Here is a 57,671-nt window from a genome sequence, read left to right on the forward strand (position 1 = left end):
CGGGTAGGTGTCCGAACGGCTGATGGTGTCCACCAGCAGCGCGTCGCAGCGGACGGTGTTTGCGGAGTGCTTGGCGCCTTCGCGGACCTGGACCAGGCCGCGGTAGGCTGCGCGTCCGCCGCCGCGGGCCACGGACTTGGAGATGATGGAGCTCTTGGTGTTCGGCGCGATGTGGACCATCTTGGAGCCGGTGTCCTGGTGCTGGCCTTCGCCGGCGAACGCGATGGACAGGGTTTCGCCCTTGGCATGCTCGCCTACGAGGTAGACGGCCGGGTACTTCATGGTGACCTTGGAGCCGATGTTGCCGTCGACCCATTCCATGGTGGCGCCTTCTTCGCAGATGGCACGCTTGGTCACCAGGTTGTACACATTGTTGGACCAGTTCTGGATGGTGGTGTACCGGACGCGGGCGCCCTTCTTCACGATGATCTCCACGACGGCCGAGTGCAGCGAGTCCGAGGTGTAGATCGGCGCGGTGCAGCCTTCGATGTAGTGGACGTAGGAGTCCTCGTCGGCAATGATCAGGGTCCGCTCGAACTGGCCCATGTTTTCGGTGTTGATGCGGAAGTATGCCTGCAGCGGGATGTCCACGTGGACGCCCTTGGGCACATAGACGAAGGAACCGCCTGACCACACCGAGGTGTTCAGCGACGCGAACTTGTTGTCGCCCACGGGGATGACCGTGCCGAAGTACTCCTGGAAGATCTCCGGGTGCTCCTTGAGGGCGGTGTCGGTGTCCAGGAAGATGACGCCCTGGGCTTCGAGGTCCTCGCGGATCTGGTGGTAGACAACCTCGGACTCGTACTGTGCAGCAACACCGGAGACGAGGCGGCTGCGCTCGGCTTCCGGGATACCCAGCTTCTCGTACGTGTTGCGGATGTCCTCGGGCAGGTCTTCCCAGGTGGCAGCCTGCTTCTCCGTGGAGCGGACGAAGTACTTGATGTTGTCAAAGTCGATGCCGGAGAGGTCCGCACCCCAGGTGGGCATGGGCTTCCGGTCGAAGTACTTCAGGCCCTTGAGGCGCAGGTCGAGCATCCATTCCGGCTCGCTCTTCTTGGCCGAAATGTCCCGGACTACCTCTTCATCGAGCCCACGGCGGGCGTTGGCGCCGACGTCGTTCTTGTCAGCCCAGCCGTACTCGTAGTTGCCGATGCCGTGAAGCTCGGGATTCTTCTCAAGAATCTCCGAGATCACAGTGTTTTCGGCGACTGCTTTCTCTGATAGTTGGTCCGTCATCACGGCCTTTCTTGCTGATGGTTGGTTACTTCATTCAGGCGGGCGGGGGCTGCCGGGAGCGGTTTAGGCCCTCCGGCAGACAGCCTTCCTGTGGGAATGTGGGTGGTGCAGACGTGGCCGCCGCGGGCAAGTGTGGAGAGCCGGCGTACGTCTACGCCCACCAGCCTCGAGAACACTTCGGTCTCCACATCGCAAAACACGGGGAAACGGGCGGCGAGTTGCTGGATGGGGCAATGGCCCTGGCACAGCTGGACACTGGAAAGGGCTGCCGGCAACGGAGCCTTGGCCTCGATGGAGGCTGCCGACGCCACGAAGTTGTCCCGGCTCAGGGCGTCCGCAAGCGCTTTGGCGCGGTCGGTGATGTCCGGACCCGCCTTTTCGATCTCGGGCGCGTACCGGCGCTCCATGTCCGCAAAGCGTTCGACGGCGAAGGCCCGCACGGCGTCCGGGCCTGCCATTTCCTGGAGCTGCTGGAGGGCGAGGGCGGCAATATCAAGGTAGTCGTTGCCAAGGCTCGACTGGCCTTGGGAACTAAGGACGTAACGCCGGGCGGGGCGGCCTGCCCCTGCACCCGACTTGGCCACCCGCTTGACTTCGATAACGCCGGCACGGGACAAATGGTCCAGGTGGCGGCGGACTGCCGCGGGCGTGAATCCCAGCAGGTCGCCCAGTTCGGCGGCACTTACTGGTCCGTGTTCCAGGACCGCAGCAAGGACGCGGTCGCGGGTACGCTCATCTGCGTCAGCCACCGGCCCTGCGGGCATGACGCCGCCTTCCGCGGAAACAGCGGAAGCCCCGTGCCGGACAACAGGCACAGCAGTAGCGTTGGTCATGGAATACACAACACAATAGTGTCGTAATTTAGTCCCGGGTTCCAGTAAGGCGAGGCTGACCTGACCCGCAACAGCGGACTGCCGGCAATACTACTTCCCGTAGAATACTGGGGTGCGATCGCCCCAATCCCCCGTCCTGTCCATTAACGGGCTCATCAAGGATGTAGGTCCGCTTTCCAGCCTGGACGGAAAAATGCTCCGGGTGGTGGGCGGCATCTCACTCGTCGCCGAGCGCGGGCAGGTCACTGCACTGCTGGGTGCCAACGGTGCAGGCAAAACCACCACGCTCGAATGCGCCCAGGGCCTGCAGAAGCGCAGCGGCGGCAGCATCACCCTGCTGGGCCAGGACCCGGCGTCGGCCGGGGCGGACCTGCGGTCCCGCGTAGGCGTGATGCTCCAGGACGGCGGCCTCCCGCCGTCGGCCAGGCCGCTGCCGCTGCTGCGGCACATTGCCGGACTCTACGCCCACCCCTGGCCCGTGGAGGACCTGGTTGAGCGGCTGGGGATCGACGCGTTCGGCCGGACCACCGTCCGGCGGCTCTCAGGCGGCCAGAAACAGCGCCTTGCCCTCGCGGCAGCATTGATCGGCCGGCCGGAAGTCCTGTTCCTCGACGAGCCGAGCGCCGGGCTGGATCCGCAGTCCCGCCAGCTGGTGTTCGAACTGATCGGCGAACTGCGGGATGCCGGCCTGGGAATCATCCTCACCACGCACCTGATGGACGACGCCCAGCGGCTGGCCGACTACGTCTACATCATCGACGGCGGCCGGAACGTCGCCGAAGGGACAGTCCAGGAACTCCTTCAGCGCGGACCCGCGTTGGAAGCAGGCGCCCACCACGTGCGGACCCTCTCCTTCGAGGCGAAGCCGGGACTGGACCTGTCCGCCGTGCTGCCCGCCGACGTCGTCATCTCCGAGGAACGGGCCGGCAGCTACACCGCCACCGGTACTCTGACCCCCCGCCACCTTGCAGCCCTGGCAGAATGGTGGGCCGTCCACGACATCATGCCCGCTTCCATGACCCTGCAGGCGCGTAGCCTTGAAGACGTCTTCCTGGACATCTCGGGAAAGGACCTCCGATGAACGGGACTCCCGCGGGTGCCGCAGGCACCGCTCCAGGCCCCGGCCGCCAGTCGCCCGCACCCCTGCTGCGGCGCATACTGCTGCAGGGCAAGTACGAAGCGCTGGCAATGCTGCGCAATGGCGAGCAGCTGATCCTCGCAGTGGTGCTGCCGCTGCTGGCGCTTGCCGGCCTGACCGTGACACCCTTCCTGGACGGGCTCGGACCCACCCGCATCGATGTGGCGGTGCCCGGCATCCTCGCCCTTTGCGCCATGTCCACGGCCTTTACCGGGCAGGGCATCGCCACCGGATTCGACCGGCGCTATGGCGTGCTCCGCTTCCTCTCCACCACGCCGCTGGGCCGCGGCGGGCTGATCGCGGGCAAGGTGCTTTCGGTCCTGGCGGTGTTGTGCCTGCAGGTTGCCGTGGTGGCCGCCGTTGGGCTGGCTTTGGGGTGGCGGCCGACGGCGGCCGGCTGGATTCCGGGGCTCCTGCTCCTTGCGCTGGGGGCGGCGGCTTTTACTGCCTTGGGCCTCCTGGTGGCCGGAACTGTCCGTCCGGAAGCCACCCTGGCCATCACCAACCTGCTGTGGATCCTCTTGGGGGCCCTCGGCGGCATCGTGATTCCCGCGGAAAGGCTCCCCGCCGGGGCCCAGCAGATCGTTGCATACCTGCCCTCGGGCGCACTCGGCGAAGCCCTGCGGGACGCCTTCCTGCACGGTGCGGTGAATGGCGCCGCCGCCCTCATACTGGTGCTCTGGACAGTCATAGCCGGCGCAGCAGCAATCCGTTGGTTCAAGTGGAATTGAGATATTCGTGAGCACCGCCTTCCGCCTTCCTGAGTTCGCCGGCCGCCTGGCGGCGCGGCTGCCCCGCACTGTGGACACCAGCGTCCGCCGCCTGGCCGTAGCTTCCCTGATCGGGCAGACCCTGCTGGTGGTCACCGGTGGCGCCGTACGGCTGACCTCGTCCGGCCTGGGCTGCCCCACCTGGCCCCGCTGCACTGACAGCTCCCTGGTGAACACCCCCGAGATGGGCATCCACGGCTTCATCGAATTCGGCAACCGCCTCCTCACCTTCGCCCTGGCCGCCGTCGCCGCTTTGATGCTGGTGTACCTGTGGAACCTCCGCAAGGAGCGGCGCGACCTTTTCCTGCTGGCACTGGGCCTCCTGGCCAGCATCCCCGCCCAGGCCGTGATCGGCGGCATCACCGTCCTCACCAACCTGAACCCCTGGGTAGTCGGACTTCACTTCTTGGTATCCATGGCGCTGGTGGTGTTCGCCACGCTTCTGGTCAACCGGGCATTCGGCCGGACCGGCCGGTTCCGGACCGTTCCCCTCGCCGTCCTGCCCGGGGCCATGCGCCCGGTGACCGCCGCCGTCGCGCTTTTTTCCGCCCTCGCGGTCATGCTGGGCGTGGTGGTAACGGGAGCCGGCCCCCACGCCGGCGACGCGGACGCTCCGCGCAATGGGCTCGACTGGGACCTGTTCTCCCACATCCACGCCGTGCCGGCTTACCTGGTGACCGCAGGAACCCTGGTTGCGCTTGCGCTGGTGCTGCTGCGACGGATCACAGGCCCCATCCGAACGGCAGTCCTGGGACTCCTTGGCGTGACAGTCCTCCAGGCCGTCATCGGCTTCACCCAGTACTACAACGGCATCCCGGCCCTGCTGGTGGCCGCCCACATGCTGGGGGCCGCGCTGCTGATGGTTGCCTCCACGAACGCCTGGGATCTCGCAAAAGCAAGTCCGGTGGAATAACCCCCTGCAGCGGATCGGTCCGGCCGCTGCCAATCTGTGACCAACGCCCCTACTCCCCCGACCCCTGCGCCATCAGGCTGGGTATTGAAACACTTTGGCTTGCCCCCTGGTGCCGAAAGGCGGTCCCAGGGGGGCTACGGGCAGGAGGATCCGCGATGGCAGGCCAGCCACAGCCCGGAGTCCCGCTGCCAGGGGTACCTGCCGGCAGCGGGAACGGACCAACAGCGTTCATGCGGCGGCATCCCGTCCCTGCCTACTACCTCCTGACCTTCGCCATCTCCTGGGGCGCCGTAGCTGCCATCCAGGGTGTGGGGCCGGTACCGATGGGGGTCGCGCTAACGGCAGGCCCGCTGGGCCCGGCGGCCGCAGGCGTCCTCCTCACCTGGCTCCTGCACGGAAAAGCCGGCCTGCGGCAGCTCGGAATCCGGCTCCGTACATGGCCGGCCGGTGCACGCTGGTACGCGGTTGCGCTCCTGACCGGACCCCTGGTCATGGCTGCCACTGCGGCTGCTGTCACATGGGCGTTCCCGGGGTTCTACCGGAGCTTTGCCACCCCCGGTGAACTGGCCATCATCGTGCTGGCCGGCGTCGTGGTGGGAACCGTGGTCGGCAGCCTGGAAGAGCTCGGCTGGACAGGCTTTGCGCTTCCCCGGCTCCGGCAGCGGTTCGGCATCCTCTCCACCGGGCTCATCATGGGCCTGCTGTGGGGCGCCTGGCACTACCCCATGTTCGCCGGGAGCGCTGATCCGTCAGGAGCCGTACCCGCCGCCCTGGTGGTGGCCGTGTACCTTTTCGCGTGGCTTCCCCCGTACAGGGTGCTGATGGTGTGGGTGTACGAGCGGACGGGGAGCCTTCCCCTGGCGATGGCGATGCATGCGCCACTTTCGGCGGCCGCTTTCATCCTCTCCTTCATGGCGGCCTCCGGCACTGGATCCGGCCTTGCCATCCTGGTTCCCTCGCTGGCCTGGGGCATGGCGTTCTGGGCGATCGCCGCCGTCGTCCTGATGATCAAAGCCGTCCGCCCGAAAAATTGAACCTTTCGCCGGGACTCCCCTCGCGACACCTGAGGGAAATATTCACTCTTCATTCCGCGCCGGAGCGCGGGCGCCTTGGTCCTGCCGTGCGCGTCACCCGGCACACACCGGGGCGGCGGCCCGGGCCGGATCCAGGAACCGGATGCCGGTGGGTTCCACCAGTAGCACCCGCGCCGTGGCGATGTCATAGAACAGCCCTGTTGCCTGCACTTTGCCGGTAACGAGTTCCGGGCCAACCGCCGGATGGCGTTCCAGCTTCCGCAGCTGAATGGCAACGTTCACCATGGCCAGCTGGTCCACCTCGTTGTAGCCTGCGGCTGCAGCTTCCAATGCAACCGGGTGCTCCGCGAGAAGCTCGGCGTAGCTGGGCCTCGCGTGGTCCAGCCAGGAATCGAAGGCTGCCCCCAAAACACCATTCCCCTTGCCGTTGGCCTCCTCGACCAGCGCCTTCATGGCGCCGCAGTTGGAGTGCCCGCAGATCACGATCGAATCCACGTTCAAGCCCTTCACGGCGAAGGCCAGGGCCGAGTCAATCGAGGCATCCTGGCCCTCGTGGCACACCACGTTCCCGATGTTCCGCAGGGTCAGCAGGTCGCCCGGGCCGCTGCTGGTGATCAGGTTGGGGTTGACGCGGGAATCAACGCAGGCGATAAACAGGGTGTCCGGGTTCTGGCCCTCTGCCAGATCCCGGACCAGGGGCCGGACCTGGTGGGCGAACCGCCGGTGGTACTTGCTGATCCCCTGAAGAAGCGAATCCAGCGGCCCGGCCTGCCGTCCGGCTGCTTCCCCGGCCCCTTCCCGGGCGGGCATGGCGGACTGCCAGGACGTCCTGGGCGGCAGCGGAAGCTCCCTGGCGTCCTGGCGCTTGGGCGTGCGGTCAGCAGCATCCTGGAACAGGCTGTTGCCGTGTTCCTCAAGGCGGACCTTTCCGCCGGCCGCCTCGTATTGCTTTTGCCAGGCGATCAGCGCCTCGCGGAATGCGTGGTCAACGTAGTCCGCGTTCAGCTCCACCACAACCCCCTTGCCGTTCGGCACGGAATGCAGCACGCGGCTGAGCCGCGGCAGGGCGAAGAAGCTGCAGGACCCCGCGACGGTGATGCGCCAGGGATCCGACGACGAAACGGGCTTGTGTGCGTGGACCGCCGCCCGCAACACACGCCAAAGTACGCTCGCCGCCGCCAGCACGAGGCCGATCATGACACCTTCGAGCAGGTTCAGGAAGACGACACAGAGGAGGGTCACGGAGTAGATCAGGAGGTCGCCCGTGCGGAGGCTGATCCTGATGTCCGCAATTTTGATGAGGCGCGCGCCGATCACCACAAGGAGGCCCGCAAGGACGGCCAGCGGGATGAGCTGGATCAGTCCGGCGAAGATGGCGGAGAAGGCAAGGACCCAGATGCCGTGCAGGACTGCGGACGAACGGGTGGCGGCGCCGGCTTCCACGTTCGTGGCGCTGCGGACGATGACGCCGGTCACGGGCAGTCCGCCCAAGGACCCGGAAACAATGTTGGCTGCGCCCTGGCCCACGAGCTCCCTGTCGAGGTTGGTGCGGGGGCCGTGGTGCATTTTGTCCACGGCGACGGCGGACAGCAGCGATTCAATGCTGGCGATCAGCGCCATTGAGATGACGGCGAAGGCAACGGCGCGCCAGTTGTCGTCGGGCAATTGCGGCAGCGCGACGGCGTCGAAGATCGACCCCTCGAGGGAAATGCGTCCCACCCCGGGAGCGAAGGCGATGGAAAGCGCGGTGCCGGCGGCGACGGCGGCAAGCGGCCCCGGAATACGGCGCACCGCCGCGGGGAGGTGCTTCCAGCCGAGGAGGATTACGACGACGGCCAGTCCCAGGAGGGCTGCGTGCAGTTCGACATTGGTGATAGCTGCAGGCAAGCCCACGATGTTCTCAACGGCCGAGCCGGCCGGCTGGCCGCCAAGCAGTACGTGGATCTGCTGAAGGATGATCGTGACGCCGATGCCGGCCAGCATCGCCTTCACTACCACCGGCGAGACTGCCAGCGCGGCGCGCCCCACGCGGCTGAAGCCCAGCAGCATCTGCACGACGCCGGCCGCTGCGGTGATGGCGCACGTCACCTGCCAGCCGAACTCCTGGACCAGCCCGGCCACGACGACGGTGAGTCCGGCCGCCGGTCCGCTGACCTGCAGCGGAGACCCGCCCAGGCTGCCGGCAACGATGCCGCCGATGGCGGCCGCGATGAGGCCCGCCATGATGGGCGCACCGGATGCCGCGGCAATACCAAGGGAAAGTGGCAGTGCCACGAGGAACACCACGAGTGACGCCGGGATGTCTGCGCCCAGATGGCCAGGGAACTTCAGGCGGCGCCGTCCCATCCCCCCGCTCCCTGGTCCGGGCGGACTGGCCGCGGTGCGGACGGAGGATGGATCGGGTGCCTGTGCCATGGAACTTCCTTTGCTAGCGGGCAGGATCCCCTCCACCGTAACCACGCCGTCATTTCAAATGACAGGAAACGTGATCGACATGACAAAAATGTCATACGCCCGGGCGCTACAGAATGCGCCCCCCGGGGGGCTGAGTCCAAGGTGCCAGGGCGTTGCGGAGAGTCCCGCGGAAAGTAATGGAGCGCTGCGGGTGCGAAAGGAACCCGCCGGACCGCTTTCCCCTGCTAGCCGGCCATGACGGCGGGCCCGACGAACGGGTCTACCGCCAGGGCGATGAAGAGCAGGGTGAGGTAGCTGATGGAGCCGTGGAAGACCTTCATGGCCCGCTTGTCGGAGATGTCCTCACGCTGTGCCCTGTTGTAGAGGGCGTGTGACTCGTAAAGGAACCAGGCCCCGGCCAGGACGGCGGTTACGGTGTAGACCCAGCCGGCACCGCCTGCGGGAACCATCAGGAGCGAGCAGGCCACCATGGCCCAGGCGTAGAGGACCACCTGCACGGAAACCACCTGGGCGCCGGCGATGGCGCCGAGCATGGGGACCTTGGCGTTGCGGTAGTCCTCGCCGTAGCGCATGGACAGCGGCCAGTAGTGCGGTGGCGTCCAGAGGAAGATCACCATAAAGAGGATGACGGCGGGCCATTCCACCGAGTTGGTGACGGCGGCCCAGGCAATCAGCACGGGGAAGCAGCCGGCCGCGCCGCCCCACACGATGTTCTGCGCGGTGCGGCGCTTGAGGATCATCGTATAGATCACCACGTAGAAGAAGATCGCCCCAAGCCCAAGCCACGCGGACAGCGGGTTGGCGCCGAACCAGAGGATGGCGATGGCGGCGGCACCGAGGAGCCAGGAGAAGACCAGCGCCTCGCGCGGGCTGACCTCACCGGTGACCAGCGGCCGGTTCTCCGTCCGGTGCATCAGCTTGTCGATGTCGCGGTCGATGTAGCAGTTGAAGGCTCCGGCGCTGCCGGCAGCGAAGGCCCCGCCCACCAGCGTGGCCAGGATGAGCCCGATGGACGGAAAGCCGCGTTCCGCATAAATCATGGTGGGCAGCGTGCTGACCAGCAGCAGTTCAATGACGCGGGGCTTGGTGAGGGCGAGATACGCCTTTGCCTTACGGGCGATCCCGGGTCGTGAGGCCCGGGATGCGTTCAGCGGCGTATCTGTTGTGCTCACGGTGGCAGTCACCCGTTCTGTTGGCAGTTCTGTCTGGCTGTCCAGCTAGTCATGCGGCCCGGTCCAACCGGGCGCCCGCGGAACAGTGATCCACGCAACAGCCGGGAGTGCGGGCGGCTGGAATTATTCCCCGACCCGGCGCTGGCCTCCGAATATCATACCGCGCCGGCCTGCTCCCCACGGCCCGCCATTAGGTGCTGGTGATTGCTCGCGCACCGATTCGAGCAGATTAACTCAACCTCACTTCAGACGCATTCATATAAGCGGAAATTGCGTCCAAAACGTGAGATTTGCAGCGACCAAAGGATGGAATAGAGCTAAGCTGTCACAAGATCAGCACGCAGCGAGGAAGCAGTGGAAAACGCATTCCCTGACTGGCCAGTGGCTGAGTGAAAAGATCAACGTTTCGATGGTGAACGGCTGGTACACACCGAGCGGGCGCCACACAGCGTGCCCTTGTACGGATCCCGTGTGCCGCCTGCCATCAGCACAGAGAGGGGCCCGGTTTTCGTGCCACATTTGGAAGAGCAAGAACTGTCTTGGACCAGCCTGGACCAGCGCGCGGTGGACACCATCCGCGTGCTGGCCGCAGACGCGGTGGAGAAGGTGGGCAACGGCCACCCCGGAACGGCCATGAGCCTGGCGCCGGCCGCATACCTTCTTTTCCAGAAGCTGATGCGCCACGATCCCCGCAACCCTGACTGGCTGGGCCGTGACCGCTTCATCCTCTCCCCCGGCCATACCTCGCTCACCCTTTACATCCAGCTGTTCCTTTCCGGCTACGGCCTGGAACTGAAGGACCTGCAGGCACTGCGCACCTGGGGCTCGCTGACCCCCGGCCACCCCGAGTACAAGCACACCGCGGGTGTCGAGATCACCACCGGCCCGCTGGGCCAGGGCCTGGCGTCCTCCGTCGGGTTCGCCTACTCCCAGCGCCGCCAGCGCGGACTGTTCGACGCCGATGCTCCCGCCGGCGAGAGCCCGTTCGACCACACCATCTGGGTTATCGCCTCCGACGGCGACCTGCAGGAAGGCGTCACGGCAGAGGCTTCCTCGCTGGCCGGCCACCAGGAGCTCGGCAACCTCGTCGTTGTCTACGATGAGAACCACATCTCCATCGAGGACGACACCGACATCGCCTTCACCGAGGATGTCCTGAAGCGCTACGAGGCCTACGGCTGGCACGTCCAGCGCGTGGACTGGACCAAGACCGGCGAGTACAAGGAAGACGTGCAGGAGCTGTACTCCGCACTCCTCGCCGCCAAGGCCGAGACTTCGAAGCCCTCGATCGTCTCCCTGCGCACCATCATCGGCTACCCGGCACCCAAGAAGCAGAACACCGGCAAGATCCACGGTTCCGCGCTCGGTGCGGAGGAAGTCGCAGCGCTGAAGGAAGTCCTGGGCTTCGATCCCGCCAAGTCCTTCGACGTCGACCAGGATGTCCTGGCCCACGCCCGCGCCGTCGTCGACCGCGGCGCCGCTGCCCGCAAGGAGTGGGAGGAGTCCTTCAACGCATGGCAGGCAGCCAACCCCGAGGGCGCGGCCCTGCTGCAGCGCATCGAGGCCAAGGAACTTCCCGAAGGCCTGGACTCAGCGCTTCCGGTGTTCCCCGCCGGCAAGGACGTCTCCACCCGCGCCGCCTCGGGCAAGGTCCTGAACGCCCTGGGCCCGGTCCTGCCGGAACTGTGGGGCGGCTCGGCCGACCTCGCCGAGTCGAACAACACCACCATCGAGGGTTCGCCGTCGTTCGTTCCCGCCTCCAAGCAGACTGATGCCTGGTCCGGCAACCCCTATGGACGGGTCCTGCACTTCGGCATCCGCGAGCACGCCGCAGCTTCGATCGTGAACGGCATCAGCCTGCACGGCCGCACGCGTGCGTTCTCCGGCACGTTCCTGATCTTCAGCGACTACCAGCGCCCGGCCATCCGCCTTGGCGCGCTGATGGGTGTCCCGTCCCTGTACGTCTGGACGCACGACTCCATCGGACTGGGCGAGGACGGACCCACCCACCAGCCGGTGGAGCAGTTGGCCTCGCTGCGCGCCATCGTGGGGCTGGATGTTGTCCGTCCCGGTGACGCCAATGAAGTCGCCGTTGCGTGGAAGACCATGCTGGAGAACCACAGCAACCCTGCCGGCATCGTGCTGACCCGCCAGAACATCCCCACGTGGGAACGCGGCGAAGGCGAGGCCGACGGCGACACGTTCGGTTCCGTTGCGGGCGTCGCCAAGGGCGGTTACGTCCTGGCCGAGGCCGCCAAGGACGGCGCCACCGTCCCGGCCGACGTCATCCTCATCGCCACCGGTTCCGAGGTCCAGCTGGCCGTGCAGGCCCGCAAGGCACTGCAGGGCGAAGGCATCGCCGCCCGCGTCGTCTCCATGCCCTGCGTTGAGTGGTTCAACAAGCAGGACGCCGCCTACCGCGAATCCGTCCTGCCGGCCGCCGTCAAGGCACGCGTGTCCGTTGAAGCAGGACTGGCCCTTGGCTGGAAGGAATTCGTCGGCGACGCCGGCCGTTCCATCAGCCTCGAGCACTACGGCGCTTCCGCAGACTACAAGCGCCTCTTCCAGGAGTTCGGCCTCACCGCAGCAGCAGTTACCGCGGCCGCCAAGGACTCCCTCGCCAGCCTCCAGGCATAACCCCAATTTTCGAGGAGATAAACACCATGACTACTCCCACCCAGCAGCTCTCCGACGCCGGAGTTTCCATCTGGCTTGATGACCTTTCCCGCGGACGCCTGGAAACCGGCACCCTGGCCAAGCTCATCGAAGAGAAGAACGTGGTTGGCGTAACCACCAACCCGTCGATCTTCCACGCAGCGATCACCGCCGGCACGGACTACGACGCCACCATCGCGAAGCAGGCAGCAGCCGGCGCCAGCGTCGAGGACACCATTTTCGAGATCACCACCACCGACGTCGCCGACGCCTGCGACCTGTTCGCACCGGTCGCCGCAGCCACCAAGGGCGTGGACGGACGGGTGTCCATCGAGGTCGACCCCCGCCTGGCCTGGGACACGGCAGGCACCATCGCGGAAGCCAAGCACCTGTACAAGCGCGTCAACAAGGACAACGTCCTCATCAAGATCCCGGCCACCCTTGAGGGCCTGGAAGCGATCACCGCCACCCTGGCCGAGGGCATCAGCGTCAACGTGACCCTGATCTTCTCGCTCGAGCGCTACCGCGCAGTCATCAACGCCTTCCAGTCCGGGCTGGAGCAGGCCAAGGAAAACGGCCACGACCTCTCCAAGATCCACTCCGTGGCTTCGTTCTTCGTTTCCCGCGTGGACTCTGAGATCGACAAGCGCCTCGACGCCCTGGGCACCGACGAAGCCAAGGCACTCAAGGGCAAGGCAGGCCTGGCCAACGCCCGCCTGGCGTACCAGGTCTACGAGGAACTCTTCGCCACTGAACGCTGGGCCCTGCTGGCCGAAGCCGGCGCCCTCCCCCAGCGCCCGCTGTGGGCCTCTACCGGCGTCAAGGATCCGGCCTACCCGGACACCCTCTACGTCACCGAGCTCGTGGCCCCGGGCGTCGTGAACACCATGCCCGAGAAGACGCTGGACGCCACCTTCGACCACGGTGTGGTCACCGGGGACACGGTCACCGGCACCTATGCCGAGGCCAATGCCACCCTGGATGCCCTTGAGAAGCTCGGCATTTCCTACAACGACGTCGTCGCAATCCTTGAATCCGAAGGCCTGGACAAGTTCGTGGCCAGCTGGAAGGAACTGCTCGGCGATGTCGAGGGCGCCCTCGCCTCCGCACGGAAGGCTTCCTAACCCACCATGAGCACACTCAGCTACGAAGCCACCGGTGCCGCACAGCAGGCACTCGAACAGCACCTTCCCGCCCTGGTGGAGGACCGGATCGCCACCCGGATCTTCGCGAAGGACCACACGCTGTGGGGTCCGGACGCCGAAGCAGAGTCGGCCATCCGCCTCGGCTGGGTTGAGGCTGCCACTGTCTCCCAGCCGCTCGTTAAAGAGATTCTCGAACTGCGTGACGCCCTCCGGGCCGAGGGTGTGACCCGCATCGTGCTTTGCGGCATGGGCGGATCGTCGCTGGCTCCGGAGGTCATCGCCGGCACCGCCGGCGTCGAGCTGACTGTGCTGGACAGCACGGACCCGGACCAGGTCCGTGCTGCCCTGGCGGACCGGCTGGCGGAAACCGCCGTTGTGGTTTCCTCCAAGTCCGGCTCCACCGTTGAAACCGACTCCCAGCGGCGGGTCTTCGAAAAGGCGTTCAACGACGCCGGCATCGATGCCGCCAGCCGGATCATCATCGTCACGGACCCGGGCTCGCCCCTGGACAAGGCATCCCGCGAGGCCGGGTACCGGGCCGTCTTCAACGCCGACCCCAATGTCGGCGGCCGCTTCTCCGCCCTGACTGCCTTCGGACTGGTGCCTTCGGGCCTGGCCGGGGTGGATATCCAGGCGTTTCTGGACGAGGCCGAGGAAGCGGCGGTAGTCCTGAACGAGGATGCTCCTGAGAACATCGGGCTGGCACTCGGAACCGCGCTGGGCGGAACCAGCCCGCTGCGCAACAAGATTGTCATCGCCGAGGACGGCTCCGGGATTGTTGGCTTCGCGGACTGGGCCGAGCAGCTCATCGCCGAGTCCACCGGCAAGCTCGGCACCGGCGTCCTGCCGGTGGTGGCCGGCCCCAACTCGCCCGAAGTGACTTCCGGCGCCGACGACGTTCTGGTGGTCCGGCTGGTAGCCGCCGATGCCGACGTCGAACTCAGGGACAACGAAGTGGCCATCGCCGGCGGACTTCCCACCCAGATGATGGTGTGGGAGTTTGCCACTGCCGTGGCGGGCCGCCTGCTGGGCATCAACCCCTTCGACCAGCCCGATGTCGAAGCCGCCAAGGTCGCAGCGCGCGGCCTGCTGGACGCACAGCCCGAGCCCACGCCCGCAGCTTTCATTGACGGCTCCATCGAGGTGCGCGGCGGAGACTGGCTTGGCAGCGCGGCAACGGCGGAAGAGGCAGTGCGCGCACTGTTGGATACCCTCCAGCCGGACAGCTACCTCAGCGTCCAGGCCTACTTCGACCGCCTTGCGTTCGCGCAGCTCGAAGGCGTCCGCGACGAGCTCGCAGCCGTCACCGGCCGGCCCGTGACATTCGGCTGGGGACCGCGCTTCCTGCACTCCACCGGGCAGTTCCACAAGGGCGGGCCGGCCATCGGTGTGTTCCTCCAGGTCACCGCGGCCTCAGCGGAAGACGTCGCCATCCCGGAGCGTCCCTTCACCTTCGGGGAACTCATTGCCGCCCAGGCAGCCGGCGACGCGCAGGTCCTGGAAGGGCATGGCCGGCCCGTGCTGCGCCTGCACCTGACCGACCGTGCCGCCGGTGTGGCACAGTTGCAGGACATTATTGCTGCGCTGTCCGCCAGGTCAGCCTCCGTTACCGAAAGCTAAGGCACAGAAGCAACATGCCAGAAACTGAATACGGCAGGACGCCCGGGACGCGTTCCGGGAGAACGCTGCGGAACCCGCTGCGCGACCCGCGTGACCGCCGCCTGAACCGGATCGCCGGCCCGTCATCGCTGGTGCTCTTCGGAGTGACCGGCGACCTCGCCCGCAAGAAGCTCATGCCGGCCGTGTACGACCTCGCCAACCGCGGGCTCCTGCCGCCCAGCTTCGCGTTGGTGGGTTTCGGACGCCGGGAATGGACTGATGAGGATTTCGCCGGTCAGGTGAAGGCTTCCGTGCAGTCCTATGCGCGCACGCCTTTTGATGAGGCGGTGTGGAACCAGCTTTCCGAGGGCATCCGTTTTGTCCAGGGAGAGTTCGACGACGACGACGCCTTCGAGCGGCTGGGTGAAGTCATCGATGAGCTTGATGAGCTGCGCGGTACCCGCGGCAACCACGCGTTCTACCTCTCGATTCCGCCCAAGGCCTTCGAGCAGGTATGCCGGCAGCTGTCCAAGCACGGCCTGGCACAGGCTGAGGGTGACAAGTGGCGCCGCGTGGTGATCGAGAAGCCGTTCGGGCACGACCTCGAGTCTGCCCGGCAGCTGAATGACATCGTGGAATCGGTGTTCCCGCCGGACGCCGTGTTCCGGATCGACCACTACCTGGGCAAGGAGACGGTCCAGAACATCCTGGCGCTGCGCTTCGCGAACCAGTTGTTTGAGCCTTTGTGGAACGCGAACTATGTGGACCACGTCCAGATCACCATGGCCGAAGACATCGGCACCGGCGGCCGGGCGGGCTATTACGACGGCGTGGGAGCAGCCCGCGACGTCATCCAGAACCACCTGCTGCAGCTGCTGGCGCTGACCGCGATGGAGGAGCCCATCTCCTTCAACGCCGATCACCTGCGCGCCGAGAAGGAAAAGGTCCTCGCCGCCGTCAAGCTCCCGGACGACCTCTCCACGCACTCGGCGCGCGGCCAGTTCACCGGCGGATGGCAGGGCGGGGAACAGGTCCAGGGCTACCTGGAGGAGGAAGGCATCCCGGCCGATTCCACCACCGAGACCTTCGCCGCGATCCGGGTGGACATCCACACCCGCCGCTGGTCCGGCGTCCCGTTCTACCTCCGCGCCGGAAAGCGCCTGGGCCGCCGCGTCACAGAGATCGCCGTGGTCTTCAAGCGTGCGCCCAACCTGCTGTTCCGCGACCACGCCGAGGACGACTTCGGACAGAACGCCGTGGTGATCCGCGTCCAGCCCGACGAAGGCGTGACCATCCGGTTCGGTTCCAAGGTTCCCGGCACGCAGATGGAAGTCCGGGACGTGACCATGGACTTCGGTTATGGCCACTCCTTCACCGAATCCAGCCCGGAGGCGTACGAGCGGCTGATCCTGGACGTGCTCCTGGGCGAGCCGCCGCTCTTCCCGCGGCATGAGGAAGTGGAGCTGTCCTGGAAGATCCTCGACCCGTTCGAGGAATACTGGGCCACCCTGGACGAACAGCCCGAACCCTACGCCCCGGGCAGCTGGGGCCCCGCCTCGGCTGACGAGCTGCTGGCCCGCGACGGACGAACCTGGAGAAGGCCATGATTGTAGACCTGCCGGACACCACAACCTCCGCTGTCTCCAAGAAGATCATGTCCCTGCGCGAGCAGGGCGGCGTGATTGCCCTGGGCCGGGTGCTCACCCTCGTGGTGGTCACCAAGTCCGGGCTTGAGGAAGAGGCTATCGAGGCAGCCAACGAGGCCAGCCGCGAGCACCCTTGCCGGATCATCGTCCTGGCCGACGCCGGGGCCACGGCGCCTGACCGCCTGGACGCCCAGATCCGGGTCGGCGGTGACGCCGGCGCATCCGAGGTGATCGTACTGCGCGGCTACGGCGAGCTCGCGCACGAAAGCGAATCCCTGGTAGCCGCGCTGCTCCTCCCGGACGCACCGATCGTGGCCTGGTGGCCGCACGGCGCGCCGAAAAACGCGTGCGAAACCTCCATCGGGAGAATCGCCCACCGCCGGATCACCGACTCCGCGAATGAGCCGGATCCACAGCGTGCGCTGGAGAACATCCGGTCCACCTACAAGGCCGGAGATACGGACCTCGCCTGGACGCGCCTGACCAACTGGCGGATCCAGCTCGCGGCCGTCCTGGACCAGGTGGACTCTTCCCCCGTCACGGCCGTCGCGGTCGAAGGGGCCTCGGACTCCCCGAGCACCATCCTGCTGGCAGCCTGGCTGACGCTTACCCTGGACGCGCCCGTGACCATCGTCGCCGACCCGGCCGGTACGGGCATCCGCCGGGTCCGGCTTTCCCGGCCCGGTGGCGACATCCAGCTCTTCCGGCCCGGCCTGTCCGTCGCCGAACTAACGCAGCCCGGCCAGCCCGCCCAGCGCATCTCGCTGCCCCGGCGCAGCCTGCGTGACTGCCTTGCCGAGGAACTGCGGCGCCTGGACCCGGACGAGGTGTTTGGGGAAGTGATTACTATGGGACTGCCACGAACCAATCTAAGGAGCGTCCGACCCAGTGAGCGTTGACCCAAGAGTAAGCATTCATCCTGATTCGTCCGTCCTGATGGCCGCGATCGCGGCCCGCCTGATCACCAAGCTCGTTGATGTGCAGGACAAGTTCGGCGAGGCCACCGTGGTGCTGACCGGGGGAACCGTGGGTATCGGCACGCTAAAGGCTGTTGCTGACTCCCCGGCTGCCCCGGCGGTCGATTGGTCAAAGGTGAATTTCTGGTGGGGCGACGAGCGCTTCCTCCCCGCCGGGGACCCGGAACGGAATACGAAGCAGGCGTCCGACGCCCTGCTGTCGCACATCCCCGTGGACCCTGAACGGATCCACGAACCGGGGTCCGCGGATGACTTCGGCACCCCGGAAGAAGCCGCCGAGGATTACGCCCGGCGGTTGCGGGAAGCTGCAGCCGCCGAGCACGCTGCCGACATGTCCGACGACCGGCCGGAGGAGCCGTCCGCGCTGCCGCGCCTGGACGTCGTCCTGCTGGGCGTCGGTCCGGATGCGCACGTCGCGTCGCTGTTCCCGGAGCAGGCCGGCATCCGCGAAAAGGAACGCACTGTGGTGGGAGTCAGGAACTCGCCAAAACCGCCGCCCCTGCGGGTATCCCTGACGCTGCCGGCCATTAATACGGCCTCCGAGGTGTGGATGGTGGTGGCGGGCGAGGACAAGGCCGGCGCCGTGGGTCTGGCACTGGCAGGCGCCAACCCCGTCCAGGTCCCGGCCGCAGGACCACGGGGGACGTCCCGGACCCTGTGGCTTATCGACGAAAACGCGGCCTCACGTGTCCCCCAGCAGCTCGTCCGGAAGGACGCCGCGGGCGCGTAGTTTTTCCAGCGCTCCGGCCAGGACATCTTCGGCGTCCTGGTCGGAGCGCCGCTCTTTAACGTACTCAAGGTGGCTTTTATAGCCGTCGTCCAAGGCGTCGGCGGCCGCTGCCTCGCCATCCCGGGATGCCGGGCCGCCGCACTTCCGGCAGTCCCAGACGAGCGGAATCTGGTCCTCGGGGAGTTTGAGGAATACCGGGGTGGTTTCGTGGCCCTTCGCGCACCAGTACGAGACCCGGATGCGCGGCAGCGGCTTCCCATGGTCCTCCGACTCGAAGCTGAAACCGGTTCCTTCCGTGACGCCCGCGCGGGTGCCCCGGAAGCCTGACGACGGATGAATCATCGGGACTCCTGCCTGCTTAAACAGAACTGTGGCTGTCGGGAACCGACAGCCACAGTTTAGTTGGCAGACCTGTGCAGCGGCAGTTTCCGCCACGGCACTTTTCGCTGATTAGGTAGTCAGGAGTCCCCGCCGCCGCTGAACCGCATGATCAGTCCCAGCGCGATGATGACGATGCCCCACGTCACGCCAAGCACCACCGTGAACCTGTTCAGGTTGCGTTCGGCGACGCCCGACGAGCTGAGGCCTGAGCTCATGCCGCCGCCGAACATGTCCGACATCCCGCCGCCCCTGCCCTTGTGAAGGAGGATGAGCAGCGTCAGCAGGAGGCTGGTGATGCCCAGGAGGATCTGCAGAATGACATGAAGAACGTCCACGACGGCCTTTCCGGAAGTTGGGGATTGCGGGAGTTGGGCGGACGGACTAGTCCGTCACCAAGTGACTCTCGAACCTGACAATATTAGCAAACTCGGCAGGATCCAAGCTTGCCCCGCCCACGAGCAGGCCGTCCACGTCGCGTTCCTTGAGGATTGCGGCGGCGTTGTTGGCCTTGACCGAACCGCCGTAGAGCAGCCGCGTCCTGGCGGCAACATCGGCGCCGAACAGCGTCCCGAGCTCAGCGCGGATGGCGGCGCACATCTCCTGGGCGTCCTCCGGGCCGGCTACTTCACCGGTGCCGATGGCCCAGACAGGTTCGTAGGCGACGACCAGTTCGGCGGCCTGCTCGCCGCTAAGCCCGGAAACGCCGGCCCGAAGCTGCTCCAGGGTGTGGCTGACGTGGGTACCGGCCTGGCGGATCTCCAGGCCTTCACCGACGCAGAGCACGGGCGTGATGCCGTGCTTGAAGGCGGCCTTGACCTTGGCGTTGAGGACGTCGTCGGTTTCGTTGTGGATGGTGCGGCGTTCGCTGTGGCCCACCAGGACGTACTTGCAGCCCAGCTTGTTAAGGAACTGGCCCGAGATGTCTCCGGTGTACGCTCCCGAATCGAACTGGGAGAGGTCCTGCCCGCCGTAGGCAATGTCCAGGTCGTCGCCCTGGACAAGGGTCTGGACGCCGCGGAGATCCGTGAACGGGGGGAAGACAGCAACTTCGACCCGGCTGTAGTCGTGCTTGGCGTCCGAGAGGGTCCAGGCGAGCTTCTGCAGGAGGGTGATGCCCTGCACGTGGTCCATGTTCATTTTCCAGTTGCCCGCGATGAAGGGCTTGCGGTCGAAAGCGCCGTTCGTTGACGTAGTCACGTATTCTCCAAAAAGTTCTAGATATGTGTTCGGCCGGCAGGCTGCCGCGGGGCAACCTGCCGGCCGGAGGGACAGGTACTGCTGCCGGAAAGGCGTTAGCGGTCGAGGACGCTGAGCCCCGGGAGTTCCTTGCCTTCGAGGTATTCCAGGCTTGCGCCTCCACCAGTGGAGATGTGTCCGAACTGGTCGTCAGCGAAGCCAAGCGTGCGTACGGCCGCAGCAGAGTCGCCGCCGCCCACCACGGTGAACGCTTCGGTCTCAGTCAGCGCCTGGGCGATGGCACGTGTCCCGGCGGAGAACGCTTCGAACTCGAACACCCCCATCGGACCGTTCCAGAAGACCGTCTTGGCACCCTTGATCCGCTCGGCAAATGCTGCGGCGGACTCGGGGCCGATGTCCAGGCCGATGCCCTGGGCACCGAAGCTGCTGCCTTCGATGTTGTCCGCGGGGACAGTCTCATGGGCGGCATCGGCGGCGAACTTCTCCGCCACCACGACGTCCGTGGGCACCACGAATTCGGTGCCGGCGCCTGCCGCACGCTTGAGGTAGTCCTGGACTACCGGGATCTGGTCTTCCTCGAGCAGGCTGGAGGCGACCTTGTGCCCGGCCGCGGCGAGGAACGTGAACAGCATTCCGCCGCCCACCAGGATGGTGTCGGCCTTGCCCAGCAGGTTTTCGATGACTGCCAGCTTGTCGGAGACCTTGGAACCGCCGAGCACCACCACATAGGGGCGCTGCGTGTCGGCCGTCAGCTTGCGCAGGACCTCCACCTCGGTGTGCACGAGGTCGCCAAGGTAGGACGGAAGCCGGGTGGCGACGTCGTACACGCTGGCGTGCTTGCGGTGCACCGCTCCGAAGGCATCGTCCACATAGGCGCCGTTGCCGCCAGTCAGGGCAACCAGCTCGTCAGCGAAGGCGCCGCGCTCGGCGTCGTCCTTGCTGGTTTCGCGGGCATCGAAGCGGACGTTCTCCAGGACAAGCACTTCGCCGTCCTGCAGGGAGGCTGCTGCTTCCTTGGCGGCACTGCCCACGGTGTCCGCGGCAAGGGTGGCTTTGAAGCCGGCCAGCTCCGCCAGGCGGGCTACTGCGGGGCGAAGGGAGTACTTGTCCTCAGGAGCGCCCTTGGGGCGTCCGAGGTGGGCTGTTACCAGCACGCGGGCACCGGCGTCCGTGAGCTTTGACAGCACTGGCAGGGAGGCCTTGATGCGGCCATCATCAGTGACTGTAGAGCCGTCGAGCGGCACATTCAGGTCACTTCGAACCAGAATGTACCGCCCGCGGACACCTTCAGCGATCAGTTCGTTGAGGGTGTGAGATGTCATGTGTCTAACCCTAGCCCAGCTTGGATGCGACAAGCTCCGTAAGGTCTACGAGGCGGTTGGAGTAGCCCCATTCGTTGTCATACCAGGAAACAACCTTGACCTGGTTGCCGATGACCTTGGTCAGGCCGGAGTCGAAGATGGAGGATGCGGGGTCGCCCACGATGTCGGAGGACACGATGGGCTCGTCCGTGTAGGTCAGGAATCCCTGCAGTTCCTCGGATTCGGCGGCGCGCTTGAGGGCTGCGTTGACTTCCTCCACGGTGGTCTCGCGGGAGACGGTGACGGTGAGGTCGGTGGCGGAGCCGGTGGGGACCGGGACGCGGATGGCGTAGCCGTCCAGCTTGCCCTTGAGCTCGGGCAGCACCAGGCCGATGGCCTTGGCCGCACCGGTGGACGTGGGAACCATGTTGATGGCCGCGGCGCGCGCACGGCGCAGGTCGCTGTGCGGTCCGTCCTGCAGGTTCTGGTCCGCGGTGTAGGCGTGCACGGTGGTCATGAGGCCGCGCTCGATGCCGAACTCGTCGTTGATGACCTTGGCCAGCGGGCCGAGGCAGTTGGTGGTGCAGGAAGCGTTGGAGATGATGTGGTGCGTCGCGTTGTCGTACAGGCCGTGGTTTACGCCCATCACGATGGTGATGTCCTCGTCGGACGCCGGGGCGGAGATCAGGACCTTCTTGGCGCCTGCATCAATGTGCTTCTGTGCAGCGGCGGCCTTGGTGAAGAAGCCGGTGGACTCGATGACGATGTCAACGCCCAGTTCCCCCCACGGGAGGTTGGCGGGATCGCGCTCGGCGAGGACCTTGACGACGTTGCCGTTGACGACGATGTTGCCGTCCTTGACCTCGATGGTTTCCTTCAGGCGGCCGCCGACGGAGTCGTACTTGAAGAGGTGCGCGAGTGCTTCGGGGCTGGTGAGGTCGTTGACTGCAACGATCTCCAGGTCCGCGCCCTGTGCGAGTGCTGCGCGGAAGTAGTTGCGGCCAATACGGCCAAAGCCGTTGATACCAATACGGGTCGTCACTTGTTCAGTCTCCTTGGTGCTTTCAGAAGCACAACTAGTTGAGCGGGCTATCAAGCCAACTAACAGATCCCGCACGCCATTGGGCAGAGATGATTTACATACGGAGGGCGACCAGCCTCATTGCTGAAGGCTAACCGCCTTCCGTGACCTATCTTACGTTTAACTGGGTCCGCCCCCGCAAGTGCGGGGGCGGACCGTCCACATCCCGGCCGTCATATGTCCGAAATGTGAAGTTTGTTACACCGCGGTGCGGCGGTGTTCACTACGGGAGGGTGATGAGCCCCGTGGCGTTGGTGCGCGCAGCCTCAAACCGCTTGGCGACGTCGGCCCAGTTCACGATGTTCCAGAACGCCTTGACGTAGTCGGCCTTTACGTTGACGTAGTCCAGGTAGAAGGCGTGCTCCCACATGTCCAGCATCAGCAGCGGGGTGGTGCCGAGCGCAACGTTGCCCTGCTGGTCGTACAGCTGCTCGATGACCAGGTTGCCGCCGATGGGCTCGTAGGCGAGGAAACCCCAGCCGGAGCCCTGCAGGCCCAGTGCCGCAGCGGAGAACTGCGCGCGGAAGGCGTCGAACGAGCCGAACGCGTCATCGATGGCCGCAGCGAGTTCACCCTCGGGCTTGTCGCCGCCGTCCGGGGAGAGGTTGTTCCAGAAGACGGAGTGGTTGACGTGGCCACCGGTGTGGAAGGCGAGGTCCTTGGAGAGCCGGTTGATGTTGGCGAAGTCGCCCTTCTCCCGGGCTTCGGCCAGCTGGGCCAGGGCGTTGTTGGCGCCGGCCACGTAGGCTGCGTGGTGCTTGCTGTGGTGCAGCTCCATGATCCGCGCGGAAATGTGCGGCTCCAGGGCGGCGTAATCGTAGCTGAGTTCGGGCAATACGTACTCGGTCACAAAATCCTCCAATATCGTGGACATTCGGTCCGGTTGGTAACTCTCGGATTATGCATCCGGGCGGCTGGCGCCCGGAATCTTTTTGATTCTATGGGGCTGTCACTCGTCCAGCATTTCAGGCGTCACATTGGCGTCCGTCCCGGGGATGCCCAAGTCCAGCGCACGTTTGTCCGCCATGGCCAGCAACCGGCGGATCCTTCCGGCAATCGCGTCCTTGGTCATCACCGGGTCCGCCAGGCGGCCGAGCTCGTCCAGGCTGGCCTGCTTGTGCGCCACCCGCAGTTCGCCGGCGTACTTCAGGTGGTCCGGCACGTCGTCGCCGAGGATTTCCAGGGCCCGGTCCACGCGCGCCCCTGCTGCCACGGCGGCCTGGGCGGAGCGGCGCAGGTTGGCGTCGTCGAAGTTGGCCAGGCGGTTGGCGGTGGCACGCACCTCCTTGCGCATCCGCCGTTCCTCCCACACCATCAGGGCGTCATGGGCACCCATGCGGGTCAGCAGCGCCGCAATGGTGTCGCCGTCCCGGATGACCACCCGGTCCACGCCGCGGACTTCGCGGGCCTTGGCCTGGATGTCCAGCCGGCGCGCCGCCCCCACGAGCGCCAGGGCCGATTCCGGTCCGGGGCAGGTAACTTCCAGAGACGATGAGCGCCCCGGCTCGGTCAGCGAGCCGTGCGCCAGGAAAGCCCCTCGCCACACCGCTTCGGCGTCGGCCGCTGAGCCGTTGACGACGGCGGACGGCAGCCCGCGCACGGGGCGGCCGCGGCCGTCGAGGAGGCCTGTCTGGCGGGCCAGCGCCTCGCCGTCACGCACCACCCGGACCACGTAGCGGCTGGCGCGCCGCAGTCCCCCGGCAGAAACGACGATGATTTCGCTCTGGTGGCCGTACACTTCGGCGATTGCTGCCCGGAGGCGCCGCGCGGTGGACGCCAGGTCCACCTCGGCCTCGATGACGATCCGGCCGGAGATGATGTGCAGCCCGCCCGCGAAGCGGAGCATGGCGGATACCTCGGCCTTGCGTACTGATGACTTTTTGATGTCCAGACGGGACAGTTCTTCTTTGACCGATGCTGTCAGTGCCATGGCACCTTCCTAACTGTTCCCAAAAACGTCGTGGTACGCCGTCGCCAGACGCAGGGGGTCGTGGACGGGACGGCGGCCCGACGCCCCTACTTTACCCAAGACCACCTCGGCGCCGATCATCCCGGCGGCTTTCTCGAACTCCTGCCGGTCAGGGACGGAGGCGGGATCTGCCAGGACAACGTCCACGCTGAACCCGGGGGCATATCTTCGCAGCACGTCAAGGTGGTCCGCGGCGGTCATGCCGGACGTTTCCTTGGTATCCGTGGCCAGGTTCATGGTGAGGCAGCGCTTCGCCGGCGTCTGGCACAGTGCCTCCCGCATCTCGGGCAGGAGGAGGTGCGGCAGCACGGAGGTGTACCAGGAGCCGGGCCCCAGGATGACCCAGTCCGCGAGCTCGATCGCAGTAAGTGCCTCAACGCAGGCGGGGGCGGCTCCGGGCAGGAGCCGCACCTCCTCCAGGGATCCCGCTACCGCGCAGCGCGCCTGGCCCCGGATGGTGTGCAGGGCGGAGCCGCCGTCAGGGGCGGTGATCCGGACGTCACCTTCGATGGTGAGCGGCACGGTGGACATGGGCAGGACCTGGCCGCGTGCTCCAAGGAGCGCGCCTGCCCACTTGAGCCCGGCGACGGCGTCGCCCAGCAGTTCCCAGAGGGTGACGATCAGCAGGTTGCCCATGGCATGTTCGTCCAGGGAGCCGCCCGGGCCCTTGCCGGGACGGAACCGGTGCTGCATGACGTCCCGCCAGGTGCGTCCCCAGTCAGTGTCGTCACACAGGGCGGCCAACGCCATGCGCAGGTCCCCCGGCGGCAGGACACCGTACTCCTCGCGCAGGCGCCCGGACGAGCCGCCGTCGTCCGCTACCGTCACCACCGCCGTCAGGTCCGAAGTGAGGAGGCGCAGCGCGGACAGCGACGCCGACAGGCCGTGGCCGCCGCCCAGGGCAACTACCTTGGGGCCTTTGTTTTGCTGGCCGCCCGCTGGTCCGGCGGGCGGAACCAGCGGCAGGGCCCCGGTGAAAAGCGACATTACTCCCGGCCCAGATCCCGGTGCGTGGTGGTCACCGTGACTCTGGGGAACTGTGCCAGTTTCTTGGAAAGCTCGACGGCGACGGCCACTGAGCGGTGCTTCCCGCCCGTGCAGCCCACGGCGATGGTGGCGTAGTGCTTGTTCTCGCGGCGGTAACCGTCCAGGACGGGCTCGAGGGCCATGACGTAGCGGTCCACGAAGTTCTTGACCCCTTCCGCCTCCAGGACGTAGTCGCTGACATCCTTGTCCAGCCCGGTGTGCGGGCGCAGCTGGGGCACCCAGTGCGGGTTGGGGATGAACCGGACGTCCGCAACGTAGTTGGCGTCAACGGGCAGGCCGTACTTGAAGCCGAAGCTCATGACGTTCAGCCGCAGGGCCACGGGCCCCGTTTCACTGAAGAGTTCGGTTATGGCGGTGGCAAGGCCGTGGACGTTGTAGCCGGAGGTGTCCAGGACGACGTCTGAGCTGTCGCGCAGTTCCTGGAGCAACTCCCGTTCGGCGGCAATGCCGTCGAGGATGCGGCCGCCGCCCTGCAGCGGATGCGGCCGGCGTCCCTGCTCGAACCGCCTGACCAGGACGTTGTCGCTGGCGTCCAGGAAGAGCACCCGGAAAGCCACTCCGCTGGAGGCCAATGCTCCCAGCGCGGCCCGGATGTCGGCGAACAGGCCCTTGCTGCGGACGTCAATGACCACCGCCAGCCGCGGAATGGACTGCGGGGCGTGGGACACAAGGTCGGCCAAGGTTCCGAGCATCTGCGGCGGAAGGTTCTCCACGACATACCAGCCGTGGTCCTCCAGCGCATCGGCAGCCGTGCTCCGCCCGGCTCCGGACATTCCGGTGACCACCAGCAGCTCCGCTTCGAGGGGCTTGACGGGCTGCAGCCCGTCCTCCCCGGCCCCGGATTCCGCCGTCGTCTCTGCCATTAAGTCCGCCCCGTTCCTGTTGTTGTCCTGCAGGCTGCCGCGTTGGCGGAAACCCCGTTCATTACCCTAGCCAAGTTTCAGGGGACTCCGCTAAGTTTCAATGATTTCGCCGGTGGTCATGTTGATGGCAGGGACAGCCGCAGCTTCCGGTCCGTCCGGCGCGAAGTGGTTCACGATGGCGCCGGCAAGGGCAGGGCCGATGCCCTTCGCCTGGGACAGCTCAGCCGCCGAGGCGGCCTTGACGCCCTTCACGGAACCAAAGTGGGCCAGCAGGGCTTTCCGTTTGGAGGCACCCAGTCCCGGCACGCCGTCCAGGGCGGACACGGTCATGGCCTTCCCCCGCTTTTGCCGGTGGAAGGAAATGGCGAAGCGGTGGGCTTCGTCACGGATCCGCTGCAGCAGGTACAGCCCCTGGGACGTCCTGGGGAGGATGACCGGGAAGTCGCTGTCCGGCAGCCACACTTCCTCGAGCCGCTTGGCCAGGCCCACCACGTAGACGTCGTCAATGCCGAGATCGGCGAGGGCACGGGCTGCAGCATTGACCTGGGGCTTGCCGCCGTCCACCACCACCAGGTTGGGCGGGTAGGCGAACCTGGCCCGCGGTGCAGGCGTGGTGGTATCCAGCAGGCCGGCCTGCGCTTCCTGTTCCTGTCCAGGCCCCTCTTCGGCCTCCGCCGGGACGCCGGCCAGGGCAGCCTCACCCACCTGCGCGGACTTGTCCTGCAGGTAGTGGCGGAACCGGCGGGTGAGGACGTCATGCATCGCGGCGGTGTCGTCCGCCGCTGCCGGTCCGGTGACCGAGAATTTCCGGTAGTCCGCTTTCTTGGGCAGCCCGTCCTCCACCACCACCATGGAGGCCACCACGTTGGTGCCCTGGACGTGCGAGACGTCGAAGCACTCGATCCGCAGCAGCGGCACCGGCAGGTCCAGCGCCTCCTGGAGCTCCTGCAATGCCTGCGACCTCACGGTGAGATCCCCCGCGCGCCGGGTCTTGTGAAGCTTCAGGGCGTGCTCGGCATTTTCGCGCACCGTGGACATCAACGCGGCCTTGTCCCCGCGCTGCGGGACCCGGATATCAACTTTTGCCCCGCGCAGTCCGCCCAGCCACAGCGCCAGTTCCTCGGTATTGCTGGGGGCGACGGGCACCAGGACCTCGCGCGGCAGCCTGCCATGGCTATCGCCGTCCTCGCCGTACACCTGTTGCAGGAGGTGCTCCACGAGGTCCGGGGTGGTGGAATCCTCCACCTTTTCAACTACCCAGCCACGCTGGCCGCGGATGCGGCCGCCGCGGACATGGAACACCTGGACCGCAGCTTCCAGTTCGTCTTCGTGCAGGGCGAAGATGTCGGCGTCGGTGTCCTCCGCAAGGACCACGGCGTTGCGCTCAAAGACTTTCCGCAAGGCGGTGATGTCATCGCGGACCCGGGCAGCACGCTCGTAGTCAAGCTCGGCTACTGCTTCCGCCATCTGCTTTTCCAGCTTCGCGATGAAGCGCCTGGCCTCGCCGCCCATAAAGGCGCAGAAGTCCTCAGCCAGTGCCCGGTGGTCTTCCGGGGAGATCCTTCCCACGCATGGGGCAGAGCATTTATCGATATAGCCCAGGAGGCAGGGCCGGCCGCTGGCCTCGGCGCGCTTGAACACCCCGGCGCTGCAGCTGCGGACCGGAAAGACTCGCAACAGGGTATCCATGGTCTCCCGGATGGCGCCTGCCGTGTAGGGGCCGAAGTAGCGGGTGCCCTTTCGCTTGTCGCCGCGCATCACCTGCACGCGCGGGTACTTCTCGCCGACAGTGACGGCCAGGTAGGGGTAGGTCTTATCGTCACGGAACACCACGTTGAACCGCGGCTTGAATTCCTTGATCCAGGTGTATTCCAGCTGCAGCGACTCGAGTTCGCTGCCCACCACCGTCCACTCGACGCTGCTGGCGGCGTGGACCATGGCGTAGGTCTTGGGCAGCAGGCCGGCAGGGTTGGCAAAGTAGGAGTTCAGGCGGGAACGGAGGCTCTTGGCCTTGCCGACATAGATGACGCGGCCGTGCGCATCACGGAAGCGGTACACCCCCGGGTTGGTGGGAATCTCCCCCGTCTTGGGCCGGTAACTTGCTGGATTTGCCACCTATCCAGTCTACTGAGGCGCGCCGGGTGCCTTTGCCACCCGGCGCGCCTCGCGGCCCTTAAATCCGGCTGGAACCGGGGTTATTCCGTGGCCTTGCTCTGGTTGTAACTGGTGGAGCGTTCCTGTCCGCTGAGTTCGGCAATGGCGTCCATGATGCGGTCAGTCACTGCCCGCCGGGCCGGCAGCGAATGGTCCGGCCCGGTCTTGTCGAAGTACAGCGGCTCCCCCACTTTCATGGTGAAATGCTGCGGGCGTACCCCGCTCTCACCGGCGCGCTGGAGGTTTTCCGTACCGATAAGTCCAACGGGAATCACCGGTGCCCCGGTGCTGAGCGCCAGCCATCCCACGCCGGTGCGTCCCCGGTAGAGGATGCCGTCACGGGAGCGGGTGCCTTCCGGATAGATGCCGATTCCCTTGCCGGATTCCAGGATGTCCAGCAGCGTCTTGAGTGCCTGGACACTTGCGGCCTGCTCACCCCGCTCCACGGGAATGGAACCCACGGACTCGAAAAAGGCCTTCATGACCTTGCCCTTGACGCCTCCGGTTGTGAAGTATTCGGCCTTCGCGAAGAAGGCAACGGGGCGCGGCATCAGGGCCTGGACGATCACGCTGTCGAAGAATGACAGATGGTTCGGGGCGACGATGAACGGCCCGTCGGCAGGAACGTTTTCAAGGCCGACGACGGTGGGCCGGCAGGTGCTCGAGATCAGGCTGCGCGTGGTCCAGCGGACAGCATCAAACATTGCCATCGTTGGTCACCTCCCCCAGGGCCGCGGAGTGGATGGCCTGCACCTGCCGGAGAAGCTGCACCAGGCCCTCCGCGGTTTCCACCACGGCCACCGCACCGGCCTCCTCCAGCTCGCCGTCGGGCGCAAATCCCCAAGCCACGCCGATGCAGTCCAGGCCGTTGGCGATGGCCCCTGAAACATCCTGTGCCCGGTCCCCCACCATCACGGCATGCTGCGTGTTCAGGTCCTTCAATGCAGCGGCGATGATCCCTGTCTTGCCGAGCGGAACCCCCTGCACCGCGCTTTCGTCATCCTCAGAGCCGTGGATGCCGTGGAACAACCCGTCGATTCCATGGTGTGCCAGCACAGTGCGGGCAAGGCGCTGCGGCTTCTGGGTGGCAACAGCCACCGGGAGCCCGGCTTCCGCGAAGGACTCCAGGACTTCACGGACGCCCGGGTAGATCCGGCCCTGCGCGATCCCGGTGGCGACGTAGTACTCGCGGTACAGGCGGATGACCTCGTCCAGCAGGTCCGCCGGCACGTTGGCCACATTCAGCAGGGCATCGCTGAGTTTCGGGCCGATCATCGCGTGGAGCAGGTCCTGCCCGGGAACGGGAAGCCCCATGGCGTTCAGGGCAAAGGAGATTCCGTCTGTTATTCCCCCGGCCGGATCGACAAGAGTGCCGTCCAGGTCAAAGATCACGGGCACTGTTGTTTGAGTCACCGGGTTAGTTTCTCACGACACCACTCATGCCTGAAACTCGCATACGCGCAGCGGCATACATTTGGATTACGTCAGGAGACCTCGCCGCGCTTCTACAGGATTTCAGCGAGGAACGCGGCTGTGTGGCTGGCAGTGGACTTGGCCAGCTCCTCCGGCGTTCCTGATGCCACGATCTGGCCGCCGCCGGAACCGCCGTCCGGCCCGAGGTCCACGATCCAGTCCGCGCTCTTGATGACGTCCAGGTTGTGTTCGATGGTGATCACGGTGTTGCCTTTGTCCACCAGCCCCTGCAGGACCATCAGCAGCTTGCGGATGTCCTCGAAGTGGAGCCCCGTGGTGGGCTCGTCCAGCACGTAGACGCTGCGCCCGTTGGACCGCTTCTGGAGTTCGGCGGCCAGCTTCACGCGCTGGGCCTCGCCGCCGGACAGCGTGGTGGCCGGCTGGCCCAGGCGGACGTAGCCCAGGCCAACGTCCACGAGGGTGTTGAGGTGCCGGGCGATGGGCGAGAAGGCAGCGAAGAACTCGGCGCCTTCCTCGATGGGCATGTTCAGCACGTCCGCGATGGTCTTGCCCTTGTAGTGCACCTCGAGCGTCTCCCGGTTGTACCGCGCACCATGGCACACCTCGCAGGGGACGTAGACGTCGGGCAGGAAGTTCATCTCGATCTTCAGCGTTCCGTCACCCGAGCACGCTTCGCAGCGGCCGCCCTTGACGTTGAACGAGAACCGGCCGGGCAGGTACCCGCGTACCTTCGCCTCAGTGGTTTCCGCGAACAGCTTGCGGATGTTGTCGAACACCCCCGTGTAGGTGGCGGGGTTGGAACGGGGGGTGCGCCCGATAGGGCTCTGGTCCACGTGGACCACCTTGTCCAGGTGCTCCAGGCCCTGGACGGTTTTGTGCCGGCCGGCTACCTGCTTGGCGCCGTTGAGCTTGTTGGCCAGCACCTTATAGAGGATCTCGTTGACCAGCGTGGACTTGCCGGAGCCGCTCACCCCGGTGACCGCGGTGAAGAGCCCCAGCGGGAACGCCGCGTCCACGTTCAGGAGGTTGTTCTCCCTCGCGCCCACCACCTTCAGCTCACGCTTTTTGTCGTACTTGCGGCGTTTCTTCGGGACTTCGATCTTCTTGCGCCCGGACAGGTAGTCGCCGGTGAGGGATGCGGTGTTCTCCAGCAGGTCCTTGTAGGAGCCGGAGTGGACCACCTGGCCGCCGTGCTCGCCCGCGCCGGGTCCGATGTCCACGATCCAGTCAGCCACGTGGATGGTGTCTTCGTCGTGCTCAACGACGATGAGCGTATTGCCCATGTCGCGGAGCCGGGTCAGGGTGTCGATCAGCCGCCGGTTGTCGCGCTGGTGCAGCCCGATGGACGGTTCGTCCAGCACATACAGGACACCCACCAGGCCCGAGCCGATCTGGGTGGCAAGGCGGATGCGCTGGGCCTCACCGCCGGAGAGGGTGGCGGACGGACGCTCAAGGTTCAGGTATTCCAGCCCGACGTCGAGCAGGAAGGTCAGCCGGGCCTGGATCTCCTTGAGCACCTGGTGGGCAATCTGCGCTTCCCGGCCCGTCAGGACAAGGTTGTTCAGGAACGCGGCGCAGTCACGCATGGGCAGGGCAGCGACGTCGGCAATGGACTTGCCGTTGATCAGCACCGACAGGGAGGCCGGGTTGAGGCGCGCCCCGTTGCAGGCCGGGCAGGGAATCTGCCGCATGTACTCTTCGTAGCGGTCGCGGGCCCAGTCGGAGTCCGTTTCGCCGTGCTTGCGGTGGACGTACTGGATGGCGCCTTCGAATCCGGTACTGTACTTCCGTTCCCGGCCGAAGCGGTTGCGGTACTGCACCACAACCTTGTGGTCCTTGCCGTGCAGCACGGTCTGGCGCACGTCCTTGCCCAGCTTCTCCCACGGCGTGTCCATGGAGAAGCCGAGTTCCTTGGCGAGGCCCTCCAGGAGCCTGTTCCAGTACTCAGTGGTGGCTGTGCCAAGCGACCACGGGGCGATGGCTCCCTCGGCCAGCGAAAGTTCCGGGTTGGGAACGATGAGTTCCTCGTCCACCTCCAGCTTGGTGCCGATGCCGCTGCAGGCCGCGCAGGCGCCGAAGGGGTTGTTGAACGAGAAGGACCTGGGCTCGATCTCGTCGATGGCAAGCGGGTGCTCGTTGGGGCAGGCCAGGTTTTCGGAGAAGGCCCGCAGCCGGCCGGGATCGTCCGCTTCAAGGTCCACGAACTCGGCAAGGACGCGGCCCTCGGCCAGGCCCAGCGCGGTCTCAATGGAGTCGGTGAGCCGCTGGCTGATGCCTTCCTTGACGACCAGTCTGTCCACCACCACCTCGATGGTGTGCTTGAACTGCTTGCCCAGCTTGGGCGGGTCGCTCAGCTGGACCAGGTTCCCGTCAACGCGTGCACGGGAGTAGCCCTTTGCGGTCAGTTCCTTGAAGAGGTCAACGAATTCGCCCTTGCGTCCACGCACCACCGGGGCCAGGACCTGGAAGCGGGTACCCTGGTCAAGCTCCAGCAGCTGGTCAACGATCTGCTGGGGAGTCTGCTTGGCCACCGGCTCGCCGCACACGGGGCAGTGGGGCCGGCCCACACGGGCCCAGAGCAGGCGCATGTAGTCGTAGATTTCGGTGATGGTGCCCACCGTGGAACGGGGGTTCTTGCTGGTGGACTTCTGGTCGATGGAGACCGCCGGCGACAGTCCCTCAATGAAGTCGACGTCCGGCTTGTCCACCTGGCCCAGGAACTGGCGCGCGTACGCGGACAGCGATTCCACGTAGCGCCGTTGGCCCTCTGCGAAGATGGTGTCGAAAGCCAGGGAGGACTTCCCGGATCCTGACAGCCCGGTGAAGACGATCATCGCATCCCGGGGCAGGTCGAGGTCCACATTCCGCAGGTTGTGCTCCCGCGCGCCCTTGACGACCAGGCGGGAGAGGTCCGGACGGTGTGGTGCGGCGGCGGGTGCTGCTGCGACGGAAACGGGGTGGACGGCTGTTTCTTCGGCTACGGCTTTAGGCACTCCACTATGCTAATCGAAAACTTCTTCGAACATCCACGCGGGGGCGGTCAGCCGGCGTCGTAGGCGGCGGCCAGCAGCTTCACCGCCTCGGCGAACGTGGCGCCCTGCGCTTTGGCCGCGGCAGCGTAGGCTGCTGCGGCGGCTGAGAGCCCGCCGAGACGTTCGTCACGTGCGCACACCGTTGTTCCGTTCCTGCCGTGGGTGGCAACGATTCCGGCGGCTTCGAGCTCCTTGTAGGCGCGGGCCACTGTATGCGGAGCCACATCCAGGCGCTCGGCCAGGGCCCTGACGGCGGGCAGCCGGGTCCCCGGCGGGAGGGCTCCGTTGTCCACCTGGTGGATGACCTGGAGCCGCAGCTGTTCAAACAGCGCCACGGAACTGGCAGTGTTCGGTTTCCATGTTCCGGGGAAGCCGGATGCGGGCATCAAAGGCCGGCCTCAAGGGCGTCCGCACGGCCGGGCCGGACGGAGAATTGTGCGTTGTGAAGCCGGGCGTAGTAGCTGTTGGCGGACAGGAGGCTTTGGTGTGTGCCCTGCTCGACAATGCGGCCGTGATCCATGACCAGAATTAGATCAGCGTTGCGGACGGTGGACAAACGGTGGGCTATCACGAAGCTCGTCCTGCCCTGCCGCAGGCGCTGCATTGCCTGGCGGATGAGGAGTTCGGTCCGGGAGTCAACCGAGCTGGTGGCCTCGTCCAGGATCAGGACAGCCCTGCCGGCCAGTTGTGCCCGGGCTATGGTGACCAGTTGCCGTTGGCCCTGGCTGAGGGGTTCCCCACCGTTTTCCAGGACGGTGTCATAGCCGTCGGGCAGTGCCCTGACGAACCGTTCGACGTAAGTGGCCTCGGCGGCCGCCCTGATGCAGGCGTCCGTGGCGTCCGGCCGGCCGTAGGCAATGTTTTCCCTGATGGTGCCGGCGAAGAGCCACGCGTCCTGGAGCACCACCCCGAACTGCTCCCGGAGGCGGTCCCGGGGAATCCCGGCAATGTCCTGTCCTCCCATGGTTATGCGGCCCGATCCGGGCCCGTAGAACCTCATCAGGAGGTTCACCACAGTGGTCTTCCCTGCACCGGTGTGCCCCACAATCGCTACGGTCTGGCCCGGCTCGACGGAGAAGGAAAGGTTGCGCACCGCCGGGGCTGATTCCGGGTATCCGAAAGTCACGTCGTCAAAGACGATCCGGCCGCCGGCCAGGGCCGCGGTGGATCCCGCGGACGGCTCCGCGGGATCCTCCTCTGTGTCCAGGAGGTCGAAAACACGTGCAGCGGACGCGGCGCAGGACTGGATGAGGTTGAGCATCCCGCCGATTTGGCCCACCGGCTGGCTAAAGAGCCTGCTGAACTGGATGAACGCCTGGATCCCGCCGATGGTCATGGCGCCGGCAAGGACCTGGAGCGCGCCCACCACGGCCACGGCAATGTAATTGAGGTTGGACATCAGCACCATCAGCGGCTGGACCACACCGGCTGAATACTGGGCCCTGGTAGCTGCGCGCGCCAGCCGGCCGTTGCTTCCGGCGAATATTTCGGCGGCCTTGTCCTGGTGTCCGAAGGCTTTGATCACCTCGTGTCCGGTTATGAGCTCCTCCACGTGCGCGTTCAACTGGCCGGTTTCGGTCCACTGCCTCGCGAAGTGCGCCTGCGAACGCCGGGCCACGAGCACGGTGATCAGGGTGGACAGCGGAACAGTCGCCACCGCAATTGCGGCGAGCAGCGGCGAGATCCAGAGCATCATTGCCAGGGACCCGCAGAGCATGAGGAAGGACATGATCAGCTGGGTGAGGAGCTGGTTCAGGGCCTGGGCGATGTTGTCGATGTCATTGGTGGCGCGGCTCAGGACATCGCCCCGGGAGCGTTCCTGGAAATAGGTGGAGGGCAGGCGGTGGAGTTTGTCCTCGAGCGAGGCCCGCAAGTTGTACATGAGCCCCTGCACCGACCGGGCTGTCAGCGCTCCCTGGATCCAGTTGAACAGCGAGGCCAAGACGTACATCAGCGCCACCCCCGCCAGCAACAGGCCAAGCCGCCCCTGGTCAAGGGATCCCAGCACGACGCCGTCCACCACCACATCGGTGGCGTCACCGAGGTATTTCGGCGCGGCCACGTTGAGCCCCGCAAAGGTGCAGGTAGCCACCACGGCGCCCACCATGAAGCGCCTGAACGGGAGGAGCAGGCCCAGAAGCCGTCCAGTTGTTGGCCAAAACCTCCCTGGCACCCCTGGGGCAACGGCCGGAAGCGTCATGACCGGCCCTCCAGGGCCAGCTGCGAGTCCGCGATCTCCCGGTACGTGGGGGAAATCTCAAGCAGTTCGGCGTGCGTCCCCTGCGCCACCAGGCGCCCGCCGTCCAAGACCAAAATGCGGTCTGCGCTTTCCACTGCGGCAATCCGTTCCGCCACCACTATCACTGTGCTGGAGGCAAGTTCCGCGGCCAACGCCTGCCTCAACCTCGCGTCCGTGTCGTAGTCCAGCGCCGAGAAGCTGTCATCAAGAAGGTACAGCGGCACCTTCCTCAGCAGCGCGCGGGTGATGCACAAACGTTGCCTTTGCCCCCCGGACAGGTTGGTCCCGCCCTGGCCAACGGGGGTGGCAAGCCCCAACGGCAGCACGCTCATGAACCGCATGGTCTGGGCCGTCTCGAGGGCGCGCCAAAGCTCGGCGTCCGATGCGTCCGGTGCTGCCATCCGGAGGTTATCCGCGATGGTCCCCGAAAACAGGTGGGACTGCTGGGGGACTATGGACATGGCGGCACGAAGGGTGTCGAGCCGCAGCTCCCGGATGTCCGCGCCGTCGAGGGTGATGGTTCCTGCCGTCGGGTCGAGGAATCGCGGAATGAGGTTCAGCAGCGTGGACTTTCCGCTGCCAGTGGACCCCACGATGGCGGTGGTAGTGCCCGGAACGGCTGTGAAGCTGATGTCCGCGAGGACGGGGGCCTCCGCTCCGGGATAGGAAAAACCCACGCCTTTGAACTGGAGAACCCCCTGCCTGGCCGACGGATGCTGCGCGCCGCCCGCCGGCGCGGGAAGCAACAGACTGGGTTGCTGCGGGTCGCGCACGGAGGGTTCGGTATCAAGTACGGCGCCGATGCGCTCCGCGCACACTGCAGCCCGGGGCGCCGTCATAAGCACGTACATGGCCATCATGATGGCCAGGAGGATTTGCAGGATGTAGGCAATGAACGCGGCCAACGCCCCGATGTTCATCAGTCCGGCCTGGATCCGCTGCCCGCCGAACCAGACAACGGCCACGGAGGAAAGGTTCACCACCAGCATGACCAGAGGCAGCATTCCTGCCACCAGCAGCGCCGACTGGAGGTTGTTGGCTGTCAGGATGCTGTTGATCCGGGCGAAGCGCCGGACTTCGTGGTCCTGTCGGACAAAGGCCCGGATGACGTTGGCGCCCATGATCTGCTCGCGGAGGATGCCCCCTGCACGGTCGAGGTGTTCCTGCCCTTCGCGGTACAGCGGGATGAGGCGGCCCACGATGAGGTACATGATGATCAGGAGCAGGGGCACAATGACGATCACAACCGCGGACAGCGGCAGGTCCTGCTGGAGTGCCAGGACAATGCCGCCCAGGCCCATGGCCGGGCCGGCAACCAGCATGGTGAACACGAGGACCGCGAACGCCTGGATCTGCTGGGTGTCGTTGGTGGCCCGGGTGGCCAGGCTCTGGGTTCCGAAGGCCGCCACCTCCCGGGAGGACAATGACTGGATCTTGGTGAAGATCTCCGCCCGCAGCTGGTGCCCGATCCTCATGGCCGCCACAGCGGCGAGGTACCCCGCGGCGATGGCGGCAACGGCCTGGATTACGGCCAGCGCCGCCATGGTGATTCCCAGGCGCGGGATGACTGTGTGGTTTCCGGCAACGATGCCGTCATCGATGATTGCTGCGTTGACCGTGGGCAGCAGCAGGGTGGCCGCAGCCTGGACCAGCTGGAGGACTACGATGGCAGCCACATGGGCTTTGTGGCCCCCAAGCAGCCGGCTCATCAGTCCGATCAGCAACGTACCTCCAGTTGGGTCAGTCGGCGGAGGGAACAGCCTGCGGCGGCCTCTCCCCCATCAGCCACCCCGTCATTGTAGGCCAGATCACATTCCGGAGTTGTCACGCGTGTGACTGGAGTGTGAAGAGCGTCCAGCGGCCCGGTTCGTCACCGGTTCTTGCACCCCACGGCGAAGATCCTTCGAAAGGGAAAGACGGTGCCATGCCCCGTTTCTGGATACGCTTCCCGCAGCACGGCTGCGTACTCCGACTCGAATTCCGCCCCCTCCGCCGCGGAAAGGGCGGCAAGGACGGGGCGGAGCGCTGTGCCGCGGACCCATTCCAGGACGGCGTCCGTGCCGGCCAGCACCTGCAGGTAGGTCGTCTCCCAGGCGTCAGCCGAGAACCCGGCGTCGAGCATGAGATGAAGGTAGTCCGCAGGCTCGCCCACCGACTCGCCGCCCTGCAGCACCCCGCCGAGCTGCCGCACCCACCGCTGTGACCCCGCCAGCCCGCGCATCAACGCATGGGACGGGGCGTTGAAGTTCCCCGGGACCTGGAGCGCGAACCAGGCACCGGGGCGGAGGGCATCCAGCCAGGTCCGCATCATGTCCTGGTGGCCCGGCACCCACTGCAGGGCCGCATTGCTGACCACAACGTCGGTCTGCCCGGAGGGTTTCCACTCCGAAATGTCGGCCAGTTCGAAGCGCAGGGACGGGTTCCTTTCCGCCCGTCCGGCGGCTTTGGCGAGCATCTCTTCCGATGAGTCAAGGCCAACCACGTCGGAACCGGGCCAGCGGTCCGCGAGCGTGGCGGTCAGGTTCCCGGGCCCGCAGCCAAGGTCCACCACCTGGACGGGCCGGTCCGCCCGGACCCTGCCGGTCAGGTCGAAAAAGGGCCGGTCCCGGTAGTCTCCGAACTGGACATATTTCGCCGGATCCCACTTCATATCCATCTCCGCATTCTGGTGCCGTCTTCTGTACCGCGAAGCTTAACCCGGGCGGGGCGGAATCCCGGGCACGGCAGGGCACTAAGCTGGCAATCAATGAAACTCGTTGACCAGCTGCCCCATCTGCCCGCCTCCGTCCGTACTGTGGGTGTGGATCCCGACGACCTCTACACGCGGTTCGTTGAGTGGACGGAAAGCCGCGGACTGGCCCTGTATCCCGCACAGGACGAAGCCATTATGGAGCTGGCCACGGGGTCCAACGTCATCCTGGCCACCCCCACCGGGTCCGGAAAATCCCTCGTGGCCATCGCCGCCCACTTCCAGGCCATGGCCCAGGGCCAGCGGAGCTACTACACCGCGCCGATCAAGGCGCTGGTCTCCGAGAAGTTCTTTGCCCTGTGCGATATTTTCGGCGCCGAGAACGTGGGAATGATCACGGGCGATTCCGGCGTCAACCAGGATGCGCCCATCATCTGCTGCACGGCCGAGATCCTGGCCAACACCGCCCTCCGTGAAGGCGCAGCCGCGGAACTCGGCACGGTGATCATGGACGAGTTCCATTTCTATTCGGACCCGCAGCGCGGCTGGGCGTGGCAGGTTCCCCTGCTGGAACTCCCCCAGGCCCAGTTCCTCCTGATGTCCGCCACGCTGGGGGACGTCAGCCGGTTCGAGGAAGGCCTGACAACGCTGACGGGCCGCGCCACCACCACGGTGAGCTCCGCGGAACGGCCCATTCCGCTGCATTACTACTACCACGAGACCCCCGTGCACGAGACGCTGGAGGAGCTGCTCTCCACCAGGCAGGTGCCGGTCTACGTGGTGCACTTCAGCCAGGTCGAGGCGATTGACCGCGCACAGACGCTGATGAGCATCAACGTCTGCACCCGCGAGGAGAAGGACAGGATCGCAGAGCTGATCGCCAACTTCCGGTTCGCCGCCGGTTTCGGCAAGACCCTGAACCGGCTGGTCCGCCACGGCATTGGCGTGCACCATGCGGGCATGCTGCCGAAGTACAGGCGGCTGGTGGAGCAGCTGGCCCAGGCGGGGCTGCTGAAGGTCATCTGCGGCACCGACACCCTGGGCGTGGGAATCAACGTGCCCATCCGCACTGTCCTGCTCACGGCACTGAGCAAGTACGACGGCGTCCGCACCCGGCTGCTTAACTCCCGTGAGTTCCACCAGATTGCGGGCCGGGCCGGGCGGGCAGGTTACGACACCGCCGGGACCGTGGTGGTCCAGGCACCCGAACACGTGACGGAGAACGTCAAGGCGATGGCCAAGGCCGTGGCCAAATTCGGTGACGACCAGAAGAAGCTGCGCCAGGTGGTGAAGAAGAAGCCGCCGGAGGGGTTCGTCAGCTGGGGCGAGCCTACGTTCAAGCGGCTCGTCGAATCGGTGCCGGACCCGTTGACGTCAAGCTTCACGGTGACGCACGCGATGCTGATGAACCTGATGGAACGGCCCGGGGACCCGTTTGCGGCGGCCCGACGCCTCCTGACGGAAAACCACGAGACCCGGTCCTCCCAGCTGCAGCTCATGAAAAAGGCACTGGGCATCTACCGCGAACTGCTCGCGGCCGAGGTGGTGGAGCGGATCCCTGCGGAAGAGCAGGGACCCGACGGCCGGACCGTCCGGCTGACTGTCCACCTCCAGCCGAACTTCGCACTCAACCAACCGCTGTCCCCCTTCGCACTGGCCGCACTTGAACTCCTGGACCCGGAGTCGCCGTCGTACGCCCTGGACGTGGTGTCCGTGATCGAGGCGACCCTGGAGAAGCCGCGGCAGATCCTGTCCGCCCAGCAAAAGAAGGCCCGCGGCGAGGCGGTGGCCGCCATGAAGGCCGACGGCATTGAGTACGACCAGCGGATGGCCATGCTCGAGGAAGTGTCCTACCCCCAGCCCTTGGCGGAGATTCTCGGGGAGGCCTTCGAGGTGTACCGGAAGGCCGCGCCCTGGGTGGGCGATTTCGAGCTTGCCCCCAAGTCCGTGGTCCGGGACATGTACGAGCGTGCCATGAACTTTGGCGAGTTCGTGCAGTTCTACGGGCTGGCCCGTTCGGAGGGGATAGTCCTGCGCTACCTCGCGGACGCCTTCAAGGCCCTGCGGCAGACCGTTCCCCAGGACATGCTGCGCGAGGATTTGGAGGACCTGGTTGCCTGGCTCGGCGAGCTGGTCCGCCAGGTGGACTCCAGCCTCCTGGACGAATGGGAGGAGCTGGCCTCGGGCGCCGCCCCGACACCGCACGACGCGCCGCCGCCGCCCCCGCCGTCGCTCACGTCCAACATCCGGGCCTTCCGGGTGATGGTGCGCAACGAACTGTTCCGCCGCGTTGAGCTGTTCGCCGACGAGGACGCGGCCGCGCTGGGGGAACTCGACGCCGCAGCCGGCTGGGGCGCCGAGCGCTGGGAAGACGCCCTGGACGACTACTTTGACGAACACGACGACATCGGGACCGGGCCGGACGCCCGGGGACCGGCCCTGCTCATCATCACGGAGGAAAAGGACCGGTGGAAGGTCCGGCAGATCTTCGACGATCCCGCCGGCAACCATGACTGGGGGATTTCCGCCGAGGTGGACCTGGCTGCCTCAGACGAAACCGGAACGGCTGTGATCAGGGTGACTGAGGTCAACCGGCTCTAAACGCTGCCAGCGCCTGCCGGGTGCCGGCGGTAAGCTCGAACAATGAGTGTAATCCGCCCCGCAACCCCGCAAGACGTACCCGCAATCCTCCGGATGATCCACGAACTGGCGCACTACGAGAAGGAACCTGACGCCGTCCGGAACACCCCCGGGATGCTGCAGCAGGTGCTGTTCGGAGACAACCCGCGCGTGTTCGCTGCCATGGCAGAGAACGGGGCCGGCGAAGTCCAGGGGTTCGCTTTGTGGTTCCTGAACTATTCCACCTGGGAAGGCGTGCACGGCATCTACCTGGAGGACCTTTACGTGAGCCCGGAAGCCCGCGGCGAAGGACACGGAAAGGCCCTGCTCCAGCACCTTGCCGCCATCGCCGTGGAGAACGGCTACGCCAGGGTGGAGTGGAGCGTCCTTGACTGGAATGAGCCGTCCATCAACTTCTACCGGCGCCTCGGCGCCAGGCCCATGGACGGCTGGTCCACGTTCCGGCTCACCGGCCAGGCCCTCGAACAGTTCGGCAGTGCCGTCCCCGCCCCTGCCAATGGCTAGTGCAGGGATGCCATCGCCGGCAGGCCCGGCGGTCCGGGCAAGGCATGAGGTAAGGGCGAAGCACCAGTTCCGCGGGATGCGGACCACGGAGCACTTTTTCACAGTGCCGCTGGACCATTCTTCCCCCTCGGGCGAAACAATCACCGTCTTTGCCCGGGAGTACGTTTCGGCCGCGCACAGCGAGAACCAGGCCGCGGGTCTTCCGTGGCTCCTGTTCCTCCAGGGCGGTCCCGGCGGGCGCGGCAACAGGTTTGGCTCGCTGGGCGGCTGGAGCAAAGCGGCTGCCAAGGACTTCCGGATCCTCATGCTGGACCAGCGCGGAACGGGGCTCTCCACGCCTGCGGACCGGAACACCCTGCCGCTGCGGGGGTCCGCCGCGGACCAGGCCGCGTACCTGGAGCATTTCCGTGCGGATTCCATCGTGGCCGACGCCGAGCTGATCCGGGATGCCCTGGGGGCGGGCCCGTGGACGGTGTACGGCCAGAGCTACGGCGGCTTCTGCGCACTGACGTACCTGTCCTTTGCCCCGGAGGGCCTGAAGGAGGTCCTGGTGACCGGCGGCCTTGCGCCGCTGACCGGCCCGGCCGATGACGTCTACCGGGCTACGTTCCAGCGCGTTGCGGCCCGCAACGCCGAGTACTTCGGCTGGTACCCGGAGGACCGGGACATGGTTGACCGGATTGCCCGCCACCTCAGGAGCACCCCGGAGTTCCTTCCCGACGGCGGCCCGCTCACCGTGGAGCGCTTCCAGATGGTGGGTTCCTTCCTCGGGGGGAATACGCGCGTGGACAGCCTGCATCACCTGCTGGAGGACGCCTTCACGGAAACAGCGGAAGGCCCCCGGCTCTCGGATGCCTTCCTGGACCAGGTGCAGGGCATCGTATCGCGCCGGTCCAATCCCCTCTACGCGCTGATGCATGAATCCATCTACGGCCAGGGGCAGGCGACCGGCTGGTCCGCCTGGCGGGTACTGGCGGACTACCCGGAGTTCCGGCCGGACGCCGAGCCGCTGCTGCTGACGGGCGAGATGGTTTATCCGTGGTACTTCGAACAGGACCCTGCGCTTCAGCCCCTCCGGGACGTGGCGGACCTGCTTGCAGCCAAAACGGACTGGAAGCCGCTCTACGATATTGCCCGGCTGGGGGCCAATACCGTTCCGGCGGCGGCCGCCGTCTACTCGGACGACATCTATGTGGACCGGAAACTCTCCTTGGAAACAGCGTCCGCGGTGCGCGGGCTGCAGGTCTGGGAGACCGGCGACTTCCACCATGATGGCATCGCCGACGACGGGGAGGCGATCTTCGCCAGGCTGCTGGGTATGGCCAGGTCAGGCGGGCGCTGACTCGCGCCGCCCGGCCACCACGGTCACGAACGCCGCGGCCAGGACGGCTGCGCCCACCACGCCGCCCAGCAGGTTCAGGCCCAGGTAGCCGATCCAGCTGAGGACCAGGCCCGACACCGCCCCGCCCACGGCCCCCGCTGCACCCATGAGCATGTCCGAAACCCCCTGCACCACTACACGGGAGTCCCGGCCGACGCTCTCGGCAAGCAGGGTGGAACCGGACACCGTGGCCGCGGACCAGCCCAGGCCCAGCAAAACCAGGCCTGCCGCCACCGCCCCCGTGGATGCCTGGCCGAATCCGGCAACAGCTACGGCGGTGATCAGCAGGGTGAAGCCAATCATGATGGTCTGCGCCCTGCCGGCCTTGTCCGTCAGCCAGCCCATCACCGGCGACAAAGCGAACATCCCGGCGATGTGCAGCGAAATGGTGAAACCGATGATCACCAGGACGTCACCGGACGCCGTGTGGCCCGCGTGGCTCGCGCCCGGCCCTTCGACCAGTTCCTGCAGGTGGAGTGGCGTCATGGACATCACGCCCACCATCACCGCGTGGGCCCCGACGACGGCGGCCACTGCCAGGAGCGCGGTCCGGGAGCCGCGGATGGCCCGCAGCCCGCGGACCAGCGAGCCGCCGTCGCGCTTTGCCTGCCCGTTGGTGCCTGCCCCCGCGCCGCTGCCCTCCGGTGCTGCCGGCGTTTGTTGTGCCGTGCCGGGGGCGCCGGTGCCCGCCTGCTGCGGCGCAAGTTCCCTGGCCAGCAGCAGCGGATCCGGCCGCAGGCCGGTAAAAAGCAGGACGTTCGCCACGAGAAGCCCGGCTCCGGCAATCACGAAAGGCCCTGCCACCGGCGGAAGGCCCAGCGCCTGTCCCACCACGGTGCCGGGCTGGATGAGGTTGGGTCCGGCGACGGCGCCAACGGTTACGGCCCACACCACGGCGGACAGGGCCCTGCCGCGGTGCTCCGGGTCCGCAAGGTCGACGGCGGCGAAGCGGGCCTGCAGGCTGGCGGCGGTACCCACACCGATCCCGGCTGCGCCGAGCACCAGCAGGACGAAAAGGCCGGACACCACCGCGAGCACCATCAGGACCGTGCCTGCGAGGGCCGCGGACAGCCCGGCCATCTGGCCGATCCGGCGTCCCCGGCGGTCCGCCAGCGAGGCAAGCGGCAGGGCAGCCAGGGCTGCGCCGAGGGTCATGACCGTGGCGACGGCGCCGGCCCAGGCACTCGATCCGGACAGTTCGACGGCGAGTATGGACCCGATCGAAACCGTGGCACCGGTGCCGATTCCGCCAAAAATCTGGGCCGCGCTCAGCAGCACCACCGTGCGCCGCTGCACCAGGCGCACCTGTTGGTCCGATATCAGGGTGGGGGCCATGGTCCGAGCATAGTCCCCCATGCGCCTCCTGCAGAGGGGATTTAAAGCGACAATCCCGGCCGCAGGATACGGCCGGGATTGTCCGGGTCAGGAGGACCAGGGACGCCTACTCGGCGTCGCTGTGGCTCCTCCGGACGTCCTCCTCGAGGCGGGGGTCCAGGTGCGCTTCCTTTGCCTTGGAGCTGACCAGGCTCGCGACCACCGCGATGACGATGGTGCCAACGATGACGCCCAGGGAAACGAACGTGGGGATTTCGGGGGCCCATTCAATGTGCTGCCCGCCGTTGATGAACGGAAGCTCGTTGACGTGCATGGCGTGCAGGACCAGCTTGACGCCGATGAACGCGAGGATGAAGGAGAGCGCGTGCTTCAGGTAGATCAGGCGGTTCATGAGGCCGCCGAGCAGGAAGTACAGCTGGCGCAGGCCCATCAGGGCGAACAGGTTGGCCGTGAACACGATGAAGGGGCTCTGGGTGAGGCCGAAGATTGCGGGGATGGAGTCGACGGCGAAGAGCAGGTCCGTGAGGCCGATGGTGATGAACACGATCAGCATGGGCGTGAAGACCTTCTTGCCGTTCACGGTGGTGCGCAGCTTGCCGCCGTCGAACTTCTCGGACATGGGGATGACCTTGCGGATCTTGGCGATCAGCGGGTTCTCCCGGTCTTCTTCGTCTTCGCCCTCGTCCTGGGCCTGCTTCCATGCGGTCCAGAGCAGGAACGCGCCGAAGATATAGAACACCCAGCTGAACTGCTCGATCACGATCGCGCCGAGCAGGATGAAGATGCCGCGCAGGATCAGGGCGATGATGATGCCCACCATCAGCACTTCCTGCTGGTACTTCCGGGGCACGGAGAACCTGGCCATGATGATGATGAAGACAAACAGGTTGTCGATGCTGAGGCTGTATTCCGTCACCCAGCCGGCGACGAACTGGCCGCCGAATTCCGGGCCGGTGAAAGCGAACATGGCGCCGGCGAACACCAGGGCCAGAGTGACGTAGAAGGCCACCCAGAGTCCGGCTTCCTTCATGGAGGGTTCGTGCGGGCGGCGGACCACCAGGAGAAGGTCGGTCAGGAGGATCAGGCCAAGGACGACAAAGGAGCCGACCTCAAACCAGACGGGCAATTCGAGCACAGGGTAGCCTTTCGCAGGGTACAGAGATGCGGTGTAAGTCTCTCCGGCCTGCCTGCGCACTTGGTGCTGAAACGGCGGCCCGCTACGCCCGGCGGGGCAACCATGCCCTGCGTGTTGACGATCGTAGCGCTCGGGATACTCCCCTACGTGACATTAACTCTACCCCAGGCGGGCCGCCCGCCCGTCCCCTGTTGATGTTTGTGTCAGGCGTGCCCGGCAGCCTGCATCTGCCGGAGCTCCTTCTTCAGCTCGCTGACCTCGTCCCTGATCCTGGCGGCCACTTCGAACTGCAGCTCGGCAGCAGCGCCGTGCATCTGCTCCGTCAGCTGTTCGATCAGGCCCACCAGGTCCTCGGCCGGGGCCGCTGCCAGGCCGTCCGAGCGGACCTGGGCGGCACCCTTTGCGGCGGACTTCCGCTTTCCTCCCTTGGCCAGCCGGTTGTTCTTCAGCAGCTCCTGGGTATCGGCGTCTTCCTTGGCCAGTTGGTCCGTGATGTCGGCGATCTTCTTCCGCAGCGGCTGCGGGTCCACGCCGTGTTCGGTGTTGTAGGCAACCTGGATGGCGCGGCGCCGGTTTGTCTCGTCGATGGCCTGCGCCATGGAGTCCGTGATGCGGTCGGCGTACATGTGCACCTGGCCGGAGACGTTGCGGGCAGCGCGGCCGATCGTCTGGATCAGGGACGTGGACGACCGCAGGAAGCCCTCCTTGTCCGCATCGAGGATGCTGACAAGGGACACTTCGGGAAGGTCCAGGCCCTCACGGAGCAGGTTGATGCCCACCAGGACGTCGAACTTGCCCATCCGGAGTTCGCGCAGCAGCTCCACGCGCCGCAGGGTGTCGACGTCGGAGTGCAGGTACTCCACCTTGATGCCATGCCCGAGGAGGTAGTCCGTAAGGTCCTCGGCCATCCGCTTGGTCAGGGTAGTGACCAAGATGCGCTCGTTCTTGTCCGTACGGGTCTTGATCTCGCCCAGCAGGTCGTCGATCTGGCCCTTGGTGGGCTTCACCACCACCTCGGGATCGATGAGGCCCGTGGGCCGGATGATCTGCTGCACAAAACCGTCGGCCTTGCCCAGTTCATACTTGCCCGGCGTGGCGGACAGGTAAACGGTCTGGCCAACGCGTTGCAGGAACTCGTCCCATTTCAGCGGCCTGTTGTCCATGGCCGAGGGCAGGCGGAAGCCGAAGTCCACCAGGTTCCGCTTGCGCGACATGTCGCCTTCGTACATGGCGCCGATCTGCGGGATGGTCACGTGGGACTCGTCCACCACCAGGAGGAAGTCGTCCGGGAAGTAGTCCAGGAGGCAGTGGGGGGCCGTTCCGGGGGCGCGGCCATCGATGTGCGCCGAATAGTTCTCGATGCCGTTGCAGAAGCCCATCTGCTGCATCATCTCGAGGTCGTACATGGTCCGCATCCGGAGCCGCTGCGCTTCCACCAGCTTGTTCTGGCTTTCCAGTACCTTCAGCCGATCAGCGAGCTCATCCTCGATCCGCTTGATGGCCCGGGACATCCGTTCCGGTCCAGCCACGTAGTGCGACGCCGGGAAGACGTACATTTCCTCTTCGTCGCGGATCACCTCACCGGTCAGCGGGTGGAGTGTCTGGATATTCTCGATCTCATCCCCGAAGAACTCGATCCGGATAGCCAGTTCCTCGTACATCGGGATGATCTCCACCGTGTCCCCGCGGACGCGGAACGTGCCCCGATGGAAGTCCATGTCGTTGCGGGCGTACTGCATGGACACGAATTTGCGGAGGAGGTCGTCACGGTTCATCTCCGCCCCCTTGCGGAGCGTGACCATTCCTGCGATGTATTCCTCGGGCGTGCCCAGGCCGTAGATGCAGGAGACAGTGGCGACGACGATCACGTCCCGGCGGGTCAGCAGGGCGTTGGTGGCTGAGTGGCGGAGCCTTTCAACTTCCTCGTTAATGGAGGAGTCCTTCTCGATGAAGGTGTCCGTCTGGGCGACGTAGGCCTCGGGCTGGTAGTAGTCGTAGTAGGAAACGAAGTATTCCACCGCGTTGTTTGGCAGCAGCTCGCGGAATTCGTTGGCCAGCTGCGCCGCCAGGGTCTTGTTCTGGACCATCACCAGGGTGGGCCGCTGCACCTGCTCGATAAGCCAGGCGGTGGTGGCGCTCTTGCCCGTACCCGTGGCACCGAGCAGCACCACGTCCTTCTCGCCGTTCCTGATGCGCTCCGTCAGTTCGGCAATGGCGGCGGGCTGGTCGCCGGCGGGCTTGAATTCGCTGATGACCTCAAAGGGCGCCACAACACGGTTGATATCCTGCGCAAGGCTCATGGATCTAATCTACAACCGGGCACCGACACTATTGCGGCCCGTCCGTTACGGGCGAACAGCTCCGCCGGTCCGCGGATGCCTTCAGGACGCGTACGACGGCGGCGCCCAGCCGGTCTCCTCGGCCCAGGCGGACATGAGGGGCCAGGCAACGTCCGTGAACCACGGTTCCTTGGCCTCTGCGTACGCCCTGGTGCCCGCCGACCCGGCGAAACGTCCAGCAAGGCCTGCCTTATGCCGTGCATACAGCGTGCGTGCGGACGGGTCGGCACGCAGCCAGTCCCGGAACATCAAGGCATAGCGCCATCCGGGCGAGCCGGCAACACGGACGTGGATGTTGACCGGACGCCCGGGGTCCGCGTTGGCATGGAACCGTTTCTGCCACTGCCCGGGATCCGGCGCCGGCGGCTTGGGCGTATCGGACCCGGCACCGGGCACCACGGGGAACCCGGCTGCCGCCAGCAGGGGTGCAGCAGTGTCTGCAACGTCCAGGCCGGAAACCGCAACCTGCAGGTCTATGACGTTCTTGGCAGCGAGCCCGGGGACGGACGTGGAGCCAATGTGGTCCACCGCCAGGATGAGCCCGGGGGCCGCGGTCTTCAGCCTCGCGGAGATCCTGGCCGCCTCCTTGGCCCATTCCTCCCGATACGGCTCCAGGACAGGACCGCAGTTCCTCGGCGCACGCCTGCCCGCGGCGAGGTTGCGGGCGAAGGGCACCAGCCGGTCGTCCCAGAGCCGGTCCACCTGGTCCAGCAGGTGCTGCACGCTGCCGGAGTTGTCCAGGACGACGTCGGCCGCGGCCAGCCGTTCCTCCCGCGTTGCCTGCGCAGCCATCCGCGACAGTGCAGCTTCGCGCGTCATCCCGCGGTGCTCCAGCATTCGCTGGAGCCGCACGTCGTCCGGCGCGTCGACCACCACCACAAGGTGGAAGTCGCTCCCCTGTCCGGTTTCCACCAGCAGGGGAATGTCCTGCACCACGACGGCATCTCCTGCTGCAGCTTCCACGATGGCGGCCGCACGCGAACGGACCAAGGGGTGGACGATTCCATTCAGCACGGCGAGCCGTGCCGGATCTCCAAAGACCAGGTCCCCGAGCCTGGGCCGGTCAAGGCGGCCATCCGGGCCAAGGACATCCCGGCCAAACTCAGCCACAACGCTGTCCAGGCCCTCGGAGCCCGGCTCCACCACTTCCCGCGCCAATGCATCAGCATCCACCAGCACCGCGCCGCGTTCCTTCAGGCGCAAGGCAACCACTGATTTTCCTGAGGCGATGCCGCCCGTCAACCCGATCTTGAGCACTCCCCCACCCTAATCCCCCGGTCCGGGTCCAGGTTCAGGTCCGGTCCAGGTCCACGGCGCGTCTCCTGTGGTGCCATGGACCGGACCCGGCCGGAATTCATCCGGACAACCGCCCCGGCGCCCGGGGGTCATGCCCTAACAGTTCTAGTACATATGGCCCAGGGCGTATTGGTTAGCCGTGATGCGGGAGCTGGCGCCAAGAAAGTCGCCGAGCTGCTGCAGGGTGCGGATTTCCTCTTCACCGTAAGGCGCGGCTATCGAGTGTGCCTGCAGGTCCCTCGCGCCATCCGCCGTCGTCGAAGATGCATTCGCGGGCGCGGCAATCACTCCTGAGAAACCGGCTGCGGCAACAGTTGCGATGGAAAGGAACAGCTTCCTCTTTTTGGTTCCATCAGACCGCTTGCCATCCACTGACGCAGGTCCGGCCATGTGGGCAGAAATCCGGTGATTTCCTTTGGATGTGAACAATGTACTGCTCCTTTCTTGCGGTGCCACCCCGGATGGATGACAGGGTTTTTTCCTGACCGTCTTCGGTTCAGGCATTGCTCCGGATTCGGCGAAGAGTTCAGTAAGGCGAACCGGCCCTTGGCGCCAGGAGGTCCTCCAGGGCTGCCGGGTTGGACTTGGTGCGGTCCACCAGGCAGTCCGGCCAAATCTCTTCAACCCAGTTGTTGCCGTAGGCGGAACCTGGGGTGCCGCGCCGGCCAGGCTGCGGAAGGATTTCCGGCGATTCAATCCGGAAAAGACCTGTTTGATGCGTGCTGCGGCTTGAGGCTTCTACCCGCTTCATGGTCAGGCTCTCCCTTTCCTGTTCGGAATACTCTGCTGGTTCCGTTTCCTGGTGTTCCCAGATTCCCGCTGACGCCTTAATCGATCCTTAATCACGAGCCGCAACCCCTACTCCAGCCGTTGCCGGGCCGGGGGAACTTGGGCCTAGACTGGGCCGGGTGCAAGAGGAAGACAGCAGGGCCACGGGTTACACCACCCTGGCGGCCGGACCCGATTTCCGCCACGAGATCGAGATCAAGCGCTCCCGGTTCATCACCGTCCTGCGCCGCGCCGGCACCGAAGAACTGGCACGTGACCTGGCCACCGGCCTGCGCCGCGAATTCCATGACGCACGCCACCACTGCTCAGCGTTCATCATCGGCGCGGACCGGAACATCCAGCGCTCCAATGACGACGGTGAGCCCTCGGGGACGGCCGGCCTTCCGATGCTTGAGGCCCTCGCCAAAAGGGAGACACTCCCCGGGGTGGCCGACCTCAGCGACGTCAGTGCCGTCGTCGTGCGCTATTTCGGTGGCGTCCTGTTGGGTGCCGGAGGCCTGGTGCGCGCCTACTCGGAGTCCGTCTCCTCGGCGCTGTCCCTGGTGCCCATGGTGCGCCGGAGCAGGTTGCGCATCGGTGCCGCCGAAGTGCCGCACGCTGCTGCCGGCCGGCTGGAAAACGACCTGCGCTCCGCGGGATTCGTGATGGCCGGGACCAGCTACGCCGCCGGGCACACCGTCCTGCGCGTGGCCGTGCCGGACGAGCCCGCAGCCATTGCCGCTGCGGCCGGGCGCGTGCAGCTCCTCACCGCCGGCAGCGCCGCCCTGACGATGGAAGGAACGGAGTGGGTGGATGTCCCGCTTGCCTGACGTGTCCCTGCTGGACGTCGACGAACAGGTGCTGGAACAACTCCTGGACCTAGCCAAGCGGGACGCCTCGCCGGATGAGGTGGCTCCCCCGCTCGGCGGCCCGGGCTGGAACCTGGAACGGACAGCCTGGTTCTTCACTTACCACCGCGCCGCCGCGGAAGGCCTCGACGGGACGGCCGGCGAGAAATCCTGGGGCATCCTTGCCGATGGCGCCCTCGCCGGCTCCATCCGGCTCAAGCGCGTAGATGCCGGCACCGCACGGGACACCGCGGAGACCGGGATCTGGCTCGGCAGGAGGTTTCGGGGCCGCGGCATCGGAAGCGCTGCACTTCGCCTGGTCCTGGCTGAGGCCCGCAACGCCGGAATCGCCGAGGTGACCGCCCGCACGCTAGCCGGAAACCCCGCCGCCCAGCGGATCCTTGCCGGCGCCGGCGCCACTCTCACGCCTGACGACGACGGAACTGTCCGCGCCGTCGTCGCACTCCCAACTGACTAGCAGCAAGCGCACCAAAAATCGCGTTTGGCAGCGCTAAGTGCCAGTCAGTTGCTGCTTTAACGACAACGGGCCCCCGCGTTTGCGGGGGCCCGTTGTGTCAGCCCGGAAAAGTCCGGACCGTTGGCACTTAGTTGCCGGTCAGCTTCTCACGCAGGGCGGCGAGAGCCTCGTCGGATGCAAGCGTACCTGCACCGGTGTTGGACTCAGCAGCCGGCTCCGAGGAGTAGCTGGTGGTGCCGGAGTCGCTCTCACCGGACGTTGCAGCTGCAGCGTCGTCGGCAGCGTGCTGGGCAACCTGCTTCTTGTGTGCTTCCCAGCGGGTCTGGGCGTCAGCGTACTGCTGCTCCCAGGCGGCGCGCTGGTTCTCGTAACCTTCAAGCCACTCGTTGGACTCGGGATCGAAGCCCTCGGGGTACTTGTAGTTGCCCTCTTCGTCGTACTCTGCGGCCATGCCGTACAGAGCGGGATCGAACTCGGTGCTGTCGGCGTCGACGCCCTCGTTGGCCTGCTTGAGGGACAGCGAGATGCGGCGGCGTTCCAGGTCGATGTCGATGACCTTGACGAACAGCTCGTCACCAACGGAGACAACCTGCTCTGCCAGCTCCACGTGGCGGACAGCCAGCTCGGAGATGTGGACCAGGCCTTCGATGCCGTCTTCGACGCGGACGAACGCACCGAACGGAACGAGCTTCGTGACCTTACCCGGGACAACCTGGCCCAGGGCGTGGGTGCGGGCGAAGGTCTGCCACGGATCTTCCTGCGTAGCCTTGAGCGACAGGGAGACGCGCTCGCGGTCCAGGTCGACCTCGAGAACCTCGACGGTGACTTCCTGGCCAACTTCGACAACCTCGGACGGGTGGTCGATGTGCTTCCAGGACAGCTCGGAAACGTGAACCAGGCCGTCTACGCCGCCCAGGTCCACGAATGCACCGAAGTTGACGATGGAGGAAACGACGCCGGGACGGACCTGGCCCTTTTCCAGCTTGTTGAGGAAGGTGGAGCGGACCTCGGACTGGGTCTGCTCGAGCCATGCACGGCGGGACAGCACAACGTTGTTGCGGTTCTTGTCCAGCTCGATGATCTTGGCTTCGATCTGCTGACCGATGTACGGAGCAAGGTCGCGCACACGGCGCATCTCGACGAGGGATGCGGGCAGGAAGCCGCGCAGGCCGATGTCGAGGATAAGACCACCCTTGACGACCTCGATGACGGTACCGGTGACGACACCGTCTTCTTCCTTGACCTTCTCGATGTCGCCCCAGGCACGCTCGTACTGCGCGCGCTTCTTGGAGAGGATCAGGCGGCCTTCTTTGTCTTCCTTGGTGAGCACCAGGGCTTCGACCTGATCGCCAACGGAGACGACGTCTCCGGGGTCAACGTCGTGCTTGATGGAAAGCTCGCGGGAGGGGATGACACCTTCGGTCTTGTAACCGATGTCGAGCAGGACTTCGTCGCGGTCGACCTTGACGACGGTACCTTCGACGAGGTCTCCGTCATTGAAGTACTTGATGGTCGCGTCGACTGCTGCGAGGAAGTCCTCAGCGGTACCGATGTCGTTAATGGCGACTACGGGGGTACCGGGCTTCTCGGTGGAGGTGATGGTCATGTAGTAGGGGCTCCGTTGTGGATAGTTAGTCGGTCAGGCAAACCGGCGCGCCCGCGTTATGGAACGCAGGCGCGATTTGCGGTGAATCCGACGGATCCTCCGGGTCATCCTGATTTTGTGGATTGCTGAGAATATATTTAACTGCAAATACGTGCACGTAGTACACGCCCGTTTATTCTAGTCGCTGCCCGCAACACGGGTCAAAAGCGGCGAGGCAGGGCACGCGCATGACGCGGCCACCCGGGAAGGGGACCCCAGGCTGCCAGTGACCTCAGAAGTGGGTAAGGCAATGCGTCGAGCGCTCGACGGCGAACATCTGCCTGGCCTTCAGCGCGGATCCGGCCGTGTGCTCCCGGACCTTGCCCGCTGCCGCCAGCGTGACCGGACTGACCCCGCCGACGTACATCGAGGACAGCGCGGAGACGTCCAGGGTCAGGTCCGCCTCCGCCGTCTCCGGCAGGCGCTCGACGGCGGCCTGGCCGCCGTCGACGGAAAGAGCGTACGTTCCGGCCGTGAGGCCGAGCGGATCCAGGACTTTCAGCGCCAGGCGGCCTCCTGCCGGGTAGTGCCGCCCGGCCAGTGCCTTCGGGACATCGAGGATGCGCAGCCAGAGCATGTCCCGGCTGTCCGAGGAGTCGATGCAGCGCGGATCGTCCAGGGCCCAGGCCAGCGGGTCGTCCAACGGGGCTTCCGTCCAGGACACGCGCTCCACCAGATCGATGGCGCCAAGGAACTGCCAGAGTTCCAGGTAGGCATCATTGGTGCCGGCCAGCAGGTCCACCACTTCCACGGTGTAGGGCTCGGTGTCCCAGCCGAGGAACTTGTAGGAGACGTAGCCGTCGATGGTTCCGGCGGGCCCGTAATGGAGCGCCACCTTGATGGCGGGGTCCTCCTTGCCGTCGCGGCCGAGCGAGCCCGACGCAAGCTGCCGGTACCAGTCCTGCCGCCCTACGGACCCCGGGGTCAGCCGGTGCACCCGGTCGAAGACTTCCGGAGCCAGCTGCAGCAATGCCTTGGGATCAGCGACCTCCACGGTGCCGGCGGGCTGGTGCGGCAGGCTGAACCGCGCGGTGGTGTCAACCTTGATGTTGCGTTCAAAGCTGGCCACGCCGTAGCCGAACCGGCCATATATGGTTCCCTCTGACGCGGTCAGCGCCGCCACCGCAACCCCGTCGTCTTTCGCGAGCTGCAGGTCCTCGCTCATCATCCGCCGCAGCAGGCCGCGCCGCCGGTGCGAGGTGCGGACGGTGACAGCGGTGACCAGGTGGGCTTCCACCAGGTGCCCGAAGCCGACGTTGAGCGTGTTGCGCATGGTGCCGAAGGTGGCCACCGGCACGTCGGCGGGCAGCGACGACGGCGCTACCGGGCCGGTTTGGTAGGCGCCGGTGAGGACGCGCCGGTCGGCCTCATACGTCTCAAGCGTCTTCGCGACGTGTTCCGGCGTCCGGGTGGATTCGTGGAAGCCGAAGGACACGGCGCGGCTCCAGGTTTCGGCCTCGGCGTAACCGTCCTTGCCCTTGGACACAGCGTCAAAGCGCCGGATTTCATAGTTTCCACTCAGATCAGCCACGCACCTGAGCCTAGCCAAGATCCCCGGCGCCTGGCCAGCATCAACACCCGCTAGTGGCCGGCGTCGTACCAGCTGGGGCCGACGCCGATCTGGACCTCCAGCGGGACGCTCAGGTCCGCGGCGGCGGCCATCTGCTCGGTAACCAGCTTCTCCACGGCCGCGCGCTCACCGGCTGCCACTTCCAGGACCAGTTCGTCGTGGACCTGGAGCAGCATCCGTGATTTCAGCCCCTGCGCTTTCAACTCGGCGTGGACTCCCAGCATGGCGCGCTTGATGATGTCCGCGGCCGAGCCCTGGATGGGACTGTTCAGGGCAATCCGCTCGGCGTTCTCCCGGAGTTGCCTGTCCGTGCTGGTGAGGTCCGGCAGGTAGCGCCGGCGTCCCTCGATGGTTGCGGTGTACCCGTCAATGCGGGCCTGGTCCACCACGCCGCGGAGGTAGTCGCGGACAGCGCCGAACCGGTCGAAGTAGTCCTTCATGAGGGTCCGTGCCTCATCGACGGAGATCTCCAGCTGCTTGGACAGGCCGAACGATGTCAGGCCATAGGCCAGGCCATAGGACATTGCCTTCACCTTGGAGCGCATGGCGCTGGTGACCTCTTCGGTGGGCACATGGAAGATGTTCGAGCCGACGAACCGGTGCAGGTCCTCACCGTCCCTGTAGGCCTGGATCAGGCCCTGGTCACCGGACAGGTGGGCCATGATGCGCATTTCGATCTGGGAATAATCGGCGGACAGCAGGCACTCATAGCCCTCCCCCACCACGAAGATCCCGCGGACCCGCCGGCCTTCCTCGCTGCGGATAGGGATGTTCTGCAGGTTCGGGTTGTTGGAGGAGATCCGGCCTGTCGCTGCCACATTCTGGGCGTAGGTGGTGTGGATGCGGCCGTCCTCGGCCACGGACTTCTTCAGGGATTCGAGCATCTGGCTCAGCTTGGCGGCCTCCCGGTGCGCCATCAGCTGCACCAGGAACTCGTGCCCCGTCTTTTCCAGCAGGTTCTTCAAAGATGCGGCGTCCGTGGTGTAGCCCGACTTGATCTTCTTGGTCTTGGGCAACTGGAGTTCCTCGAACAGGACCGTCTGGAGCTGTTTGGGAGAGCCCAGGTTCACCTCATGCCCGATCGCCGCGAACGCTTGCTCCTGCGCCTGGTCGATGACCCGGGCCAGATCGGCGATCTGGTCATCCATGCGCGCCATGTCAATGGCAATGCCGGCGAGCTCCATGTCGGCGAGGACACGGCTGACCGGCAGCTCCAGCGTGGACAGGAGCTCCTCCGCCTTGCGCTCCTTGAGTTCGTCCTCGAAGTAGCGGCTCAGGGCCAGCACGACGGCGGCCGCCTGGACCAGTGCATCGGCGGCGGCGTCGTCCTCGCCGTCGAAGGAGAGCTCCAGCTGGCCTGCCTTGGCCGTGGCGGCAGGGATCCCCACGTTGAGGTGGTGCTGGGCCAGCTCCGCGAGTTCGTAGGTGCGCCGGTCCGGCTGGATGAGGTAACCGGAGATGGAGGTGTCATCCACCACGCCTTCCAGCTCCAGTCCACGGGACGTCAGGGCTTTCAGTGCGGCCTTGAAACCGTGCAGGACCTTCGGCGCTTCCGGGTCCCGCAGCCAGCCGGCCAGGACGTTCTCCGACTCGGCGTCCTGGCTTGACAGGTCGACATAGGCGGCAGCGCCGTCCCGGACAATCGCCAGCGCCGCGGCGTCCTCGCCGATGCGGCCGGGGACAAGGTCGACGGAGACGGCGGAGCGCTGCCCCGCGCCGGCGTCGAGGAACGCTGACAGCTCCGCGGCACTGCCCGGCACGACGTATTGCGGCGTGTCGATGCTTTCCCGTTCCGCGGCAGGCTTGTCCGCATCGCCGTAGAGCGCAAAGAGCCGGCTGCGGATGGTCTTGAACTCAAGCTTGTCGAACAGGTCCTCCAGGGCGGCCTGGTCCGGCCGCGGCTGGTAAAGGTCATCCAGCGTGACGGGAAGCTCAAGGTCCGTGTGCAGCTGGTTCAGGCGGCGGTTCCGCTTGACGGCCTCGACGTTTTCGCGCAGCGCATCGCCCACCTTCCCGCCAATCGCATCCAGGTGCTCCAGGACGCCGTCGAGCCCGCCGTAAAGATTGATCCACTTGGCGGCCGTCTTGGGCCCGACCCCGGGCACGCCGGGGAGGTTGTCCGCCGTTTCGCCCACCAGCGCAGCAAGATCCGAGTACCGGCTGGGGCTGACGAAGTACTTCGCCTCAATGGCAGCGGCATCCATCCGCGGAATGTCGCTGACGCCCTTCCTGGGGTACAGCACAAAAACGTTGTCGGTGATGAGCTGGAACGCATCGCGGTCCCCCGAGACCAGCAGCACTTCGTACCCTGCTTTTTCTCCCATGGTGGCGAGGGTGGCAAGAATGTCATCTGCCTCGTAGCCGGGCATTGTGATGGTCTTGATGCCCCAGGCCTTCATGACCTGCGCAATGAGGTCGATCTGGTTGTTCATCTCCCGCGGAGTCTCGTTGCGGCCACCCTTGTATTCGCTGTACTCCGTCTTGCGGTGGGTGGACTCGTCCGAAACGTCGAAGGCCACCGCGATGTGGGTGGGCTGCTGCTCCTTGATGAGGTTGATCAGCATGGAGGTGAATCCGTGAATGGCGTTGGTGTGCTGCCCGTTCGTGGTTGAGAACTTGTCCGCGGGCAGCGCAAAAAACGCGCGGAATGCCATGGAATGTCCGTCCAGCACCAAAAGGCGCGGCTGTCCCGTCATGGGAACCACCGGGGCTTCCGTCGCAGAAACCGAGCCACTGGCCTGTGCCGGGACATTGCCCCGGCCTGCGCCTTCCCCGACTGCAGCGTCCTCAAGGGTGGCGGAACCCTGCGGTGCTTTGTCCTCCTGCAAGGTTTGGGACGGGAAAGGGGCCGGTTTGGTTGTTTCACTCACAGGTGCCAGCCTAGTTGCCATGATGGACAATTTCACGCCCGGCCCTTTCGCCGGGGAGCTTGCGGCCGCCGGAATCCCTGAGCATCTGCACGGTTGGCTGGGCCGGTTCGGGATCGGCGCCCTGGTGGTGAAAATGGGGATTCACTTCCTGGAAATGAGTCCCGAGCGGAGCGTTGCCACCATGCCCGTGGAGGGCAACACCCAGGTTGCGGGCATTCTGCATGGCGGCGCCCACGTAGTGCTGGCGGAGACCCTTGGTTCGTTTGCCGCGGGGATGCACGCGGGACCGGACCGCCACGCTGTCGGCATCGAGGTGAATGCCACGCATCACCGCTCCATTGCGGCGGGCACTGTAACTGGAACCTGCACCGCCATCCACCTGGGCAGGACCCTGGCCACCCACGAAATTGTGATTACGGACGGGCAGGGCCGCCGGCTGTCCACCGCCCGTATCACGAACATGATCCGGGACAACGTCCCGGCCCGGCAGGAGTAGGGCGAGTCCCCTTTTCGATCCTGTGCCCTTCCCGGCCCCAATAATGTCGTACCCTCGCGCGATGATTTTGGTATGGGAAAAGCGGCGGTGGCGAAGGCGTTTGCGGACATGAATGCCGCTCTTGCCGTGCTCATGGCCGAGGCGGACGGGTGCGGTTCGGAGCCGTTTTCCGCTGCTGATCCGCTGGCCGGGCTGGCCGACGGGTGCCTGGACATCCTTGCCGGGGCCGCCGGGGTCCAGGCCAGAATTGCTGGGCTGGTGGTCAGCGCTGCAGGGACTTACGCCGAAACCGCCCGGGCGGCCGCCCCGCCGGACCCGCCCGTGCAGGCGCTCGAAAGGGCTATCGCCGCCGAGATCAGCTGTGTCATGGCCATCGGTGACCGGGCAGCCGGAGCCCTGCTGGCCCGCTCCCACGCCCTGACCACCTCCCTGCCCCGGACCCTCGCAGCCCTGCACAACGGAACCATCTCCTGGCAGCACGCCACCGTCATGGTGGACGAGGCCGCCACCCTTGACCCCGCCGGCGCCGCCGCCCTGGAAGCCCACTTCCTGGACCCTGACACACCAAAACCCGCCACCGCCGCCCCGATCGGGGAGATCCCCGCGTACAGGTTCCGGGCCAAGGCGCGCACCTGGCGCGAACGCCACCACGCCGACTCCATCGAACAACGCCACGCCAAAGGGGTTTCGGACCGGCGGGTCGAATACCGGCCCGA

47 protein-coding genes (2 of these 47 only partly in view) are annotated in these 57,671 nt (G+C 66.1%); 17 read left to right on the top strand and 30 right to left on the bottom strand.

Annotation, left to right across the window (positions count from 1 at the left end; all coding sequences use genetic code 11):
- Both sufB and GK109_RS21065 read right to left on the bottom strand, forming a co-directional pair.
- Window positions 1–1,236, bottom strand: the 5' portion of a protein-coding gene (sufB, locus tag GK109_RS21060; RefSeq protein ID WP_104997916.1) for a Fe-S cluster assembly protein SufB. It extends 228 nt beyond the left edge of the window; the window shows 1,236 of its 1,464 coding nt (coding positions 1–1,236); its start codon is at window positions 1,234–1,236; the stop codon falls past the left edge of the window.
- Complete coding sequence (locus tag GK109_RS21065; RefSeq protein WP_370460741.1) at window positions 1,236–2,078, bottom strand: helix-turn-helix transcriptional regulator; 843 nt, start codon at window positions 2,076–2,078, stop codon at window positions 1,236–1,238. Before GK109_RS21065 ends, sufB begins: the two co-directional genes overlap by 1 nt.
- A gap of 103 nt (window positions 2,079–2,181) precedes the next feature.
- Between GK109_RS21065 and GK109_RS21070 the strand changes: the two genes are divergently transcribed.
- The 4 genes from GK109_RS21070 (at window position 2,182) to GK109_RS21085 (ending at window position 5,924) form a co-directional block, all read left to right on the top strand.
- Window positions 2,182–3,150, top strand: a complete 969-nt coding sequence (locus GK109_RS21070; protein WP_321216188.1) for an ABC transporter ATP-binding protein — start codon at window positions 2,182–2,184, stop codon at window positions 3,148–3,150.
- On the top strand, window positions 3,147–3,938 hold the full coding sequence (locus GK109_RS21075; protein ID WP_157242358.1) for an ABC transporter permease: 792 nt from the start codon (window positions 3,147–3,149) through the stop codon (window positions 3,936–3,938). Before GK109_RS21070 ends, GK109_RS21075 begins: the two co-directional genes overlap by 4 nt.
- A 7-nt stretch (window positions 3,939–3,945) precedes the next feature.
- The gene (locus tag GK109_RS21080) at window positions 3,946–4,890 is read left to right on the top strand and encodes a COX15/CtaA family protein (protein ID WP_321216187.1); all 945 of its coding nucleotides are present in this window, start codon (window positions 3,946–3,948) and stop codon (window positions 4,888–4,890) included.
- Between the two features lie 155 nt (window positions 4,891–5,045).
- A complete protein-coding gene (locus tag GK109_RS21085; RefSeq protein WP_157242359.1) occupies window positions 5,046–5,924 on the top strand; it encodes a CPBP family intramembrane glutamic endopeptidase in 879 nt (292 codons plus the stop codon).
- A gap of 93 nt (window positions 5,925–6,017) precedes the next feature.
- Here the strand turns inward: GK109_RS21085 and GK109_RS21090 are convergent, their stop codons facing one another.
- Both GK109_RS21090 and GK109_RS21095 read right to left on the bottom strand, forming a co-directional pair.
- Window positions 6,018–8,270: a SulP family inorganic anion transporter gene (locus tag GK109_RS21090; protein WP_370460794.1), complete on the bottom strand. Its 2,253-nt coding sequence runs from the start codon at window positions 8,268–8,270 to the stop codon at window positions 6,018–6,020.
- Between the two features lie 293 nt (window positions 8,271–8,563).
- A complete protein-coding gene (locus GK109_RS21095) occupies window positions 8,564–9,523 on the bottom strand; it encodes a heme o synthase (RefSeq protein ID WP_370460742.1) in 960 nt (319 codons plus the stop codon).
- A gap of 507 nt (window positions 9,524–10,030) precedes the next feature.
- Here GK109_RS21095 and tkt point away from each other — a divergent pair.
- The 6 genes from tkt to pgl are packed head-to-tail and all read left to right on the top strand — an operon-like array spanning window position 10,031 to window position 18,263.
- Window positions 10,031–12,148, top strand: a complete 2,118-nt coding sequence (gene tkt, locus GK109_RS21100; RefSeq protein WP_157243214.1) for a transketolase — start codon at window positions 10,031–10,033, stop codon at window positions 12,146–12,148.
- A 26-nt stretch (window positions 12,149–12,174) separates the two neighbouring features.
- Complete coding sequence (gene tal, locus GK109_RS21105) at window positions 12,175–13,290, top strand: transaldolase (protein WP_157242362.1); 1,116 nt, start codon at window positions 12,175–12,177, stop codon at window positions 13,288–13,290.
- Between the two features lie 6 nt (window positions 13,291–13,296).
- Window positions 13,297–14,931: a glucose-6-phosphate isomerase gene (locus GK109_RS21110; protein ID WP_157242363.1), complete on the top strand. Its 1,635-nt coding sequence runs from the start codon at window positions 13,297–13,299 to the stop codon at window positions 14,929–14,931.
- 14 nt (window positions 14,932–14,945) lie between these two features.
- On the top strand, window positions 14,946–16,517 hold the full coding sequence (zwf, locus tag GK109_RS21115; RefSeq protein ID WP_197432524.1) for a glucose-6-phosphate dehydrogenase: 1,572 nt from the start codon (window positions 14,946–14,948) through the stop codon (window positions 16,515–16,517).
- Window positions 16,514–17,455, top strand: coding sequence for a glucose-6-phosphate dehydrogenase assembly protein OpcA (locus tag GK109_RS21120; protein ID WP_157242364.1), 942 nt, complete (start codon window positions 16,514–16,516; stop codon window positions 17,453–17,455). Before zwf ends, GK109_RS21120 begins: the two co-directional genes overlap by 4 nt.
- Window positions 17,445–18,263: a 6-phosphogluconolactonase gene (gene pgl, locus GK109_RS21125; RefSeq protein ID WP_323057189.1), complete on the top strand. Its 819-nt coding sequence runs from the start codon at window positions 17,445–17,447 to the stop codon at window positions 18,261–18,263. Before GK109_RS21120 ends, pgl begins: the two co-directional genes overlap by 11 nt.
- Here pgl and GK109_RS21130 read toward each other — a convergent pair.
- The 17 genes from GK109_RS21130 to GK109_RS21210 all read right to left on the bottom strand — a co-directional run bounded on the left by GK109_RS21130 (window position 18,216) and on the right by GK109_RS21210 (window position 37,611).
- Window positions 18,216–18,605: an RNA polymerase-binding protein RbpA gene (locus GK109_RS21130; protein WP_157242365.1), complete on the bottom strand. Its 390-nt coding sequence runs from the start codon at window positions 18,603–18,605 to the stop codon at window positions 18,216–18,218. The genes pgl and GK109_RS21130 overlap by 48 nt on opposite strands.
- A 116-nt stretch (window positions 18,606–18,721) precedes the next feature.
- Window positions 18,722–18,979 (bottom strand): preprotein translocase subunit SecG, encoded by a 258-nt coding sequence (gene secG / locus GK109_RS21135; RefSeq protein WP_104997906.1) that lies wholly within the window; start codon window positions 18,977–18,979, stop codon window positions 18,722–18,724.
- Window positions 18,980–19,025: 46 nt separating this feature from the next.
- Window positions 19,026–19,841 (bottom strand): triose-phosphate isomerase, encoded by an 816-nt coding sequence (tpiA, locus tag GK109_RS21140; protein WP_370460743.1) that lies wholly within the window; start codon window positions 19,839–19,841, stop codon window positions 19,026–19,028.
- Window positions 19,842–19,936: 95 nt separating this feature from the next.
- Complete coding sequence (gene pgk, locus GK109_RS21145; protein ID WP_157242366.1) at window positions 19,937–21,163, bottom strand: phosphoglycerate kinase; 1,227 nt, start codon at window positions 21,161–21,163, stop codon at window positions 19,937–19,939.
- 10 nt (window positions 21,164–21,173) lie between these two features.
- Window positions 21,174–22,184, bottom strand: a complete 1,011-nt coding sequence (gene gap, locus GK109_RS21150; RefSeq protein ID WP_321216181.1) for a type I glyceraldehyde-3-phosphate dehydrogenase — start codon at window positions 22,182–22,184, stop codon at window positions 21,174–21,176.
- 262 nt (window positions 22,185–22,446) lie between these two features.
- A complete protein-coding gene (locus GK109_RS21155; RefSeq protein WP_188808970.1) occupies window positions 22,447–23,073 on the bottom strand; it encodes a superoxide dismutase in 627 nt (208 codons plus the stop codon).
- A gap of 99 nt (window positions 23,074–23,172) precedes the next feature.
- Complete coding sequence (gene whiA, locus GK109_RS21160; protein ID WP_015937022.1) at window positions 23,173–24,153, bottom strand: DNA-binding protein WhiA; 981 nt, start codon at window positions 24,151–24,153, stop codon at window positions 23,173–23,175.
- A 9-nt stretch (window positions 24,154–24,162) separates the two neighbouring features.
- On the bottom strand, window positions 24,163–25,179 hold the full coding sequence (gene yvcK / locus GK109_RS21165) for a uridine diphosphate-N-acetylglucosamine-binding protein YvcK (protein WP_157242369.1): 1,017 nt from the start codon (window positions 25,177–25,179) through the stop codon (window positions 24,163–24,165).
- Window positions 25,179–26,102, bottom strand: coding sequence for an RNase adapter RapZ (gene rapZ / locus GK109_RS21170; protein ID WP_157242370.1), 924 nt, complete (start codon window positions 26,100–26,102; stop codon window positions 25,179–25,181). Before rapZ ends, yvcK begins: the two co-directional genes overlap by 1 nt.
- A 90-nt stretch (window positions 26,103–26,192) precedes the next feature.
- Window positions 26,193–28,217 carry an excinuclease ABC subunit UvrC gene (gene uvrC / locus GK109_RS21175; protein ID WP_370460744.1) on the bottom strand — a complete coding sequence of 675 codons (2,025 nt, stop codon included), beginning with the start codon at window positions 28,215–28,217 and terminating at the stop codon, window positions 26,193–26,195.
- Window positions 28,218–28,297: 80 nt separating this feature from the next.
- Window positions 28,298–28,966: a 1-acyl-sn-glycerol-3-phosphate acyltransferase gene (locus GK109_RS21180; protein ID WP_157242371.1), complete on the bottom strand. Its 669-nt coding sequence runs from the start codon at window positions 28,964–28,966 to the stop codon at window positions 28,298–28,300.
- Window positions 28,953–29,669 (bottom strand): HAD hydrolase-like protein, encoded by a 717-nt coding sequence (locus GK109_RS21185; RefSeq protein WP_370460745.1) that lies wholly within the window; start codon window positions 29,667–29,669, stop codon window positions 28,953–28,955. Before GK109_RS21185 ends, GK109_RS21180 begins: the two co-directional genes overlap by 14 nt.
- A 92-nt stretch (window positions 29,670–29,761) precedes the next feature.
- Window positions 29,762–32,683, bottom strand: a complete 2,922-nt coding sequence (gene uvrA / locus GK109_RS21190; protein WP_321216176.1) for an excinuclease ABC subunit UvrA — start codon at window positions 32,681–32,683, stop codon at window positions 29,762–29,764.
- Window positions 32,684–32,730: 47 nt separating this feature from the next.
- The gene (locus tag GK109_RS21195) at window positions 32,731–33,108 is read right to left on the bottom strand and encodes a GntR family transcriptional regulator (protein ID WP_157242372.1); all 378 of its coding nucleotides are present in this window, start codon (window positions 33,106–33,108) and stop codon (window positions 32,731–32,733) included.
- A complete protein-coding gene (locus GK109_RS21200) occupies window positions 33,108–34,922 on the bottom strand; it encodes an ABC transporter ATP-binding protein (RefSeq protein WP_157242373.1) in 1,815 nt (604 codons plus the stop codon). The genes GK109_RS21195 and GK109_RS21200 overlap by 1 nt, the downstream gene beginning before the upstream one ends.
- On the bottom strand, window positions 34,919–36,670 hold the full coding sequence (locus tag GK109_RS21205) for an ABC transporter ATP-binding protein (RefSeq protein ID WP_197432525.1): 1,752 nt from the start codon (window positions 36,668–36,670) through the stop codon (window positions 34,919–34,921). Before GK109_RS21205 ends, GK109_RS21200 begins: the two co-directional genes overlap by 4 nt.
- A 161-nt stretch (window positions 36,671–36,831) precedes the next feature.
- On the bottom strand, window positions 36,832–37,611 hold the full coding sequence (locus GK109_RS21210; RefSeq protein WP_157243221.1) for a trans-aconitate 2-methyltransferase: 780 nt from the start codon (window positions 37,609–37,611) through the stop codon (window positions 36,832–36,834).
- A 96-nt stretch (window positions 37,612–37,707) separates the two neighbouring features.
- On the opposite strand from GK109_RS21210, the gene GK109_RS21215 reads away from it, so the two are divergent.
- The 3 genes from GK109_RS21215 (at window position 37,708) to GK109_RS21225 (ending at window position 42,136) form a co-directional block, all read left to right on the top strand.
- Window positions 37,708–40,251: an RNA helicase gene (locus GK109_RS21215; protein ID WP_157242375.1), complete on the top strand. Its 2,544-nt coding sequence runs from the start codon at window positions 37,708–37,710 to the stop codon at window positions 40,249–40,251.
- A gap of 42 nt (window positions 40,252–40,293) precedes the next feature.
- Window positions 40,294–40,794 (top strand): GNAT family N-acetyltransferase, encoded by a 501-nt coding sequence (locus GK109_RS21220; protein WP_157242376.1) that lies wholly within the window; start codon window positions 40,294–40,296, stop codon window positions 40,792–40,794.
- 76 nt (window positions 40,795–40,870) lie between these two features.
- Window positions 40,871–42,136 (top strand): alpha/beta fold hydrolase, encoded by a 1,266-nt coding sequence (locus GK109_RS21225; RefSeq protein ID WP_231754903.1) that lies wholly within the window; start codon window positions 40,871–40,873, stop codon window positions 42,134–42,136.
- Here GK109_RS21225 and GK109_RS21230 read toward each other — a convergent pair.
- From GK109_RS21230 to GK109_RS21255, 6 genes are all read right to left on the bottom strand, one after another.
- On the bottom strand, window positions 42,122–43,510 hold the full coding sequence (locus tag GK109_RS21230; protein WP_157242377.1) for an MFS transporter: 1,389 nt from the start codon (window positions 43,508–43,510) through the stop codon (window positions 42,122–42,124). The two genes, GK109_RS21225 and GK109_RS21230, sit on opposite strands and share 15 nt — an antisense overlap.
- 106 nt (window positions 43,511–43,616) lie before the next feature.
- The gene (locus GK109_RS21235) at window positions 43,617–44,645 is read right to left on the bottom strand and encodes a TerC family protein (RefSeq protein ID WP_321216170.1); all 1,029 of its coding nucleotides are present in this window, start codon (window positions 44,643–44,645) and stop codon (window positions 43,617–43,619) included.
- A gap of 203 nt (window positions 44,646–44,848) precedes the next feature.
- Window positions 44,849–46,945: an excinuclease ABC subunit UvrB gene (gene uvrB / locus GK109_RS21240; RefSeq protein ID WP_157242378.1), complete on the bottom strand. Its 2,097-nt coding sequence runs from the start codon at window positions 46,943–46,945 to the stop codon at window positions 44,849–44,851.
- Window positions 46,946–47,026: 81 nt separating this feature from the next.
- Window positions 47,027–48,241 carry a dephospho-CoA kinase gene (coaE, locus tag GK109_RS21245; protein ID WP_370460746.1) on the bottom strand — a complete coding sequence of 405 codons (1,215 nt, stop codon included), beginning with the start codon at window positions 48,239–48,241 and terminating at the stop codon, window positions 47,027–47,029.
- A 144-nt stretch (window positions 48,242–48,385) separates the two neighbouring features.
- Window positions 48,386–48,784, bottom strand: a complete 399-nt coding sequence (locus tag GK109_RS21250) for a hypothetical protein (RefSeq protein WP_157242379.1) — start codon at window positions 48,782–48,784, stop codon at window positions 48,386–48,388.
- A 22-nt stretch (window positions 48,785–48,806) separates the two neighbouring features.
- Window positions 48,807–49,031, bottom strand: coding sequence for a hypothetical protein (locus GK109_RS21255; protein ID WP_157242380.1), 225 nt, complete (start codon window positions 49,029–49,031; stop codon window positions 48,807–48,809).
- 157 nt (window positions 49,032–49,188) lie between these two features.
- On the opposite strand from GK109_RS21255, the gene GK109_RS21260 reads away from it, so the two are divergent.
- Window positions 49,189–49,878, top strand: a complete 690-nt coding sequence (locus GK109_RS21260; RefSeq protein ID WP_370460747.1) for a YigZ family protein — start codon at window positions 49,189–49,191, stop codon at window positions 49,876–49,878.
- Window positions 49,862–50,374, top strand: a complete 513-nt coding sequence (locus tag GK109_RS21265) for a GNAT family N-acetyltransferase (RefSeq protein ID WP_157242381.1) — start codon at window positions 49,862–49,864, stop codon at window positions 50,372–50,374. Before GK109_RS21260 ends, GK109_RS21265 begins: the two co-directional genes overlap by 17 nt.
- Window positions 50,375–50,501: 127 nt before the next feature.
- Here GK109_RS21265 and rpsA read toward each other — a convergent pair whose 3' ends face one another.
- The 3 genes from rpsA to polA all read right to left on the bottom strand — a co-directional run bounded on the left by rpsA (window position 50,502) and on the right by polA (window position 56,285).
- Entirely contained in the window at window positions 50,502–51,980 is a 1,479-nt protein-coding gene (gene rpsA, locus GK109_RS21270; RefSeq protein ID WP_157242382.1) for a 30S ribosomal protein S1, read from the bottom strand.
- A 271-nt stretch (window positions 51,981–52,251) separates the two neighbouring features.
- The gene (locus tag GK109_RS21275; protein ID WP_370460748.1) at window positions 52,252–53,550 is read right to left on the bottom strand and encodes a GNAT family N-acetyltransferase; all 1,299 of its coding nucleotides are present in this window, start codon (window positions 53,548–53,550) and stop codon (window positions 52,252–52,254) included.
- A gap of 50 nt (window positions 53,551–53,600) precedes the next feature.
- A complete protein-coding gene (gene polA, locus GK109_RS21280) occupies window positions 53,601–56,285 on the bottom strand; it encodes a DNA polymerase I (RefSeq protein ID WP_157242383.1) in 2,685 nt (894 codons plus the stop codon).
- Window positions 56,286–56,478: 193 nt separating this feature from the next.
- Here polA and GK109_RS21285 point away from each other — a divergent pair, with 193 nt between their 5' ends.
- Both GK109_RS21285 and GK109_RS21290 read left to right on the top strand, forming a co-directional pair.
- Window positions 56,479–56,955 (top strand): PaaI family thioesterase, encoded by a 477-nt coding sequence (locus tag GK109_RS21285; RefSeq protein WP_197432526.1) that lies wholly within the window; start codon window positions 56,479–56,481, stop codon window positions 56,953–56,955.
- Window positions 56,956–57,027: 72 nt separating this feature from the next.
- Window positions 57,028–57,671: the 5' end (the start) of an HNH endonuclease signature motif containing protein gene (locus GK109_RS21290; RefSeq protein WP_157242385.1), read on the top strand. It continues 853 nt past the right edge of the window; only the first 644 of its 1,497 coding nucleotides appear in the window; the start codon lies at window positions 57,028–57,030; its stop codon lies beyond the right edge, outside the window.

Source organism: Pseudarthrobacter sp. GA104, assembly GCF_009741265.1.
Lineage (GTDB): Bacteria > Actinomycetota > Actinomycetes > Actinomycetales > Micrococcaceae > Arthrobacter.

Coding starts and splice junctions, on each gene's coding strand:
- GK109_RS21075 (WP_157242358.1), top strand. CDS start 3,147: ATGAACGGGACTCCCGCGGGTGCCGCAGGCACCGCTCCAGGCCCCGGC.
- GK109_RS21085 (WP_157242359.1), top strand. CDS start 5,046: ATGGCAGGCCAGCCACAGCCCGGAGTCCCGCTGCCAGGGGTACCTGCC.
- GK109_RS21090 (WP_370460794.1), bottom strand. CDS start 8,270: ATGGGACGGCGCCGCCTGAAGTTCCCTGGCCATCTGGGCGCAGACATC.
- tal (WP_157242362.1), top strand. CDS start 12,175: ATGACTACTCCCACCCAGCAGCTCTCCGACGCCGGAGTTTCCATCTGG.
- GK109_RS21110 (WP_157242363.1), top strand. CDS start 13,297: ATGAGCACACTCAGCTACGAAGCCACCGGTGCCGCACAGCAGGCACTC.
- zwf (WP_197432524.1), top strand. CDS start 14,946: ATGCCAGAAACTGAATACGGCAGGACGCCCGGGACGCGTTCCGGGAGA.
- GK109_RS21120 (WP_157242364.1), top strand. CDS start 16,514: ATGATTGTAGACCTGCCGGACACCACAACCTCCGCTGTCTCCAAGAAG.
- GK109_RS21130 (WP_157242365.1), bottom strand. CDS start 18,605: ATGATTCATCCGTCGTCAGGCTTCCGGGGCACCCGCGCGGGCGTCACG.
- pgk (WP_157242366.1), bottom strand. CDS start 21,163: ATGACATCTCACACCCTCAACGAACTGATCGCTGAAGGTGTCCGCGGG.
- whiA (WP_015937022.1), bottom strand. CDS start 24,153: ATGGCACTGACAGCATCGGTCAAAGAAGAACTGTCCCGTCTGGACATC.
- yvcK (WP_157242369.1), bottom strand. CDS start 25,179: ATGTCGCTTTTCACCGGGGCCCTGCCGCTGGTTCCGCCCGCCGGACCA.
- rapZ (WP_157242370.1), bottom strand. CDS start 26,102: ATGGCAGAGACGACGGCGGAATCCGGGGCCGGGGAGGACGGGCTGCAG.
- GK109_RS21180 (WP_157242371.1), bottom strand. CDS start 28,966: ATGGCAATGTTTGATGCTGTCCGCTGGACCACGCGCAGCCTGATCTCG.
- GK109_RS21195 (WP_157242372.1), bottom strand. CDS start 33,108: ATGCCCGCATCCGGCTTCCCCGGAACATGGAAACCGAACACTGCCAGT.
- GK109_RS21200 (WP_157242373.1), bottom strand. CDS start 34,922: ATGACGCTTCCGGCCGTTGCCCCAGGGGTGCCAGGGAGGTTTTGGCCA.
- GK109_RS21205 (WP_197432525.1), bottom strand. CDS start 36,670: ATGAGCCGGCTGCTTGGGGGCCACAAAGCCCATGTGGCTGCCATCGTA.
- GK109_RS21210 (WP_157243221.1), bottom strand. CDS start 37,611: ATGAAGTGGGATCCGGCGAAATATGTCCAGTTCGGAGACTACCGGGAC.
- GK109_RS21215 (WP_157242375.1), top strand. CDS start 37,708: ATGAAACTCGTTGACCAGCTGCCCCATCTGCCCGCCTCCGTCCGTACT.
- GK109_RS21220 (WP_157242376.1), top strand. CDS start 40,294: ATGAGTGTAATCCGCCCCGCAACCCCGCAAGACGTACCCGCAATCCTC.
- GK109_RS21225 (WP_231754903.1), top strand. CDS start 40,871: ATGCGGACCACGGAGCACTTTTTCACAGTGCCGCTGGACCATTCTTCC.
- GK109_RS21230 (WP_157242377.1), bottom strand. CDS start 43,510: ATGGCCCCCACCCTGATATCGGACCAACAGGTGCGCCTGGTGCAGCGG.
- uvrB (WP_157242378.1), bottom strand. CDS start 46,945: ATGAGCCTTGCGCAGGATATCAACCGTGTTGTGGCGCCCTTTGAGGTC.
- GK109_RS21250 (WP_157242379.1), bottom strand. CDS start 48,784: ATGCCTGAACCGAAGACGGTCAGGAAAAAACCCTGTCATCCATCCGGG.
- GK109_RS21255 (WP_157242380.1), bottom strand. CDS start 49,031: ATGAAGCGGGTAGAAGCCTCAAGCCGCAGCACGCATCAAACAGGTCTT.
- GK109_RS21265 (WP_157242381.1), top strand. CDS start 49,862: ATGTCCCGCTTGCCTGACGTGTCCCTGCTGGACGTCGACGAACAGGTG.
- rpsA (WP_157242382.1), bottom strand. CDS start 51,980: ATGACCATCACCTCCACCGAGAAGCCCGGTACCCCCGTAGTCGCCATT.
- polA (WP_157242383.1), bottom strand. CDS start 56,285: ATGACGGGACAGCCGCGCCTTTTGGTGCTGGACGGACATTCCATGGCA.
- GK109_RS21285 (WP_197432526.1), top strand. CDS start 56,479: ATGATGGACAATTTCACGCCCGGCCCTTTCGCCGGGGAGCTTGCGGCC.